The sequence below is a fragment of the Paenibacillus tabacirhizosphaerae genome (assembly GCF_040812395.1).
In the GTDB taxonomy this organism is placed as follows: Bacteria; Bacillota; Bacilli; order Paenibacillales; family NBRC-103111; genus Paenibacillus_E.
Map to the genome: position 1 here is coordinate 57,672 of NZ_JBFNXH010000008.1, position 56,081 is coordinate 113,752.

59 protein-coding genes and 1 other annotated feature (2 of these 60 cut by a window edge) are annotated in these 56,081 nt (G+C 48.0%); of the genes, 30 read left to right on the top strand and 29 right to left on the bottom strand.

The genetic code is table 11. The features are described 5' to 3' along the window. Positions 1-259: the final stretch of a glycosyltransferase family 2 protein gene (locus ABRS97_RS15650; protein ID WP_367815357.1), read on the top strand. 1,019 nt of this gene lie to the left of the window's left edge; 259 of the gene's 1,278 nt are visible here — the last part of the coding sequence; the start codon falls outside the window, past its left edge; its stop codon occupies positions 257-259. 28 nt (positions 260-287) lie between these two features. Continuing rightward, positions 288-2,540 carry a cellulose biosynthesis cyclic di-GMP-binding regulatory protein BcsB gene (locus tag ABRS97_RS15655; RefSeq protein ID WP_367815359.1) on the top strand — a complete coding sequence of 751 codons (2,253 nt, stop codon included), beginning with the start codon at positions 288-290 and terminating at the stop codon, positions 2,538-2,540. 28 nt (positions 2,541-2,568) lie between these two features. Here the strand turns inward: ABRS97_RS15655 and ABRS97_RS15660 are convergent, their stop codons facing one another. Next, a complete protein-coding gene (locus tag ABRS97_RS15660) occupies positions 2,569-2,880 on the bottom strand; it encodes a hypothetical protein (RefSeq protein ID WP_367815361.1) in 312 nt (103 codons plus the stop codon). 147 nt (positions 2,881-3,027) lie between these two features. Here ABRS97_RS15660 and ABRS97_RS15665 point away from each other — a divergent pair, with 147 nt between their 5' ends. Next, the gene (locus ABRS97_RS15665) at positions 3,028-3,789 is read left to right on the top strand and encodes a MerR family transcriptional regulator (RefSeq protein ID WP_367815363.1); all 762 of its coding nucleotides are present in this window, start codon (positions 3,028-3,030) and stop codon (positions 3,787-3,789) included. 78 nt (positions 3,790-3,867) lie between these two features. Here ABRS97_RS15665 and ABRS97_RS15670 read toward each other — a convergent pair whose 3' ends face one another. Next, the gene (locus ABRS97_RS15670; RefSeq protein ID WP_367815365.1) at positions 3,868-4,605 is read right to left on the bottom strand and encodes a polysaccharide deacetylase family protein; all 738 of its coding nucleotides are present in this window, start codon (positions 4,603-4,605) and stop codon (positions 3,868-3,870) included. Positions 4,606-5,332: 727 nt separating this feature from the next. Further along, complete coding sequence (locus tag ABRS97_RS15675; protein WP_367815366.1) at positions 5,333-6,199, bottom strand: VOC family protein; 867 nt, start codon at positions 6,197-6,199, stop codon at positions 5,333-5,335. Positions 6,200-6,407: 208 nt separating this feature from the next. Here ABRS97_RS15675 and ABRS97_RS15680 point away from each other — a divergent pair, with 208 nt between their 5' ends. The 5 genes from ABRS97_RS15680 (at position 6,408) to yunB (ending at position 10,693) form a co-directional block, all read left to right on the top strand. Next, on the top strand, positions 6,408-6,971 hold the full coding sequence (locus tag ABRS97_RS15680) for a 5' nucleotidase, NT5C type (RefSeq protein WP_367815368.1): 564 nt from the start codon (positions 6,408-6,410) through the stop codon (positions 6,969-6,971). A gap of 44 nt (positions 6,972-7,015) precedes the next feature. Next, entirely contained in the window at positions 7,016-8,353 is a 1,338-nt protein-coding gene (locus ABRS97_RS15685; RefSeq protein ID WP_367815370.1) for an MFS transporter, read from the top strand. An 87-nt stretch (positions 8,354-8,440) separates the two neighbouring features. Continuing rightward, positions 8,441-8,881, top strand: coding sequence for an Rrf2 family transcriptional regulator (locus ABRS97_RS15690; protein ID WP_367815372.1), 441 nt, complete (start codon positions 8,441-8,443; stop codon positions 8,879-8,881). 169 nt (positions 8,882-9,050) lie between these two features. Continuing rightward, positions 9,051-9,770: a DsbA family oxidoreductase gene (locus ABRS97_RS15695; RefSeq protein WP_367815374.1), complete on the top strand. Its 720-nt coding sequence runs from the start codon at positions 9,051-9,053 to the stop codon at positions 9,768-9,770. Between the two features lie 122 nt (positions 9,771-9,892). After that, positions 9,893-10,693 (top strand): sporulation protein YunB, encoded by an 801-nt coding sequence (gene yunB, locus ABRS97_RS15700; protein WP_367815376.1) that lies wholly within the window; start codon positions 9,893-9,895, stop codon positions 10,691-10,693. A gap of 7 nt (positions 10,694-10,700) precedes the next feature. On the opposite strand, the gene ABRS97_RS15705 is transcribed toward yunB, so the two are convergent. Further along, positions 10,701-11,753 carry a M23 family metallopeptidase gene (locus ABRS97_RS15705; RefSeq protein ID WP_367815377.1) on the bottom strand — a complete coding sequence of 351 codons (1,053 nt, stop codon included), beginning with the start codon at positions 11,751-11,753 and terminating at the stop codon, positions 10,701-10,703. 115 nt (positions 11,754-11,868) lie between these two features. On the opposite strand from ABRS97_RS15705, the gene larC2 reads away from it, so the two are divergent. Continuing rightward, the gene (larC2, locus tag ABRS97_RS15710; RefSeq protein ID WP_367815379.1) at positions 11,869-12,354 is read left to right on the top strand and encodes a nickel pincer cofactor biosynthesis protein LarC2; all 486 of its coding nucleotides are present in this window, start codon (positions 11,869-11,871) and stop codon (positions 12,352-12,354) included. Positions 12,355-12,392: 38 nt separating this feature from the next. On the opposite strand, the gene larC is transcribed toward larC2, so the two are convergent. From larC to larE, 3 genes are read right to left on the bottom strand one after another with little or no spacing between them, the layout of a single operon-like run. After that, positions 12,393-13,385: a nickel pincer cofactor biosynthesis protein LarC gene (gene larC / locus ABRS97_RS15715; protein ID WP_367815380.1), complete on the bottom strand. Its 993-nt coding sequence runs from the start codon at positions 13,383-13,385 to the stop codon at positions 12,393-12,395. A gap of 10 nt (positions 13,386-13,395) precedes the next feature. Continuing rightward, entirely contained in the window at positions 13,396-14,172 is a 777-nt protein-coding gene (larB, locus tag ABRS97_RS15720) for a nickel pincer cofactor biosynthesis protein LarB (RefSeq protein WP_367815382.1), read from the bottom strand. Next, positions 14,169-15,017, bottom strand: coding sequence for an ATP-dependent sacrificial sulfur transferase LarE (gene larE / locus ABRS97_RS15725; protein ID WP_367815384.1), 849 nt, complete (start codon positions 15,015-15,017; stop codon positions 14,169-14,171). The genes larB and larE overlap by 4 nt, the downstream gene beginning before the upstream one ends. A gap of 153 nt (positions 15,018-15,170) precedes the next feature. On the opposite strand from larE, the gene lipA reads away from it, so the two are divergent. Both lipA and ABRS97_RS15735 read left to right on the top strand, forming a co-directional pair. Further along, positions 15,171-16,046: a lipoyl synthase gene (lipA, locus tag ABRS97_RS15730; protein WP_367815386.1), complete on the top strand. Its 876-nt coding sequence runs from the start codon at positions 15,171-15,173 to the stop codon at positions 16,044-16,046. Positions 16,047-16,086: 40 nt separating this feature from the next. Next, positions 16,087-16,401, top strand: a complete 315-nt coding sequence (locus tag ABRS97_RS15735; protein WP_367815387.1) for a YutD family protein — start codon at positions 16,087-16,089, stop codon at positions 16,399-16,401. Between the two features lie 50 nt (positions 16,402-16,451). Here the strand turns inward: ABRS97_RS15735 and ABRS97_RS15740 are convergent, their stop codons facing one another. The 4 genes from ABRS97_RS15740 to ylbJ all read right to left on the bottom strand — a co-directional run bounded on the left by ABRS97_RS15740 (position 16,452) and on the right by ylbJ (position 21,940). After that, a complete protein-coding gene (locus ABRS97_RS15740) occupies positions 16,452-17,264 on the bottom strand; it encodes an NAD kinase (RefSeq protein ID WP_367815389.1) in 813 nt (270 codons plus the stop codon). A gap of 16 nt (positions 17,265-17,280) precedes the next feature. Next, on the bottom strand, positions 17,281-17,973 hold the full coding sequence (locus ABRS97_RS15745; protein WP_367815391.1) for a PilZ domain-containing protein: 693 nt from the start codon (positions 17,971-17,973) through the stop codon (positions 17,281-17,283). Between the two features lie 126 nt (positions 17,974-18,099). Continuing rightward, positions 18,100-20,700, bottom strand: coding sequence for an alpha-glucan family phosphorylase (gene glgP / locus ABRS97_RS15750; protein ID WP_367815393.1), 2,601 nt, complete (start codon positions 20,698-20,700; stop codon positions 18,100-18,102). A 1-nt stretch (position 20,701) separates the two neighbouring features. Continuing rightward, positions 20,702-21,940 (bottom strand): sporulation integral membrane protein YlbJ, encoded by a 1,239-nt coding sequence (ylbJ, locus tag ABRS97_RS15755; RefSeq protein WP_367815394.1) that lies wholly within the window; start codon positions 21,938-21,940, stop codon positions 20,702-20,704. Between the two features lie 277 nt (positions 21,941-22,217). Here ylbJ and ABRS97_RS15760 point away from each other — a divergent pair, with 277 nt between their 5' ends. Together ABRS97_RS15760 and ABRS97_RS15765 are read left to right on the top strand one after the other, a co-directional pair. After that, positions 22,218-22,610, top strand: a complete 393-nt coding sequence (locus ABRS97_RS15760) for a globin domain-containing protein (protein ID WP_367815395.1) — start codon at positions 22,218-22,220, stop codon at positions 22,608-22,610. Positions 22,611-22,650: 40 nt separating this feature from the next. After that, entirely contained in the window at positions 22,651-23,352 is a 702-nt protein-coding gene (locus tag ABRS97_RS15765; RefSeq protein WP_367815397.1) for a DUF2225 domain-containing protein, read from the top strand. Between the two features lie 49 nt (positions 23,353-23,401). Here the strand turns inward: ABRS97_RS15765 and ABRS97_RS15770 are convergent, their stop codons facing one another. From ABRS97_RS15770 to ABRS97_RS15780, 3 genes are read right to left on the bottom strand one after another with little or no spacing between them, the layout of a single operon-like run. Beyond that, entirely contained in the window at positions 23,402-24,511 is a 1,110-nt protein-coding gene (locus ABRS97_RS15770; RefSeq protein WP_367815399.1) for a GGDEF domain-containing protein, read from the bottom strand. A gap of 39 nt (positions 24,512-24,550) precedes the next feature. Next, positions 24,551-24,784 carry a hypothetical protein gene (locus ABRS97_RS15775; RefSeq protein ID WP_367815401.1) on the bottom strand — a complete coding sequence of 78 codons (234 nt, stop codon included), beginning with the start codon at positions 24,782-24,784 and terminating at the stop codon, positions 24,551-24,553. A 3-nt stretch (positions 24,785-24,787) separates the two neighbouring features. Then, entirely contained in the window at positions 24,788-24,952 is a 165-nt protein-coding gene (locus tag ABRS97_RS15780) for a YycC family protein (protein WP_367815403.1), read from the bottom strand. Between the two features lie 157 nt (positions 24,953-25,109). Here ABRS97_RS15780 and ABRS97_RS15785 point away from each other — a divergent pair, with 157 nt between their 5' ends. Further along, positions 25,110-26,915 carry a M3 family oligoendopeptidase gene (locus ABRS97_RS15785; protein ID WP_367815405.1) on the top strand — a complete coding sequence of 602 codons (1,806 nt, stop codon included), beginning with the start codon at positions 25,110-25,112 and terminating at the stop codon, positions 26,913-26,915. 36 nt (positions 26,916-26,951) lie between these two features. Next, a complete protein-coding gene (locus ABRS97_RS15790; RefSeq protein ID WP_367815406.1) occupies positions 26,952-27,323 on the top strand; it encodes a hypothetical protein in 372 nt (123 codons plus the stop codon). A 304-nt stretch (positions 27,324-27,627) separates the two neighbouring features. Here the strand turns inward: ABRS97_RS15790 and ABRS97_RS15795 are convergent, their stop codons facing one another. After that, a complete protein-coding gene (locus ABRS97_RS15795; protein ID WP_367815407.1) occupies positions 27,628-28,500 on the bottom strand; it encodes a LysR family transcriptional regulator in 873 nt (290 codons plus the stop codon). Between the two features lie 110 nt (positions 28,501-28,610). On the opposite strand from ABRS97_RS15795, the gene ABRS97_RS15800 reads away from it, so the two are divergent. After that, positions 28,611-29,354 carry an MBL fold metallo-hydrolase gene (locus ABRS97_RS15800; RefSeq protein WP_367815409.1) on the top strand — a complete coding sequence of 248 codons (744 nt, stop codon included), beginning with the start codon at positions 28,611-28,613 and terminating at the stop codon, positions 29,352-29,354. A gap of 184 nt (positions 29,355-29,538) precedes the next feature. Here ABRS97_RS15800 and ABRS97_RS15805 read toward each other — a convergent pair whose 3' ends face one another. The 4 genes from ABRS97_RS15805 to ABRS97_RS15820 all read right to left on the bottom strand — a co-directional run bounded on the left by ABRS97_RS15805 (position 29,539) and on the right by ABRS97_RS15820 (position 31,363). Further along, complete coding sequence (locus tag ABRS97_RS15805; protein WP_367815411.1) at positions 29,539-29,955, bottom strand: VOC family protein; 417 nt, start codon at positions 29,953-29,955, stop codon at positions 29,539-29,541. A 61-nt stretch (positions 29,956-30,016) separates the two neighbouring features. Beyond that, positions 30,017-30,388 carry a DoxX family protein gene (locus ABRS97_RS15810; RefSeq protein ID WP_367815413.1) on the bottom strand — a complete coding sequence of 124 codons (372 nt, stop codon included), beginning with the start codon at positions 30,386-30,388 and terminating at the stop codon, positions 30,017-30,019. Positions 30,389-30,472: 84 nt separating this feature from the next. Continuing rightward, complete coding sequence (locus ABRS97_RS15815; RefSeq protein ID WP_367815415.1) at positions 30,473-30,988, bottom strand: SRPBCC domain-containing protein; 516 nt, start codon at positions 30,986-30,988, stop codon at positions 30,473-30,475. Positions 30,989-31,006: 18 nt separating this feature from the next. Next, positions 31,007-31,363 carry an ArsR/SmtB family transcription factor gene (locus tag ABRS97_RS15820; RefSeq protein WP_367815417.1) on the bottom strand — a complete coding sequence of 119 codons (357 nt, stop codon included), beginning with the start codon at positions 31,361-31,363 and terminating at the stop codon, positions 31,007-31,009. 365 nt (positions 31,364-31,728) lie between these two features. Here ABRS97_RS15820 and ABRS97_RS15825 point away from each other — a divergent pair, with 365 nt between their 5' ends. Beyond that, positions 31,729-31,977: a hypothetical protein gene (locus ABRS97_RS15825; RefSeq protein WP_367815419.1), complete on the top strand. Its 249-nt coding sequence runs from the start codon at positions 31,729-31,731 to the stop codon at positions 31,975-31,977. Between the two features lie 116 nt (positions 31,978-32,093). Here ABRS97_RS15825 and ABRS97_RS15830 read toward each other — a convergent pair whose 3' ends face one another. Further along, positions 32,094-33,353, bottom strand: coding sequence for a methyl-accepting chemotaxis protein (locus tag ABRS97_RS15830; RefSeq protein WP_367815421.1), 1,260 nt, complete (start codon positions 33,351-33,353; stop codon positions 32,094-32,096). 281 nt (positions 33,354-33,634) lie between these two features. Between ABRS97_RS15830 and ABRS97_RS15835 the strand changes: the two genes are divergently transcribed. Next, the gene (locus ABRS97_RS15835) at positions 33,635-34,003 is read left to right on the top strand and encodes an O-methyltransferase (protein WP_367815423.1); all 369 of its coding nucleotides are present in this window, start codon (positions 33,635-33,637) and stop codon (positions 34,001-34,003) included. 681 nt (positions 34,004-34,684) lie between these two features. Here the strand turns inward: ABRS97_RS15835 and ABRS97_RS15840 are convergent. From ABRS97_RS15840 to ABRS97_RS15850, 3 genes are read right to left on the bottom strand one after another with little or no spacing between them, the layout of a single operon-like run. Beyond that, a complete protein-coding gene (locus ABRS97_RS15840) occupies positions 34,685-35,494 on the bottom strand; it encodes an ABC transporter ATP-binding protein (RefSeq protein WP_367815425.1) in 810 nt (269 codons plus the stop codon). 33 nt (positions 35,495-35,527) lie between these two features. After that, complete coding sequence (locus tag ABRS97_RS15845; protein ID WP_367815427.1) at positions 35,528-36,577, bottom strand: FecCD family ABC transporter permease; 1,050 nt, start codon at positions 36,575-36,577, stop codon at positions 35,528-35,530. Continuing rightward, positions 36,574-37,593, bottom strand: coding sequence for a FecCD family ABC transporter permease (locus ABRS97_RS15850; RefSeq protein ID WP_483312466.1), 1,020 nt, complete (start codon positions 37,591-37,593; stop codon positions 36,574-36,576). Before ABRS97_RS15850 ends, ABRS97_RS15845 begins: the two co-directional genes overlap by 4 nt. A 206-nt stretch (positions 37,594-37,799) precedes the next feature. Between ABRS97_RS15850 and ABRS97_RS15855 the strand changes: the two genes are divergently transcribed. Further along, positions 37,800-38,804 (top strand): ABC transporter substrate-binding protein, encoded by a 1,005-nt coding sequence (locus tag ABRS97_RS15855; protein WP_367815429.1) that lies wholly within the window; start codon positions 37,800-37,802, stop codon positions 38,802-38,804. A 132-nt stretch (positions 38,805-38,936) separates the two neighbouring features. Here ABRS97_RS15855 and ABRS97_RS15860 read toward each other — a convergent pair whose 3' ends face one another. Next, entirely contained in the window at positions 38,937-39,164 is a 228-nt protein-coding gene (locus ABRS97_RS15860) for an alpha/beta-type small acid-soluble spore protein (RefSeq protein WP_367815431.1), read from the bottom strand. Between the two features lie 158 nt (positions 39,165-39,322). On the opposite strand from ABRS97_RS15860, the gene ABRS97_RS15865 reads away from it, so the two are divergent. From ABRS97_RS15865 to ilvD, 6 genes are all read left to right on the top strand, one after another. Further along, on the top strand, positions 39,323-39,820 hold the full coding sequence (locus tag ABRS97_RS15865; RefSeq protein WP_367815433.1) for a hypothetical protein: 498 nt from the start codon (positions 39,323-39,325) through the stop codon (positions 39,818-39,820). A 1-nt stretch (position 39,821) separates the two neighbouring features. Continuing rightward, on the top strand, positions 39,822-40,466 hold the full coding sequence (gene rnhA / locus ABRS97_RS15870; RefSeq protein ID WP_367815435.1) for a ribonuclease H: 645 nt from the start codon (positions 39,822-39,824) through the stop codon (positions 40,464-40,466). A 150-nt stretch (positions 40,467-40,616) separates the two neighbouring features. After that, a complete protein-coding gene (locus ABRS97_RS15875) occupies positions 40,617-41,726 on the top strand; it encodes a sugar ABC transporter substrate-binding protein (protein ID WP_367815437.1) in 1,110 nt (369 codons plus the stop codon). 68 nt (positions 41,727-41,794) lie between these two features. Next, positions 41,795-43,306 (top strand): sugar ABC transporter ATP-binding protein, encoded by a 1,512-nt coding sequence (locus tag ABRS97_RS15880; protein ID WP_367815439.1) that lies wholly within the window; start codon positions 41,795-41,797, stop codon positions 43,304-43,306. Beyond that, positions 43,306-44,292: an ABC transporter permease gene (locus ABRS97_RS15885; protein WP_367815441.1), complete on the top strand. Its 987-nt coding sequence runs from the start codon at positions 43,306-43,308 to the stop codon at positions 44,290-44,292. Before ABRS97_RS15880 ends, ABRS97_RS15885 begins: the two co-directional genes overlap by 1 nt. Positions 44,293-44,439: 147 nt before the next feature. After that, positions 44,440-46,125, top strand: coding sequence for a dihydroxy-acid dehydratase (gene ilvD / locus ABRS97_RS15890; RefSeq protein ID WP_367815443.1), 1,686 nt, complete (start codon positions 44,440-44,442; stop codon positions 46,123-46,125). A 73-nt stretch (positions 46,126-46,198) separates the two neighbouring features. Here the strand turns inward: ilvD and ABRS97_RS15895 are convergent, their stop codons facing one another. Continuing rightward, positions 46,199-47,278, bottom strand: a complete 1,080-nt coding sequence (locus ABRS97_RS15895; RefSeq protein ID WP_367815445.1) for a permease — start codon at positions 47,276-47,278, stop codon at positions 46,199-46,201. A 118-nt stretch (positions 47,279-47,396) separates the two neighbouring features. Then, positions 47,397-47,667 (top strand) — a binding site (T-box leader). Positions 47,668-47,727: 60 nt separating this feature from the next. Between ABRS97_RS15895 and trpS the strand changes: the two genes are divergently transcribed. Next, positions 47,728-48,708: a tryptophan--tRNA ligase gene (trpS, locus tag ABRS97_RS15900; protein ID WP_367815447.1), complete on the top strand. Its 981-nt coding sequence runs from the start codon at positions 47,728-47,730 to the stop codon at positions 48,706-48,708. Positions 48,709-48,805: 97 nt separating this feature from the next. Here the strand turns inward: trpS and bshA are convergent, their stop codons facing one another. Together bshA and ABRS97_RS15910 are read right to left on the bottom strand one after the other, a co-directional pair. Then, a complete protein-coding gene (gene bshA, locus ABRS97_RS15905; protein WP_367815449.1) occupies positions 48,806-49,966 on the bottom strand; it encodes an N-acetyl-alpha-D-glucosaminyl L-malate synthase BshA in 1,161 nt (386 codons plus the stop codon). A gap of 182 nt (positions 49,967-50,148) precedes the next feature. Then, entirely contained in the window at positions 50,149-50,325 is a 177-nt protein-coding gene (locus ABRS97_RS15910; RefSeq protein ID WP_367815451.1) for a DUF5325 family protein, read from the bottom strand. Between the two features lie 158 nt (positions 50,326-50,483). Here ABRS97_RS15910 and ABRS97_RS15915 point away from each other — a divergent pair, with 158 nt between their 5' ends. Both ABRS97_RS15915 and ABRS97_RS15920 read left to right on the top strand, forming a co-directional pair. Beyond that, positions 50,484-50,717: an alpha/beta-type small acid-soluble spore protein gene (locus ABRS97_RS15915; protein WP_367815665.1), complete on the top strand. Its 234-nt coding sequence runs from the start codon at positions 50,484-50,486 to the stop codon at positions 50,715-50,717. Between the two features lie 321 nt (positions 50,718-51,038). Further along, complete coding sequence (locus ABRS97_RS15920; RefSeq protein ID WP_367815453.1) at positions 51,039-51,164, top strand: hypothetical protein; 126 nt, start codon at positions 51,039-51,041, stop codon at positions 51,162-51,164. A 359-nt stretch (positions 51,165-51,523) separates the two neighbouring features. On the opposite strand, the gene ABRS97_RS15925 is transcribed toward ABRS97_RS15920, so the two are convergent. Beyond that, positions 51,524-52,507: a metal-dependent hydrolase gene (locus ABRS97_RS15925; RefSeq protein ID WP_367815455.1), complete on the bottom strand. Its 984-nt coding sequence runs from the start codon at positions 52,505-52,507 to the stop codon at positions 51,524-51,526. Positions 52,508-52,648: 141 nt separating this feature from the next. Here ABRS97_RS15925 and ABRS97_RS15930 point away from each other — a divergent pair, with 141 nt between their 5' ends. Beyond that, positions 52,649-52,948 (top strand): hypothetical protein, encoded by a 300-nt coding sequence (locus ABRS97_RS15930; protein ID WP_367815457.1) that lies wholly within the window; start codon positions 52,649-52,651, stop codon positions 52,946-52,948. A 51-nt stretch (positions 52,949-52,999) separates the two neighbouring features. On the opposite strand, the gene gerQ is transcribed toward ABRS97_RS15930, so the two are convergent. Further along, complete coding sequence (gene gerQ / locus ABRS97_RS15935; protein WP_367815459.1) at positions 53,000-53,434, bottom strand: spore coat protein GerQ; 435 nt, start codon at positions 53,432-53,434, stop codon at positions 53,000-53,002. Positions 53,435-53,823: 389 nt separating this feature from the next. Between gerQ and ABRS97_RS15940 the strand changes: the two genes are divergently transcribed. Continuing rightward, positions 53,824-56,081: the 5' portion of an S-layer homology domain-containing protein gene (locus tag ABRS97_RS15940; RefSeq protein ID WP_367815461.1), read on the top strand. 2,125 nt of this gene lie beyond the right edge of the window; the window shows 2,258 of its 4,383 coding nt (coding positions 1-2,258); its start codon is at positions 53,824-53,826; its stop codon lies beyond the right edge, outside the window.

A 56,081-nucleotide genomic window follows, 5' to 3' on the forward strand; every position in this document is an offset into this window, starting at 1 on the left:
GACTATTCTTTGGATTCTGGCTTATTTCTTGTATATAACCGAAGTATTGATGGCTCTGGGTATTGAGAAAACGGAGCTCAACACGAAAAACTTCTTTATCGTCTCTCTCATGTACTTCACGTACTCCCAGTTCTGGATCCTGCTTGTGCTCTACGCTTTGTTCCTGGAAATGAAACGCATATTGCTGAAGCAAGAAACCAAATGGTACAAGACAGAGCGCTTTCAGCAAACGAAAAAACATGACAGCTCCATTACCTGATTCCATTTCGTTGAAAGGTGTTTCCAGCATGAACATTTATCTTAAAACATGGCTGTACAGCAGCATAAGTCTGTTAGCTGTGCAGCTCACCGCTGAGCCTTTGCTTGCGCAAGCTGAGGGCGCTGATCCCGCCGCGGCGGGAAGACTGAACGTCACATCGGCTTATATGAAGGACGGAGCTCTGGCCACATTCACCTCTAACCTATCTGCCGTATCTCCAGGCTACTTAACTCACCTCACCAATGACAATATTTCGATGGCCAGAGTCGATCATTCGCAGCAGTTGTTTTATAGCGTGCCAAGAGCCGGGATGAGCGAGGGAAGCTATATAGATTTAGATATCAGTTACTCCGATTTGCTCGTCCCTACGAGTTCTACGCTTACGATAGCGGTCGATGGCAGACCGGTAAAAAGCATTCCTTTGACGAAAGAGACAAGTTCCCGTCTTGTGACCAGAATTCCTTTGGGGAATGACGATGTGACGCCGGGCTTCCATGCCGTTACGCTTGACAAGCATAGTACCATCTCGAACGATGTGTGCAGCGATGAGGAGAATCCGGCGAATTGGGTGAGAATCAATCGCTCTTCGGCCATTTTCTTAAACACGGCGACGACGTTCACGACGAATGATGTGCTCAGAAATTATCCATTTCCCTTCGTTGAACCAAGCATTCAAAATGAAATGTACGGGGCGGTTATGCTTCCGGATCATCCTTCGGCGGAATTGATTGCGTCGGCGATGCAGGTGGCGACCTACTTTTCATCGAAAACAGCCACTAAACGGCCAACACCGATTGTGACGGAATCCGAGTGGTTGAGTAAAGACCACTTACTTCCGGCCCTAGCGCTCGGCAGCATCAATGCGTGGAGCGGCCCGGTTAAGCAAATGCTGCAAAATAATCCGGTTCACGTACATAACCAGCAGCTGAGCCTGGATGCTTTCGCGGTCACCGAGCAAGCTAGCAATGAGACCAGACAAGTGCTTCTTGTGTCTGCGGTTGATGATAAGGTGATCAAAGACCGGATTCATTTGCTGACAGAAAAAGATTTCGTTGATCAGCTGGCAGGCAATCATCTTATGATTACTGATGCGCAGCAGGCGGCGGATGTACAAGCTCCGACAAAACCAATCACATTCGAATCAGTGGGGACATCGAATATCAAATTGGATGAAACACACCTGAATTCTGAACGGTTGTTCTACACGATTCCTTCATTCTGGAGTCTAACCGGGGAAAGCCAACTGACATTGAAAGTGCGTGTTTCTTCCCTCTTGCAGAATGACTCGGCGCTTTCCAGGGATAACAAGAGCACGAGCACGCCAGCGCCGACGGCAAATACAGGTTTAACGGTCATCATTAATGATGTCCCCAAAACATTCTCTTTCGCGGAAATCGTTGCCTCCCAAAAAGCAGATGACAGCTACCTTCTGACGGTGCCGCTTGCGCCCTATTTGAAAGAGAACAAAACCAACGTGTTGACGATGTCATTCTCGGCACAATTGAATGAAGCGCACAATGCCTGCGGTCCGAAATCTGATAGCGGGAAATGGATTTTCATTGATAAAAGCAGCACACTTCAGCTGCCGCATGAGATCCTGAAGGAAACGAGCTTTAGAAACTGGCCAGCCCCGTTTGTTGATGATAACGGACTTGGGCAAACGGTGTTTCTTTTGCCGAAAGATGTTGGCGGCACTTTGCTTAGCCAGTTCGCTGCGATGATTCGATCCATGACGAGCGATGTCTCGAAGAACACCGCTGTCGACATCGTCCGGGATGGAGATCCTGATCTGGAACAGAAGCTTAAAGGCCATAACGTAGTTATTGTCGGTAATCCAAGCGATTTCCAGTCCCTACAAGCTTATAAGGATACGCTGGTATTGGGTCCAGGCAATGAGCAGCTTCGCTTGGCTAATCCTAATCTGATTAATGAAACGACGGACTACGCAGCCTGGATTCAAACCTCTCTATGGGACAAAGTACGGGTGATGGCGGTCTTTCAGGCCGGAGCAAACAACCAAAAGGCGGCAGATACGTTCACGAACGCGAGTTTGCTCCAATTTCTGAGTAATGAGCAGAAAAGCAGTCAAGCCGTCGTGATGAGCAAATCGGGGGAAGTTGTAGCCTTCGATACCAAAAGCATGGAGCAAGCGAAGCCTGAAACAACGCCAGCGAGTGCGGCTCGATCGAACATATCGTTGATCTGGGCAGCTGCCGCGATCGGGGTCGTATTTATCATCGGTTTGATTCTGTTTATCCGTCTGCTTCGTCGTCCTAAGTAAGACTACGGCAAGGCACGGAGTCTCATAATTAATCGTACTTGTCTTCGTCAACACGGTTTTGATAGTCAAGGATAAGTTCAGCTTCGGTTTCAAAATTCAAATGCAGGGGAGCGGGGAGCCGCTCGAGGATTTCTTGGATCATCCCGAGTTCTAAAAACTCTTCCAGACTCTGGGGTTGTTCATCCAGACGATAGGTCCACTCCCGCACAGCATCAATAAATGTATAGAAGGAGGCCTCAAATTCATTTGCGGTCTCTTCAGCATCCTCGTCATCCGGTTTTGACATGGTTTTCCAGTTCCTTAATGCCGCATTCAGTGTCTCTTCCACTTTGGCATCCATTTCGCAGCCTCCTGATTTCTCTTCTGAGTTTCGTTGATTCCATCAGTATAACAAGCTTTGGAATAAAGGGAAAAGCTAGTGGATAAAATGTGGGTTGACTTTGACGGAGCGTAAAGGTGTACGATGAATATGTCAGGAGGGATGAACGTGGAGTACACCGTGCAAAAGCTAGGCGTGCTGGCGGGAATCAGTACGCGGACACTCCGTTATTATGATGAAATTGGCATTCTCAAGCCGGCGAGAATCAATTCATCCGGGTACCGCATTTATGGGCAGTCAGAGGTTGACCGGCTGCAGCAAATTCTATTTTATCGGGAGCTGGGCGTCAGCTTGGAAGAAATCAAGGAACTGATCTCCTCGCCTTCCTATGATGCCGATCAGGCACTGAGGGAACATCGCGGGAAACTCTTGGCGAAACGGAAACAAATCGATATACTCATCGCCAATGTCGATCTGACACTAGCCCAGAGAGAGGGGAGCAAAACAATGAATGATCAGCAGAAATTCGAAGGCTTTAAGCAGCAATTCATTGACAAGAACGAAAAGCAATATGGCGCGGAGATTCGCTCCAAATACGGTGCGGCTCCAATCGACAAGGCGAATATAAAAATAAAAGGCATGACCGAGAAGCGGCATGCCGAGATCGAACAATTAGGTGCAGACATTCATGCAGCACTTGCTGAGGCTTTCGTCACAGGCGACCCTGCAGGGGCGCTTGCCCAGAAGGCTGCGGACCTTCATCGGCAATGGCTGAGCTTCTACTGGGACAGCTACAGTAAAGAAGCCCATGCAGGGGTTGCCCAGATGTATGTGGATGACGAAAGATTTACCGCTTACTACGATCAAGACCGGCCTGGCATGGCTAAATTTCTTAGAGATGCCGTTGTTATCTATATGGGGCGCGGGTGAGTGGAATGTAGATGCCTTATGGATAGGCATATTCGCTCAGACATATAGCTTAGAATGATTTGGGGCACTAGCCTTATCTCATGAACCAGTGTTAGGCTGCTTGGCAGGAATCGCTTTCCGGTAATTGAGAAGCTCAGAGACGGTAACGAACCGGTAACCTCTCTTGGTCAATTCAGGCAAGATGATCTTGAGCGCATCGATCGTCTGTGTAGGGCCTTCCACATAATCGTGGAATAAGACAATATTGCCATTGCTTGAATGCAACAATACACGGTCAACAATTCTTTTGACTCCTGGGGTGCTCCAGTCTTTGGTATCGAGCTGCCAGGACCACAACACCATCTTATAGCCTTCTTTTTTGACGACAGAAACCAGGTTGTCATTAAAAACGCCGCCAGGCGGACGGAATAATTGACAGCGGTATCCGGTAGTGGCGTGAATAATTTCCTCGGCTTTGTTAATTTCCTTTTTCATATTGGTATTTCCGCCTAAATAGGCATGACTATATGTATGATTGGCAAGTTCGTGCCCTTCCTCCAACTCGCGTTTAAGCAAGTCTGGATACAATTTCACCTTGTTTCCGACAACGAAAAAAGTCGCTTGCGCCTGATATTGTTTGAGCAAATCCAAGATTTGCGGGGTATACGTCGGATGAGGGCCGTCATCAAAGGTTAGGGCAATGACTTTCTCATCCGTATTAATTTCCCACACCACTTCGCCGCGATCTTCGTAATAGGCCCGGTTTTTCTTGGGGCTAGCGCTGGCAGTGGACTGAAACAACAACAAAAAGATGCTTAGTGCTGCGATAATTCTCATGATGCCTCCTAAATGAACGTGTAATTTTAAGAAATAGGATGCCTCTGATAAACAGCAAATATCCAAGTGTAAACAAAAACGCCATCAGGGGCGGCAACCCCAGAATGGCGTTTTTATGAACAACAGTGTGTTTAAATCCTTACAGAGCTAAAGCGTTAGGGAAGCACATTCTAACACGCCAGAAAGCATATGTCGTTAGATTTGTGTGTGACGAGCTCGCAGAGCGGAGAGATTCCGCACGGATCGTGTGGTGCGAGCATTGGACTTGATGGACGTAGAAAATCCGGAAAGTGCCACAGCGGACTGGAGTATATGAAATACCGCTTTGCGGCCTCGATCTGCGATAGATCGTCTTTTTGCACGGTTGAGCGGAACGTAGGTACGCTATGAGGTGGTATTTTCGGTTGTAGGGACGTTTCGCGGAACTACCGTATCCTATGAGTAGGAAATGCTGGGTTTCAGGCACGTTTTCGCTGATTTAACGCACCCTAGTTCCGCTTCAGGGGGAGAAAAGGGATGTTGCCGTGGAATAAGGCATCGTAGTTCCGCCGACATCGCTGTGTATGGGGAATTGGCGGTCCGGCAGCACCTCCTTGGTTTTCTTGCGAAGCTTGCGGAGGCGAGTATCCGGAATTTTACAAAGACATTCATGGATAGGAATACCGAATCGAAGGGCCTGAGGCACAGCCTCAGGCCCTTCTTATGAAAAGCTACGCGTCGATGGATCTCAGATCGCTGTTATCATACGTAATTGAACCCCAGAGGGATCGATTACCACAAACGCATGATCCTGCTCGGTGACGGTATATCCGGCTTGCTGCAGGCGCTCGCGAGCGTGCTTTCTTTCTTCCGAATTTGGGAAAACGATCGTGTAATATTCAAGTCCAGTGCCATTGGCTGGAGGCAATGGGGCATCTTGGCCAGCCCAAAGATTCATGCCAATATGGTGATGGTAGCCCCCTGCGGAGATAAACAAGGCTCTCATTGCAGCTGCGGCATCAGCGACGATATCGAAGCCAAGGATATCGCAGTAAAAATGCTTGGACGTCTGAAGGTCTTTCACATGAAAATGAATGTGCCCCATGGTCGTGCCTGCGGGGAGACCGTTCCATTCGTGCCCTTCCGCTTCGCTGAGCAGCCCGTCCCAATCAATTGGATCGGAGGCCATGAGATAGTTGCCCTCAGCATCGCGGCGCCACATCTCCTTAGGCCGATCGCAATAAATTTCAATTCCGTTATTATCCGGATCGGCGATATAAAGCGCCTCGCTGACTAAGTGATCGGCTTGACCGATATGAATGCCCGATTGGATCAGATTCCGCAAAGATAAGCCTAAGTCCCGGCGTGTTGGCAGCAAAATGGCAAAGTGATATAGACCGGCAGCCGACCTGCGCGGGAGTATCTGTGCCTGTGGTATTTCAGTCAGGGTAAGAAAAGGCGTATGCCCGTCAACCGTTAACTCAGCCTGTTTCGGGTTTGCTTGCAATACCTTCAAGCCTACGACTTCTTGATAAAAGCGGATGGATCGCTCCAAATCCGATACCTTCAGTTTGACCAGTCCTAACTTAATGTCGGGATGCAGCTTGGTAGACATCCATGAGTCACTCCTTATTGCTTACTATTTGTAACTAAGTTTAATATAGTTATTTAGTTACGTCAAATCATATATTTATTTTATGATTAATGCGCACTCTATATGTACAGGCTGCTGCAAAGCCGGGCTTTTTACAAGCTTGCCCCATTCTGTTATAACTAAAAGAGTGCCATGATCGAGAAATGGATGAATGAAAGAGGGATTTCAGGTGAAATTTGGTTTTGATATCGACGATACACTGATTAATTTAAGAGAACATGCTTTTCATATTTACAATAAGAAGCTTGGCCAAAATGTGGGGATCGACGTATTCAACGCGTTAACCACGCTTGAAATTCACGATGCATTTGGTTTATCGAAAGAGGAAGGAAGCAAGCTGTGGTCAAGCCTCCGCGAAGAAATCTACTATACCGCATGCCCTCCTTTTCCGAATGCTGTGGAAGTACTTCATGAGCTGATCAGCCAAGGCCATGAGGTTTACTATATTACGGCAAGGGCTAAAGAGCATTGCGAACGCACGCACAAATGGCTGGTAGACAATGGTTTTCCTGTGGCTGAAGGCCATTTTTTCTGCGGTATGGACGATAAGGAGAAAGTTCATATCATCCAGGAATTAGGCTTGGATTATTATTTTGATGATAAACCTGCTGTATTGGAGACGCTGTCTCACTTGGCGTTAAAAGTATACGCGAGAGACAGGTCATATAATCAGCATTTGGATATGGCTCGGATTACATCTTGGGATGAACTGAAAGATGTCATGAACGCTTAGAAAAATAGAAATTCATCTCGTGTTTAGACAGGATGGTCGTGCAGATGAACGATAAAATTGTGATGCCGGTGTGGACGATCGGCTTGTTTATCGTTGTGATGAATACAACGATGTTTAATGTATCTATTCCAAGCATTATCAAAGAGCTTGGCATCTCGGCAGATCTAGGCTCATGGGTGATCTCAAGCTATTCGATCGGTTATGCTTTATCTACTGTCATTTACAGCAGGCTTACGGACGTCGTTCCCATACGCAGGCTACTTACAATTGGCCTTCTTATTCTTGGTCTTTCTTCGGTATTTGGCTTGTTTGCCCATGATTTTAAAGCCTTGTTAGCGGCGAGAATTGTGCAGTCCGCAGGTGCGGGCGTTATGGCGGGCCTGGGACTGGTGCTGGCTAGCCGGTATATTCCCGTTGAAAGAAGAGGATCGGCGATTGCCATGATCTCTGCAGGAAGTGCGATGGCTTTCGGACTGGGGCCGCTTGTTGGCGGATTTATTAGCGAGTATTTGGGCTGGAACGGCTTATTCGCCATCACTTGTCTTATTCTTGTTATTCTTCCAATATTGCTAGCGCTATTGCCGAAAGAAAATCCTGCGCCTTTCAAATTCGATAGCTTCGGAGCGATCCTAACTGTCGTTAATGCTGCCACTTTACTGTTAGCCGTGACACAGCGGTCCTTTGTATGGTTCGGATGCTCGGTCGTTTCGCTATTCGTGCATGCTTGGCATATGAAGCGCAAAAGGGAGCCGTTCATCAACCCTGATCTTCTGAGCAGATCAGCTTATCGGAAGCTTGTTGTTATTGGTTTTTGTATTCTGGTAATGAATTTGGGGAATTTGTTTCTAATGCCGCTGGCCCTCGCCAACTTATATCACCAATCGGCAATGGTGATCGGCTTGATGATTGCCCCGGGAGCGATCTTGTCCGCATTCTTGACTCGGTTTGTGGGGCACTGGATTGACCGGTATGGGAATCATCGGTTTTTGCTGCTTGGCCACGGGATATTGGCCTTAGTCTTGGCTGCTTTTTACTTTATTCTTGGCGCATCGCCTGCCGTAATCCTTTGTGGGTATCTCTTCTTCTCGCCGGCATTCTCGGCCACGATATCATCGTTAAACAATGAGACGTCCGGCATTTTGCCCAAATCGCATATTGGTTCGGGCATGGGATTGATGCAGCTGATCCAGTTTTTCGGAGGCTCCATCTCCGTTGCTGCCTGTGGAATTTTACTTGCTTTTCTGAAAAAAGCAACTTTACTCCATGCCTATGAAGACATTTATGGTATTTTATGTTTGGTGTGCTTATGTTCCTCGGGCGTATTGGTGTGGTACAAGCTTAGCGCACAAAGTAGTTCTGTTCGGGGAGCCGAAAATAGCTGATGTCCATCCAGTGTGCTCCATCTGTTTTTTTGCCACGTTCGTGCTATAATGCAAGCAGGAAATGAAAGAGTTGGAGAGGTGAGGACCTTGAGTACAAAAAACAATGCGATAACGATAGGTCCGCCGCGGTTTAGCATTGCTGTTCACGCACTGGTATGGCTAACCCAAAGCGGAGGTGTTCTGTCCAGCGCAGTCATTGCCGATCAAGTGAACTCCCACGCGACATTTCTGCGGAGGGTGCTTGCTTCGCTAGTGCATGCCGGTCTTGTAGAGGCACGGGAAGGCAGGGAAGGCGGCTATACGCTCAATAGAGCGCCTGAACACATTTCTCTGGCGGATGTCTATCTAGCCGTCAAAGGAGAGTGTACGGAGGCCGCAGCCGAAGTGGACTGTGGGGAAGCAGGCAAGCAATTGGATCAAGTGATTGACAACATAATGACGGCAGCTGAGACGAAAACAATCGAACACTTGCGCCTGTACAGTATCGTTGATATTATGGGCTCAATTGATTTTTCCTCAAAAAAATGAGCGTAACTAGCAGCTTGCCTAGCCGCAGCTATTCACTTATAATGTGCGTATACGAGTTGCAGTTGCATGGATGACTGCAATTTTATTTTAGGAACAACTGTGCTAATTATAGGCACATATTTTGGTGCTAATCTGGTGAATTCTCCAGACAAATAGAGGAGGCATGAACATGCAGGTGGAAATTTGGTCCGATATTATGTGCCCATTTTGTTATATTGGCAAACGCCGTTTTGAGGCAGGTTTAGAGCGCTTTGCGCAAAAGGAGCATATTCAAATTGTGTATAAAAGCTTTCAACTGGATGCGAACGCTCCGAAAGAAGTTGAATATGATGTACACGATATGCTCGCCTCTAAATACGGGATGAGTCGCCAGGAAGCGGTTCGCATGAACGATCAGGTTGGGGCGCAAGCAGCGGCGCTGGGGTTGGATTATCATTTTGACACGATGAAATTGACGAACACGTTAGATGCCCATCGACTCCTCCATTTTGCCGCACAATTCGGGAAAAGCACGGATGTGGCCGAAAGGCTGTTCCAGGCTTACTTCACGGATTCCAAGCATGTTGGCGATCCTGCTACTTTAGCAGCCATCGGAGCTGAAGCGGGTCTCGATCCCGAGGCTGTCATCGCCATGCTGGCCAGTGATCAATTTGCAGCTGAAGTGCAAGCCGATCAGGCCGAAGGCGCAAGACTTGGCGTGCGCGGCGTACCTTTTTATGTGGTAAATCGTAAATATGCAATTTCAGGCGCGCAATCGCCGGAGGTTTTCTTGCAGACACTGGAGAAGGCTTGGGATGAGGAGCATCCGCTGATCGTGCTGAAACCTGTTTCTGGCTCAGACGGGGCAGTGTGCGCGGACGGCGTATGTATCAGCACGGATAAAAATTGATTTTTGATAGGAACATCATGTGAACGTGTTTGGACTTCAAGAGCCTACGCATGCAAGTCTTCTTTTTTAACCCAAGTCTGCATAAGGTGGTAATAATGACAAGCAGGCTAGGGGGGAAAGGGATGCTGCGAAGACGGCGGTGGAGGAGCCGGCCTACGGGAAAAGTAAGCCGCAAAAGAGTTCTGCTCATCGGGCTTCTCATCTTTGTCTTGTTTGCTGTTCAGTCGTTTATGTTCGTGGAACGCAATTTGCGCCCGCCGCTCATGAATTTGGCGAAGATTCGCATCAAGCAGATTGCTACGCAAGCCATTAACAGCGCTATCGCTGATCATGTGGCGGGGAGTACGAATGCTGAACAACTGATCGACTGGAAAACGGATAAAAACGGCAAAATTACTGGCTTCATGCTGAACTATGCGGAGCACATGCGAATTACATCGAATACCATCAACACCGTTCAAAATGAACTGATTCATTTGCAAAGCATCAATGAACATATTCCTGTCGGTCAGGCGATGAACAGCGCGATCTTGGCTTCGTTCGGCCCAGACGTTCCCATTAAGCTGCTGCCGGTCGGGAATGTAAAAGTGGATTTGAATACACGCTCCCAAAACGCGGGTATTAATATGGTTTTATTTGAGGTCTATGTGCGCATTATTGCGGAAGTGTCGGTCATTATTCCTTTTGACTCCGACACGGAAATCGTAGAAACGGAAATTCCAATCTCCTACTCGCTTGTTGTTGGGGATGTTCCAACGTACTATTTTGACAATAAAGGGAACCCTGTCGGAAGCAATAAAGATACAGTGCCGCCTAATTTGTCCATTCCGAGCTTGCCGAATGCCGGCGCCGCAGCTCCGAAAGGCGAGAATGGGTTGCCCGCTTCGAAGGCGAATAACATACAAGAAGAGCCGCCCCAGTAGGAGCGGCTTAATTGTTTTTCGGTTTACCGAGATCCGCACGCTCCCATCTGCGCAGGGATGGATAGGGATCGAAGCTCCACTCTGTGAGGCCATTGTCGCGGTACAGGCCGAAATGAAGATGAGGCGGAAATTTTCCGCTCGTCCCAGGCTTACCGTAACCCGAGCTGCCTACCCTTCCGATGACTTGACCAGGTTTTACGATATCCCCTTCTTTGATTCCCTTTTGAAATCCGGATAGATGGGCGTAATAATGATACAGGTTGTTAACATCCCGGATACCGATACGCCAACCGCCATAAGGGTTCCAACCTTTAACCTCAACGATGCCATAGCAGGTGCTGCGAACGGGAACGCCGTATCTGGCAAATAAATCGGTACCCTCGTGGATGCGATGTCCGCCCCACCCGCGGCTGTCGCCCCATGTGCTGCGATAGGAGTAGTCGGCTTGGACAGGCAGGGGGAAGGCGTGCTCGTTCAAATCCATCGTATCTAGCTTTCTATAAATAGCAGCAAATTGCTTGATCCGTTCCACACTGCGCGAATTTTGATAATAATTCCACAAGTTGATGAGCATATTGTCAACCCGTGTTCCTGATTTGGTCATAAGCGTCGTCATCGCTGCCAGTATATCCAAATCATTATGGCGATCAGCGATGCCATCCCCTGATCCGTCTTTTCCGTATCCACGGAATAACGAGATGCTAGATGGATTCGTATCCTGCTGATCCGGATTGAGCAGTCCTGTCCATTCCGCTTCGGTGAAGTGGATGTTCACCAGCCCATCGGGAACGGGTCTTTTTTTAACGGCATTCATCGTTCGCTCGTATTGGTCAACAGCCGCTATGTAAGCCCATGGAACACCGGACAACGTACTTGTTTCTTCAAATAATCGTTTGCGTTCGCTATATGCGTTTTTGTCACTTTTCGGAGGGCTAGGTGCTTGCCATTGAGTAGAAGATGCGGCTTGAAATGCAGCGTTTATGGGCTGATTTCCCAGCTCGGATGCCGATAGGAGGAAGCTAAGGACAAGCACCCGCGGCCATATAGGTCTGTGTTTCATCTCTATCATCCTTCCTGAAATGTCAGTCCTTAGCTTGCGCCGTTTGTTCTGTATTTATCCCGCATCTTTCGTTTGAAGCGCATTTTTGCTATGATGCCTGAAAGGGGTGGGATGGATGAGTTTTGAGCACAGGGAAGAGCATGTGGATGATCAGATGTTAGTCATTCAAGCCAATTTGGATGATATGAATCCCGAGTGGGTTTCTTATATAATGGATAAGCTGTTCGACTGCGGAGCGAATGATGTATTTGTCGTGCCGATTATTATGAAAAAAGGAAGACCTGGGTTCATGCTGAACGTTTTGGCGGAAGCGGATCTCCTTGAAGAAGTAGAAGCGATCATCTTTAGCGAGACGACCACGCTCGGCATTCGATACATGGACGCATCCTGCCATCGGTTGGCCAGAGAGTTCCAGCAGGTGCAGACCGAGTGGGGGCCTCTATCTGTGAAAGTAGGCTATCACCAAGGCAAGCTGGTGCAGTACGCGCCTGAGTTTAAAGAATGCGAGCAGGTCGCCAAGGAGCACCGAATACCTCTCAAACATGTGTATGACGAAGTGAGAAAACAGTTTATGGACAAACAACAAAACGCCTCCTCCTGAAGATCAGGGAGAGGCGTTTGCATGTTCACATTCAATAGCTATTGAGTAACTGGATCCGTTCCAACATGATGAACATGCTCGTGCCCGTGTTCGCGGTGCTGGTGATGATCCGCCGCATGCGAATGGTCATGGCTGTGCGTATGTTCGTGTGTATGCCCGTGATGCTGATGTTCATCGCGCGCATGAGCATGACCGTGGTGAGCATCATGCGCGTGATGGTGGTGATGATCCTCGTGGGCATGTGTGTGACCGTGCTCATGCGCAAGATGCTCGTGCGTAACTTGCCATTTGCCGATGAAAGGATCGACCTGTCCAACTACGACACGGAGCACATTCGGTTGATTAGGCAAATCCCGCGTACCTGCGCCATAGCCGATGGTATCGACAATCATTGGCGGGAAGCTTTTCGAGAATTCGTCCACAATGCCGGAAATAATACCGGCGCCGGTTGGTGTCGTCAGCTCCAAGCTATAATTCGTCGAAGCAATCGGCAAGCCCCGCATCATCTCCAGCGTCGCTGGAGCAGGGACTGGGTAGATGCCGTGATCGATATGAATCGTTCCTGAACCAAGCGGTACCGGAGAAGCATAAATGCGCTCGATTTGTAAGGAATCAATCGCCAGAGCTACACCGACGATATCAACGATAGAGTCAATGGCCCCAACTTCATGAAAATGGACCTTTTCGACGGGAATACCGTGAATTTTCGCTTCTGCGATGCCGATCTTCTCGAAAATCGCCAAGCTGAGCGCCGTGACGCGCTCGTTGAAGCCTGCGGATTGAATGACTCTTACGATCTCCGAGTAGTGCCGATGATGTTTCGGCGGATGCTCCGGATCGAGCAGAACATCCAGCTTCAAAGCGGAAATGCCGCGCTTCACGACGCGTTTCCACTCCAGTTGGTAAGGCTCCAGCTTGATTTTGGCAAGCTCATCTTCTATATAAGCACGATCTGCTCCGGCATCGACCAGAGCGCCGAGAGTCATGTCGCCGCTGATGCCGGAAAAGCAGTCCAAATACAAAATACGCATAATGGGAACTTCACGCTCGTTTCGACATATTTTTGTTGATGAGCCCGGCATAATAGCCGGCTCCGAAGCCGTTGTCGATGTTGACGACGGAAATGCCTGGCGAGCAGGCGTTCAACATCGAGAGCAGAGGCGCGATGCCTGCCAGATTCGCGCCGTAGCCGATACTCGTCGGCACCGCGACGATCGGCTTCGCGACCAGCCCGCCGACGACGCTGGCGAGCGCGCCCTCCATGCCGGCTACCACCACAATCGCGTTCGCGCCGCGAATGAGCTCCAGCCGACGGAACAGCCGGTGAATGCCGGCAACGCCGACGTCGAACACGCGTTCGACATGGCTGCCCAGGCATTCTGCCGTAAGGGCCGCCTCCTCCGCCACGGGGAGGTCGGAAGTGCCGGCGCACACGACGGCGATGTAGCCGTCGTGGACCTTGAGCATCGGGCGCTTGAACCAAGTGAGCGCCCTCGCGGTTTCGTGGTAGGTGACGCCTTCTACGGCACCTACCACATGGGCGGCTTTGGCCGCATCGATGCGCGTGGCGAGCACGCGGTCGGTATGCTCGGTGAGCCGCCGGAAAATCTCCTCGAGCTGTGCGGCCGTCTTGCCTTCCCCGAAAATGACTTCGGGGAAGCCTGTGCGCTTCTCGCGCTCGATGTCCAGCTGCGCAAAGCCGAGATCAAGGCCTGCGGGACCGTCGCCGGTGCCTTCCTTAATGATTTGCTTTTTCGCTTCTTCAACGTCCAGATCGCCCGTTTGGACGAGCTTTAATATTTTTTCCAAATCCATCATAGGGATGCTTCTTTCACCTTTTCTTTGATTTCCTTGGACAGCACTTCGTTCATACTGCCGGTTCGGTAGCCCTGCAGATCAAGCGTCACATAGGTGAAACCGAGTTTGCTGAATTTCTCGTATATCGCGTCGCGGTGCTCAACCACCTTATGAATTTCGTCCGGCATTACTTCGATGCGGGCGATTTTATCATGGTGGCGTACGCGTACTTGATACAGCCCAAGCTGCGACAAGAAATATTCGCCTTCGTCGAGCTGATCGATTTTCCACTTTTCAATCTTCGTGCCATATGGAATTCTGGACGACAAGCAGGCGAACGAAGGTTTATCCCACGTCTTGAGACCGAGCTCTTTGGAAAGCTGCCGAATCTCATCTTTGGTAAGTCCTGCTTCCTGCAGGGTGCTCCGGACGCCTTGTTCATTTTTGGCTTGAAGGCCGGGGCGGTAGTCGCCAAGATCGTCCACGTTAGAGCCGTCTAGGATATAAGGATAGCCTAATTCTTTGGCAAGCACTTGCAAATGTGAATAGAGTCCCGTTTTACAGTGGTAGCAGCGGTCTGGATTATTCGCGACGAAATTCGCGTTTTCCAGTTCTTTGACCTCTGTTTTGTACAGTGGGACGCCAATGTGTTCGGCGAGTTCTACGGCGGCATCGAATTCCCTGGACGGGAATGTTTCGGACGCTGCGGTTACGGCCAGGACCTGATCGCCGAGCTCCTGCTGCGCGCGTTTGAGGACGAATGTACTGTCTACGCCTCCGGAAAAGGCAACGATCACACGGCCCATCCCTCTCAGGATTTCGCCTAATCGCCTGTCTTTCTCGCGTGTAGATTCTGGTATGCTCATGATTCTTCCCTCCCATACAGCTTGTATGCATGAATAGCTGCCTTGGTCCATCTAGATCAGTGTATCACAACTGACTGTCAAAGTGGATTGTTTTGTCAAGCATTCATGTTATAATAACAACAACGAGAAACCAAGAAAAAGGCGGGATTTATAATGCCTACGAAACCCATAGAGAGAAAACCAGACTGGCTCAAAATCAAGCTCACCACCGGTGAGAATTTCAAAGAAATCAAATCCATGATGCGTTCCAAGACACTTCATACGGTTTGCGAAGAGGCCAAATGCCCGAATATTCATGAATGCTGGGCGAATCGCACGGCTACTTTTATGATTCTGGGTGATATTTGTACAAGAGCATGCCGTTTCTGCGCGGTCAAAACTGGACTGCCTACCGAGCTAGACCTGCAAGAACCAGAACGTGTTGCTGACGCAGCCCTGCAAATGGGTTTACGTCACTGCGTGGTGACATCCGTCGCCCGAGACGATTTGGAAGATGGGGGCGCGATGATTTTCGCGGAAACCATCAAAGCGATTCGCCGTAAAATGCCGCTCTGTACGGTTGAAGTTCTGATACCGGACTTTTTGGGGCGCGAAGCGTCGCTGGCTACAGTTTTGGAAGCGAAGCCTGATATTTTGAATCATAATATGGAGACGGTGGAACGGATGTCAGACCGCGTCCGTTCGAAGGCGAAGTATCGCCGTTCTCTGGAATTGCTGGAGCGTTCCAAGCGGATTGCCCCTAATATCCCAACGAAATCGAGCATTATGATTGGTGTCGGAGAGCAGTGGGATGAACTGCTGCAAACGATGGAGGATCTGCGCGCAGTCGATTGTGATATTATGACCATTGGCCAGTATCTGCAACCGTCAACGACACATTTAGCGGTATCCAAGTACTATACGCCGGAGCAGTTCGCCATTCTCAAAGATGAGGGAATGAAGCGCGGCTTCAAGCATGTGGAATCCGGCCCTATGGTAAGAAGTTCTTACCATGCCCATGAACAGGTTCAATCGGCCACCAACGCCTGACCTTACCTACGGATCTCAGAAAGGAGAGCTTTATAACATCATGATCCATATCGCAAATAAAACATACGAGCTAGTGACTGACCACAAAAATGGATGGAACTTCGAAGTATTCCGGGACCGCTTTAGCGAAGTGCTGGAGCGTTACGATTATATTGTGGGAGACTGGGGCTATAACCAGTTAAGGCTCAGGGGGTTCTTCAAGGAGAATCATCCCAAGGCAACGAAGGAAAGCTCTATCGCTGCGCTTCAGGACTATTTGAATGAATACTGCAACTTCGGCTGCGCGTACTTTATTATTGAGAAAGTAAATGCCAAGCAGCAGGCGCCGGCAGAAGCAGCCGTGCCCGTATCATAAAGCGGAAAAACGCCCTCTCGCTATCCAAACAGCGAGCAGGGCGTTTTGTTTTACTTAACCTCATAGCCGATGAAGGCTTCGCGAACTCGGTTCCAGAAAGGGAACGGGCGAAACCGGGCGAATTTCACTTTCACGTCGGAGGCTACGTGACAGCGGATCGAGACAACGTCATTACGCTGCATATAAAGATGATCGAGCGATAACAGCATGTTTTGATGCGCTTTTGGATAGATATCGCAGTGATGATGCTTAGGCAAAATCATGGATGAGCCCAGCGTACGGAATACGCGGTTATTGATCGAAGCGATCTCGGCAATCTGAATCGCTTCGAGGGAAGGATGGACCATCGCTCCGCCTAGGCTTTTGTTGTATGCGGTGCTGCCCGCAGGGGAGGAAATGCAGATGCCGTCGCCCCGGAACATTTCGAACATCTCGTCATTAATATGCAGTTGTGCAACCAGTGAAACTTCAACGCCTCGCAGTGTAAATTCATTGAGAGCAAGGTGCGTTTCGACGCCGGTTTCAGTCGTGATCTGGATTTCGACAACGGGATATTGCACGATGTGCAGTTCTTCTGGACTCGTGACGCTGAACATCAACGAAGCCAGCTCGTCCAGCTCGTTGGGCTTCCAATCGGCGAAAAATCCCAAATGGCCTGTGTGGATGCCGACGAACGCGATGTGATGGAGCCGCTTCACATATTTATGAAAAGCCTGCAGCATCGTGCCGTCTCCGCCAATCGAGAGGACGATATCCGGATCTTCTTCATCTCTAGGCATATTGTGCTCGGCAGCAAGAGCATGAAACCGCTCCGTTAACTGCTTGGAGATTTCATCCCCTCGTTCAATCACATTATATTTCAATGGATTCCCTCCTAAATTAGCTCTGTATGCCAAGCGGGTTCTCGTTCGAACAAAATTTTTCGATTTCTTGAAGTATCGTTTCGGGTGTGTTTCTCATTTCTACGGCAACTCGGTAAGAATCATAGCTGAGGTTCGTTACTCGAACAATTTCACCATAGACGGTAATCGGCAGCGGGCATTGCGGCAGGATAAAGCTCAGTTCCAAAAATAAGGGCGAAAGGAGCCGATTGGTCGTAGCAAAAGAAAGGCCGCCTGCGCTAATGTCGAGCAGTTGTCCGGCAAATGCAACACCTTTGCTGACGGAAAATCCGCGAATACCGACAATTCGAAGCGTAAGAGGCGTTCGAACCGATACTCTGGCACGATTGAATTGCCGATTCTGGTGACTATGTAGTTCATCGGGAATGGAAAGTGTCAGCAGACAGTATGTTTTTTTGAATTCAATTTCAATGAGATCGACATTCGAATAATATAAGAGGCCGCGGTGTTTAAAAGAAAATTCAATTAAAGTTACATGTTCAAGTTTCTCGAAAGGATATAGGCCAGAAAGTTCAAGGATTACGGAAAATGCCGATTCGACAATTTGTTCGATCGTAAAATATTCTTCATAGCAAAAAGGCTGTCCATCTTTCGATTCGCCGACAATAATGAGTCGACAGTCATCTTTCGGAGCAATGATTTCTAGTTCTAGCGCCTTATTCCAATCCATAGCATCACCAAGTGGGTAGATTTGCATTCATGAACCGTGAAACAATACGTGACTTCATCTCCCATCATAATCAATAAAAGAAAATAAGAAAAGCCCCAAAGAGGGGCTTTTCTTAAGAAGTTCGGTTCATGGCCTTGTTAACGTACTTGTCACCAGAGGCAGCTCGAAGGCGTGGGCGAAGTTTGAAGAAACCGGTCGAACACGAACAGAGAAGTGGGGACCATGGATCAGATGTGCGGGAATGACCGCTCGATACGCTTGAACTTGATCGATCACTTCGCCGGCAGGTCCCATCGGGACTATGATCTGATCCCAGGCTCCTTGGTTTTCTTCATAATAGACGACCTCCACCATCGTATCTTGCGGCCAAATGGGCCCGAAGAAAACCTTAGCCGTAATTTCTTTCGTCGAGGGGGGAGTGGAATTGAGCGGTGTTTCAGTTGTAAGTTTAGCTGCGCGATCGTCAATGCCGATAATTTTCACTTGATACCAATTGCTGCGGATGAACTGTTTATAATCAGCGACACGGGTAGCCACCTCGTACCCATTGTCGACATACCGCCGAGCCCGCTCGGCGGTGGGCAAGTAGGTGAGCTCCGTGTAATCCTGCACCATCCGGTGTGTATTATAAACGGGGCTAAGCGTCTCTATGGAGCGTTTCATCCGGTTCACCCACTGATGAGGGAGCTCCCCTTGATTATAATAAAGAGGCACGATTTCTTGCTCGAGGATGCGGTAAATTGCTTCGGTATTCTCTTTTTCCTGTTTCGCCCAATCCGCTTCGCCAGTAGAGCCAATGGCCCAACCGTTGGTTCCGTTAAATCCTTCCTCCCACCAGCCATCCAGCACGCTGAAGTTTATAATGCCATTCATGGCAGCTTTTTGTCCGCTGGTTCCGCTTGCTTCTAATGGCCGGAGGGGATTATTCAACCAAACGTCGACCCCCTGAACCAAATAACGGGCCATGTTCATATCATAATTTTCAAGGATGAGGATTTTACCGAGAAATTCCGGCTTCTGCGAAACGCGATAAATTTCACGGATAAGTTCTTGTCCTGGAAGATCGGCGGGGTGAGCTTTGCCGGCAAAAATAAATTGAACTGGCCGATCCGCATCATGGATGAGTTTTTTCAGCCGGTGCAAGTTGTTGAAGATGAGATTAGCCCGCTTGTAAGTAGCAAATCTTCTGGCGAATCCAATGGTCAGAGCCTTAGGATCCAGATAGTGTCTAACCTCCTCGATGCGCGAATCCGATTCGCCGTTGCGCTTGCGCTGCTCTTGCAAATTACGGCGTGCATAGCGGATCATGTTTTCCTTTAGGTGCATATGAACCTTCCAAATCGATTCATCAGGAATCAGTTCGACCGCTTGCCACTGATGTTGATTCGCTTGCTCCTCTCTCCATGACCCTGGGAGGAAGCGATCAAACAGCTCTTTCCATTCTGGCGCTGTCCATGTGTCCATATGCACCCCGTTCGTGATGGCGTCGATCGGCACTTCGCTGACATCGATGTTTCCATGAAACTCACGGAACATTTCCCGAGAAACTTGCCCATGCAGCTTGCTGACGCCATTGCGCAGCCCAGCGGTGTTCATGGCTAAGTGAGTCATGTTGAAGAGACCCGTATGACGGTCAAGTCCAAGCTCTATGATGTCTTGCTTGTGACGGGATACCTCCTGAAACAGCGGACCTAAGTGATGTTCCAGCATACTGATTGAAAAGGTATCGTGGCCAGCAGGCACAGGCGTATGTGTCGTGAATACTGTCGCAGACCGCACGGTCTCCACAGCCGCATGAAAGGGCAGGCTTAAGTGAAGAAGCTCTCTTAAGCGTTCTAAAGTGAGGAATGCGGCATGACCTTCATTAATGTGGTACACATTCGGATAATACCCAATGGCGCGGAGCGCTTTAACGCCTCCAATGCCAAGCAAGATTTCTTGCACAATCCGTGTATCCTGATTGCCGCCATACAGCTGAGCGGTTAGATCTTTATCGGCCTGTTGATTGGCTTCATGATCCGCATCCAGCAAATAAACAGCGTTTCTGCCCACCTGTACACGCCACACATGTAAAGAAATCGTACGCCCGGGCATAGTAATGGATATGACGATGGGTTGCTGATTTTGCATCGCGGGTTGAATTGGAAGCTTTGCAAAGTCATACTGAAGCAACTCGGCTTGTTGGTCGCCTGAAGCATCGATTTTTTGCTTAAAATATCCCTTTTTATATAGAAGTCCTACGCCGATTAAAGGAATACCCAGGTCGCTCGCGGATTTGCAATGGTCTCCGGCTAGAATGCCGAGTCCGCCTGAATAAATCGGCAGCGATTCATGGAATCCGAACTCAGCGGAGAAATAAGCGATTTTCACATAGGCTTGATCCTCGTGCTGTTTTTGAAACCATGTGCTTCCCTGCATATAAGAGTCGAACTGTGAAATTACATGTTGATAAGCGGCTAGGAAAGCTTCGTCCTTACTGAGCAATTCGAGCTGTGCATCATCCAGTTCATGAAGAAGGAGCACGGGATTATGACCGGACTCCTCCCATTTTCCCGCATCCATACTTGCGAACAGTGCGAGAGCGTCGGCGTTCCAGCTGAACCATAGATTATAGGCAAGCTCCGACAGACGCGTGATCGCTTGCGGCAAGGGTCTCGATTCTTTCGTTAAGGCAGCTTGCATCTCTTGGTGTCCTCTTCCTTTGTTTGGATTTTCACGATTAGCCATATTATCTTGTTCCTCCAACTTTTTCATACATGAGTTTAAGAAAGGAGTATGCGGCAAACAGAAGCGCAATGACAGAAAAAGTTGCCAGAACGACGGTTCCGCTAACAGGAAGTAGCAATTTCATGAAACTGGGGAGAGGAGTGAGGGGGTTGTAGGCCGGTAAAAAGGCGGTTGACTGTTCTCGGAATTGCTGCATAGGCTCCCAAATTACGAGCACAATAGCAGCGGAGAGAAGGGCATGTACGAAGCGTGCTGTCAGAAAAGGCAAATATCGCAGATTCGTATGGCTCAGCAGGCTTACGATCTGGGCGTGAACGGAAAGACCGCCCCACGAAAGGATGAAAGCGGCAATCGCTACTTTGCTGGAAAGCGCCAATGTTGCTTCCGCAGACCCGGCAGCCTTTGCCCCGAGGGTGACCTCAAACAATCCATTAATAACAGCTTGTGAAAGCTCATGGGGCAGACCCGTTACCTGCAGAAGAGTTTGAACCAGCAGAAACATGAAGTTCATCACATTGGCTGCTGTCAGGACCTCCAAAACGACGGAAAAAAACACAACCAATCCGCCAACGACGAAGATCAAGCTCAGCGAGTGCAGGATCGATTGGCTCAGCAGATTGCCTATTGACCTGCCATCTTTCATACGGGCGGCATGCATAGCGTCAAAAGCGCGCTTCCACACCCAGCCTTTGCGGGTGATTGATTGCGGTGTGGGAGTGCTCTTCCTGCCATGAAATCGCATCATCAAGCCAATGAGCACCGAGCCGCCATAGTGAGCGACTGCTATGATCATGGCGAGGGAGGCATCGTGGAAGAAGCCAATAGAGACGGCTCCGATCAGGAATATCGGATCGGAGCTCGTGGTGAACGCGACGAGGCGTTCACCTTCCTCGCGATTCACCAGCTTCTGCTCCCAGAGCTGGGAGGTAAGCTTCGCGCCGACGGGGTAGCCGGCGGCGAAGCCCATCGCCATGACGAAGCCGCCGATGCCGGGAATGCGAAACACGGGACGCATCATCGGATCAAGCAGCGTGCCGAAAAAATGAACGATGCCGAAGCCGAGCAGCACTTCGGAGATGACAAAGAATGGAAATAAGGCGGGGAACAGCACATCCCACCAAATGGAAACGCCGCGCAAGGCGGCTTTCAAGCCTTCGTGAGGGAAAATGAACAAGCAAACCGAGATTGCGAATAGAACGAATACCATCAATAAAGCGGTGGTGAAGTTTCGTTTCTGCATGAAATAGGACACCTCCTCCTTCCACTATATGAAGTGGGGTGGACATACATGCCGTCTCAAAATACTTGGACTTTGGTACTGTTCATAGACTCTATTTATGGTAAAATAGAACTAGTTACAATCTTCGAAGTCTTATATCCTTAGGCCGCGGGAGTGATTCATATGACAGGTCTTATTGCCGGTTTGGTCGTATGTGCTTTTGTGTTTGTCATTCGGGAAACATTAATGAACACTGCAGATGAGGATGTTGAATACTACTAGAACGAGGTAAGAAAGCATGACAGACAATAATCGCAGCACACTGTATGAATGGATAGGAGGAGCAGAGAACATTCGACGGGTCGTAGAGGCATTTTATCCTAAAGTGCAAAATCATCCGTTGCTGGCGCCACTGTTTCCTTCTGATATTTCACCTGTTATAGAGAAGCAGATCTTATTTTTAAGCCAATTTTTCGGCGGTCCCTCTTTATATTCCGATCAATATGGGCATCCGATGATGCGTGCGAGGCATATGCCGTTTCCCATAACCGTCGAACATGCGGATGCATGGCTCAGCTGTATGTCGGAGGCGATGACGGAAGTGGGTCTGCCACAAGACCTGCGGGATTTTTTGTTAGAAAGGCTTAAAGGCTCTGCCTATCACTTTGTGAATACGCCCGAAACCGACTAGTTCTTCACTTCTACCAATTTATGAAAAAGGCGGGTTCCTGATGATCGAACCTTTATATGATACTAAAGTAACCTGTACGTTCTGCACACGCACATTTACGACGAAGAGAGTTCGTCCCAGTTTCAAAAAAGCGATGAAGACGGACACTGACTTTTGCATGCATTATAAGGACATTAATCCTGACTTTTATGTGGTAAGGATCTGCCCTTCATGCGGTTACGCGCATACGGAGAACTTCTCTGATAGTTGGAACAAGGCTCAGAGGGAAGCGTTCGATATTAAAGTGTCGCAGAACTGGACGAAGCGCGATTATAGCGGAGAACGCACTTGGGAAGAAGCGATGCAAAGCTACAAGCTGGCGCTGTTCTGCGCCCAGCTCAAGGAAGAGAAATCCAGAGTTGTTGCTGGACTCCTTCATCACATTGCTTGGTTGTACCGTATACAGGATAATCGGGAACAGGAAATCCGTTTCCTGACGTTTGCGCTTGAAGCCTATGTCAGTGTTTATGAGATGGAAGGCATGGATTTGAATAATGCTCGCTTGATGTACTTGATGGGGGAGCTTAATCGCAGATTAAGCAGATATCATGAAGCGGTGAAGTGGTTCTCTCGAATTATCAATGACCGCAAAATTATGGACGCGAGCATGATACGAGCAAGTCGTGAACAGTGGGTCGTCACTCGGGAGGATATGTTAGCTTCCCGCCTGGAATTACCTGAAGAAATGAAGCATGCTACATAATAATGAATGAACGCTTAGTGATTCTTGGGGTCGGTTTGATTCCCTTGATTCAGTAAGCGTTCATTTTTTTGTTTGGTGGGTTGGTATTATTGTAGAACGTAAAGCGGTTCTTCCCGCTATGTTTGGACTCGTAGAGCGCTTGATCGGCTTCTGAGATGATTTGCTGCAGCTCATCCTGAAGCGTTTGCATGGTAGAGAGACCGATGGAGACTGTAACTGGCGTAGAACGGGTATCATCCTTATCGCGGAAGCTGTCCGCAACGGCGACGCATAGGCGATGCGCATATACAGCAAGTTGCAAGGGATCGGTTTCTACGCTGAGTAGGACAAACTCTTCACCGCCGTAACGAGCAACATAATCTTGTTCATTGATATGATGCCTTAGGACGCTGCCAATATCCCGTAATAATTGATCGCCTTCCAGATGTCCGAAACGATCGTTATACAGTTTGAAATTATCGATGTCGATCATCATAATCGATACTTTTCGCTTTCGCATCGCGTTAAGGGCTATGGAAATAAAACTTCGTAAATTGGGCAGCCTCGTCAATCCGTCCTGATTCGCTTGGAGTTCCAACTGACGCTGGAGTCTCCATTTTTTATTTTCATCATTGACCATAATGATAAGCAAGATAAAAGCAGTGCTCATAATGATAAGCATGAAGAGCTGATCCTCTGCATACCCCCAAGTCCAACTGCCGGTAAAGAAACCATGCGTCAGCAAGCGAACTACAAATATAAATGAACATATTTGCAGCCCGTGACGAATAGGAATGTCCAAGAAGCCAATGCGATACTCTTTATTGTGAAAAAAAGAACTAAGTAGTGCAGGGGCAATAAGGTCTTGGATAATAATGAATACGCCATGGTGTTCATGGAGGAGAAAGCTGTATCCGGAAGGCAGAAGAGTGGAGAGCAGTGCGATTGGCAGCCCATAACGCAAGCCAGCCATAAAGATCGGCAGCGAACGCAGATCGATTAAGCCAAGCGCCTCCGGAAGTGGTTCCAGCATCATGATGATGCTGGCTAGTCCCGTGAGCAGTGGAGCGAGAATGTGCTCGTAAGACTCGATGAGCATCTTGTTTCGAATTTTCATCGCGATGTAGTTTAGGGTAATTAGCGTACATGCGCTTGTAAGCGGGATGAGATATTCATTCATTAGGGCTAACCTACTCCTTAAGCCCGGAAGCTACAATGGTTACTTTCGTACAGCGCAATCCGCCAATAAATAATCGCGGTCTGTATCAATGAGGGTTAGCTTGTTATAACAGCAAGGAAATACCAGAAGTTTTTTCTTACCCTCGTGAATGGTTTTCAGTTCGTGGGTTTTGAGCGGCAGCAGCACACTTGCGCTATGGCAAAAGGGACATTCTGCCACATAGACGTCCTTCATAATAATTTCATAGGGCCAAGTGTTAGCAAAGGGAATCAAGGGTTACTTCGATTCCGGTTCGCTGCTGTCAGAGGAAGAGGCTTTGGCGAGCTCAGCTAGTTTTTGGAGTAAAATATGTTGTGGCATATGCATCAAATGTTCAAGAGGCACTTTAAGCTGTTCAGCAAGCTTAACAGCGGTTTCTGGAGAGATTTGTAATGGTTTCATAGTGACATTCACACCATCCTGTTTCGTTTTCCTTGTAAGACCATACTTAATTGATAACACACTTTCTACCTATAAGCAATGATGACATTCAGGACAAATTGGCGATGACAGGCTGATTATGATTTAATAAAAGAAGGAAAGGATAGGTGATTGCACATTGAAATTACCACTTAGTCAAACTTGGGATCTGAATTCCCTTTTTCCAGGCGGCAGTGAATCTCCTGCATTCGCAGCATTCCTTAAGGAACTGCAGACGTCGATTACATCATTTCAAGCTCAAATTCGTAGCACAACATCTCCAGCAAACGCGGAAGATACAACTCCTCTGGAGGCGCTCATTGGTTTACTTCAAGAGATATTAGCGAACATCACCGAAGCCGATTCTTTCGTTGGATGCTTGCTTGCAGATAATCAAAAAGATAAGAAAGCGGCTGTTCTTGGCGGACAAGTTAAAAGTCTGTATGCCGAATTTTTATCCTCGCGCACACACTTCGATCAATTGCTGGCCGGCATCCCGGATGCAGTTTGGGAAGCGATCCTGAAGAAACAGGCTTTCCAGTCGATTTCCTTCCCGCTTAATGAGCGCCGTGCGCTGGCTCAAGAGAAGCTTTCTCCAGAGCAGGAAGCCTTAATTAATGATTTGGCCGTAGACGGCTATCATGGCTGGGGCGATCTGTACAATACGACGGTCAGCCAATTCCGGATGGCGGTTGAAGAAGACGGCAAACAAGTGGAATTATCCGCAGGTCAGGCCTTCAATAAGCTGCATACGGAAAACCGTGAAGAGCGCCTTGCACTTTTTGACAAATGGGAAAACGCATGGGCGGACAAAGCGGATTACTGCGCAGAAGCGTTAAATCACTTGGCTGGCTTCCGTCTGCAGATTTACAAATATAGAGGCTGGAAAACCGTACATAAAGAACCGCTCGCGATTAATCGCATGCAAGAGCAAACGCTGAATGTCATGTGGGACGTTATCGACCGCAATAAAGCGATATTCGTCGATTATTTAAATCGGAAAGCGCAACTGCTCGGCGTCGATAAGCTGGCTTGGGTCGATGTGGATGCGCCGCTGGGCGATTCCTCCAAAAAAGTTGCCTACGACGATGGAGCTGGGCTAATCGTTGATCAATTTGAGCGGTTTAGCCCGAAATTGGCTGCCTTTTCAGCGCAAGCTTTCGAGAATCGCTGGATCGAAGCTGAGGATCGCGCAGGCAAACGCCCTGGGGGCTTCTGTACGTCCTTCCCTGTAGCCGGGGAGACTCGTATTTTCATGACGTATGGAGGCACACTGAACAACGTGTCCACGCTTGCGCACGAGCTAGGTCACGGGTACCATCAGCATGTCATGAATGATATGCCGGCGCTCGCGCAGGAGTACGCGATGAACGTGGCGGAAACGGCATCAACGTTTGCGGAAATGATCGTGGCTGATGCGGTTGTGAAGGGTGCGGCGACAGATGATGAACGAATTGTCCTGCTCGAGGATAAAATCCAGCGCGCTATCGCATTTTTCATGAATATTCACGCGCGGTTTATATTTGAAACGAACTTCTATGAAGAGCGTCGCCAAGGCCTTGTAAGCGTTGATCGCTTAAATGAGCTTATGGTTGATGCGCAAAAGGTCGCTTACAAAGACGCGCTTAGCTCTTATCATCCTCATTTCTGGGCGGCGAAGTTGCATTTCTATGCGACAGATGTGCCGTTCTACAACTTCCCGTACACATTTGGCTATTTGTTTAGCGCAGGGATTTACGCCCGAGCCATTCAAGAAGGCGCAGCCTTTGAAGACAAATATGTGGCGCTGCTGCGGGACACAGGCAGCATGAATGTCGAAGAATTGGCTGCGAAGCATCTTGGCATCGACTTGACTCAGCCTGATTTTTGGCAAAGCGCCGTTGACATGGCCGTTGAAGATGTGAAACAATTCATGGCACTTACGGAGTCCAAGGTTCGGGCTTAACAAAAAGAAGGCTTTCCCTAGCGGTTAGGGGGAGCATTGAAAAACGATTACAGAATATGTAAGAAGACTGGTGAGCAATCATCAGTCTTTTTTCTTGCGAAGCTTTATCCATTCACCGCGGTAATTTTGTATCCTACTTTTGAGGTGACCCATCGCTGGGTCGACATTGTCTTCCCTGAACTGAGACAAGTCTTTAAAATCTTAACTTATAAGGGTGCTTTGTTAACCCTTCGGCTTTTTCCTCTTCCATCTGATCTTTGTAAACTGAATCCTGACGATGTCATTAGAGAATGGCAGAAATCAATGAAGCGGCTGAAGCTATGTGGAAAGCTAGCTCGACTCTTAGTCGGAGTGGCTCGTAGTACTGAAGCCTACAACCCGAATAGAATCTTTGCAATGGCAGCCTAAATTTAAGCCTTATCTCACGCAAGTTGGCGTATTCGCAGGATGACAAAGAAAGCACGGAGTATCGGGATACGTTGAACAAAAGGGCTCCGCCCCATTCCGTTAGAAAGACCGACCTCCACCCCTTAATAGATGTGACGAAGGAATGAAAGGGCAATTGACCCGTCGAGACATGGGAGTGAAATCGTTAAGGGCACCGTGGAGCATACGTGCAGCATTCATTTTTGACAGGGACCATTTCCTGCCCTGGTGTCGAGGACTGGAATTTGAATGGACCTGTTCTGTTCCCACAGAATTTTTAGAATGTTTAAGTAAAAGTCAGCTGCACATAATCCGAAAATCGTTTCACCGCTGGAGACAGATAGCGGCCTCGCTTCTGTAGAAGGCCTACTTCGCAGTAACTACCCTCATCCTTGATGGGCAGCCACGCCAGGCCCTCAAGCATCAAACCGTTTGTCTTGGGGAGCATCGATATACCGAGCCCAGCCGACACAAAGCCCGCTACTGTCATCAAGTCTTCCGCTTCGTAAGATGTGGTAGGTGTGAATCCAATCCGATTGAAACAAGTCTCAAGTGTTGCCTTCAGTCCACAGTTATGTTTGACTTCTATGTACGGTTCACTGGTCAATTCCGTTAAGCTGATCTCTCTCCGCTGCGCGAAGCGATGAGTATGGGGAACTACTACATACAAGGGAACGGTCTTCATCGGTATCCATTCGTATGTGTCCGCCAGCTTGGTTGATGAAATCATTAGGTCGCAGTCGCCGTTTTCCATCTGATTACTTATGAATGTATGGTTGCCTTGTACCAAATCGAATCGTATCTTCGGGTAGTGCTGATGGAAACCGGATATGAGTTTCGGCACCAACTCCGCACCAAGTATATTAAGATAGGCGATAGAGACGCTGCCCGAGTCAGAATTAGAGCATTCTTCGACTGCTTGTTTGCCCTTGTCGAGCTCGTGCAGTGCCCGTTCTACGGATTCGGCAAACATTTTCCCATATCGACTTACTATAATATTCCGTCCGTTTCGTTCGAACAGCGGCACACCCAATTCATCCTCCAGTTTGGAGATCGAATGACTCAATGCTGGCTGCGTAATCCCTAATGATTCCGATGCTCTCGTTACATGCCGAAGTCGAGCCACAGTAAGAAAATAGTTCAGTTGAGTCAGCTCCATCTTATCTAAACTCCATTCATTAAAATTTTTCATGATTATAATGAATATAATAAATTAGACGTTATGAATTATCAACGGTAAACTAATAATAAGAAAAGGAGATGATAAAGGTGAAAGCAGCTGAAGGAGTGGAAACGATAGAAATCGCAACAAATTTTAGAGGTTGGCCGGAAGTGTATTATCCGACACTCATTTGGGACAATGATGGAGCCGTCTTGGTGGATACCGGAATTCCCAACCAATTGTCAGTTTTCAAAGAGGCTATGATGAAGGTAGGCATCCCATTTGGTAAGCTGAGTAAAATTATTATTACCCATCAAGATTTGGACCACATTGGAGGTTTGCCTGAACTTCTAAACGATTTTCCTCAAAAAATCGAGGTACTGGCTACCGAAGAGGAGAAACCTTATATTCAGGGCGATCAAAGATTGCTTAAAATAACGCCCGAATTCGTGAGTCAAATCAGCGCGCTAATCCCTGATGAATTGCCGGTGGAAAGACGCAAGGCGATCCTTAATGTGTTTGAAAATCCTCCAACAGCTAAAGTTGACCAAATCATAGCTGACGGAGATGAAATCCCCTTGTTCGGCGGAATCATAGTCATCCATACCCCGGGTCATACACCTGGACATATCAGCCTTTATCTTAAACAAAGCAAGACCCTCATTGCAGGAGATGCTTTAATGATTGAAGAGGGTCGATTAGTTGAACCTGACAATTGCGTGGATTCGGATTTGGCTAAAAAGTCATTGAAAAGGCTCTTACCTTACGATATTCAAACATTGATTTGTTATCATGGAGGCATATTCAAGGATAACGTTAATCAAAGCATATTGGATTTAGCGAACAGTTAATTGTTGTTCCGCTCTTGTTGCCCTTGCGCGAGCAAGGGTTTTTTCTTTCTCTAATATGAAACGAACGAACATTTAGAAAATAAAGGATATTGATAAAAAAGCAGTGACGATCTAGGAACCAGAAAACCCTAGATTTGCCACTGCTTTTATTGTGCTATCGTTTTCCGATTATCAAGCATGAACCTTAAGCCTGGGAATAGGCGCTTGGGTCAAAGAAGGCAATTTCCCACAGATGTCCGTCCAAGTCCTCGAAGCTTCTGACATACATAAAGCCATGATCTACCGGTGCTTTGCTTTCCTTCCCTCCCGCGGCCAGCGCCTTGTTAGCCAGTTCGTCTACATGTTCTCTGCTGTCTGCAGATAGCGCAATAATTCCTGCAGCAGCGCTGGCGACATCTGCCATAGGCTTGGTAATGAACGTCCGGAAATACGACTCCGTAAGCAACTGAACGAACGTATTGTCGTTTACTACAAGGCAGGCTGAGTTTTCGTCGGAGAACTGGGGGTTGAACTCGAAGCCGATGCTGCTGAAAAATTCCTTTGTCCGATTTAAATCTTTAACAGGCAAGTTTACAAAAGTGTGAGTCGATTTGTATGCCATCTTTGGTCACCTCATTATATTTTTTATCGTCATTACTTGGAAGTATTGATGTTCCTGCGGATTATAATCGTAAGCTCTTGAGCGCGTCACGCTTCAGGTAAAAGAGGACGGCCACAAATACTAAAATCAATAAAGGAACAGCTGCATCCGTCACGTGGCCTGCGGCGAGATTCGTTAGAGTCGCTCCGATCAGGATGACGATCATGATCGCTAACGATGAAGCTGCCGCTTTCTGGCTACGGTAGCCGGCTATAAGAATCAGTGCGGCCAAAATTTCGAGAACGCCAACAGTGTAAATCAATGCGACCGGCGTACCAATTTTATCGGTGAAAAATTCCCTGATTTGGTCGGCAGTGGAAAAGATTTTCGAAGCCCCAGCAAACAAAAAGTCCAATGCAATTAGACCCTGCAGAATGCGTACAACCCATTTCATAAGTCAAACACTCCTTAAGGGGATTCCTGTATCGAATATACAACACAATTCATAATTCAAAAATGGTCTTGGCTCCGGCTGTCCCTATTTCTTTATCTCGTTCAATAGCTCTTCAAGACGGCCCCAAGTTTCTGTAATACCCTGCAACATGCCCATGTCCATAACGGTCTTGAGGGCCTCAGGGGACACATATTCGGAACGGTTGACCAGCTTTGTCCTGCCACCCAAATCAATGAACTCTACCGTGACATTGGTCGATGGCATTGTTTCATTCGTATTTCCTTCAGCATCCGCGAAGTAGTCGGTGTAGACGATTTTCTCTGGCTCGACAATCTCTTTATAAACCGTTTTACCCCAAGATTCCATACCGTAAAATTGGCCTTGATTCTGATCCACGCACTTCATGCAGTAATGCCAAAAGCCTCCCGGCCGGAAATCAATGTTGCAAACCGGCAGATCCCAGCCTTTGGGTCCAAACCAACGCTTGAGATGATCAGGCTCTTTAAACATTTTGAACACGAGATCGCGTGGTGCGTCGAAAACACGCTCTAACACTAGCACCCGTTCGTTCTCTACCCTTGAAACTATTGTGTTTGACATTGTAGTTTCTCCTCGTAATTAGGAATGATTTTGTGGTTTTTCCTTGTTCTGAAGTTCCCGCAAGTAGTCGTCCAGATTGTCGAATCTTTCTTGCATCACTCTCAGGAAGGATTGCGCCCAATTATCCAGCGCTTGGAACGGCTCCAGCCGGAGCTTGTAGATACGGCGATTGGCTTCCGCCTTCACTTCCAAAATCCCGTGGTCGCTAAGAATTTTCAAATGCTTCGAGGCCTGGGGCTGACGAAGCCCCAACCTATCGGCGATTTCCCCCACAGTCAGGGGACCATCGCGTAGGAGTTCAACGATGCGCATACGATTAGGTTCAGCCAAAGAGCTCAACGTCGTTATCTCCATGGCCTGATGTTTGACTGACATGCTGCTCACCTCACGTAATCACAATCTAAATAACTTCACCATCCTTTATCACTATAACATCTTGTTGCTAACTTTAATATAACTCATAATGAATATTCCTGTAAAGGAATATTTGTGAAATGACACTGATGTTGAATTCCGTACGGTTGCCTTTATAACGGTTCTTCTTTTTATCCCCATGAGAGATAACTCCGGTAGCGTAATCCCCACAATAAAAAAACCGATTCTTCATGCGGAATCGGGGGAGCACTGAAAAACGATTACAGAATATGTAAGAAGACTGGTGAGCAATCATCAGTCTTTTTTCTTGCGAAACTTTATCCATTCACCGCGGTAATTTGGTATACTACTTTTGAGGTGACTTTATGTTTGAACTAAACAAACAACAAATACTTTCCTTTCACAGCGAATTATATAATCGGAAGCGTTTAAAGAAACGCTACAAAATGAAGTGCAAGATTGAACAGAAGAATAACGAACTAAAAACTCATCATGGCCTGGCAATTTCACAATATAGCCGAGGTCTGCTTGGCATGCGCATACAAGCTATTCTGATGGCAATTGTTGTAAATGCGAAACGGATGGTGAAATTAGCAACACCGAAAATGGCTTAGAAAGGAGCCTCGGCTCCTTTCTAAATGACAAAAAAGTCGTTGATCTGTTGCTCGAGGCAACAAAACAACGACTTTTTCAGTGCTCTCCCTAGCGATTAGGGGAGCCTTCTTTTTATTTAAAGCTTGAAGATTTGGATGGTTTGCTGGAGCTGGGTGACGACCCGCGTCATTTCCTCCGCTTGGGAAACGATGCCTTGAACTGTAGCGATCTGTTCATTCATGGAAGCCGATACTTCTTGAGTACCTGCTGCCGATTCCTCTGTTATCGCTGAGATATTTTCCATGGCCGCGGCAATTTGCTCGGAGCTTGCCAGCATCTGTTCGCTCTCATCGGCGAAACGGGTAATTTCCTCAGATATGAAGCCTACGCTGCCGACAATTTCGGCAAACACGATTTCCGTTTGATCAATCAATACGGTTTGTTTTCTCACCACATCTTCGTTGACTTGAATGCTGTTAATCGCGTCTTGAATGCCCTGTTCGATGCTTTTCACGAAGCCAAACACTTCCCGTGTCAGCGAAGTCGACTCTTCGGCGAGCTTGCGAACCTCTTGAGCGACAACGGCAAAGCCTCTGCCGTGCTCGCCTGCGCGCGCTGCTTCGATGGAAGCGTTAAGCGACAGCAGGTTCGTCTGCTCGGCAATTTCCGAAATGGCGCGCGTTACATTCGTAATGCCCGCTGCCTGACGTGCCAGCAGGTCAATCGTATCCGACACTTGCTTCGTCACTTCAACATTTCGCTTCATCCCGGCGCCTTGGCTCTCAACGGAGGTGCGGCCTTTTTCAACGAGTGACATCATTTGATCGGAACGCTCTTTCATTTCTTTGGCCGAGCCTGCATAATTGGTGATCCTGGTTTCGATATCCCGAGAGGTCACCGAAACACCGGACACTTCTTCTGATATTTGTCCAGCGCCAGAGGCTAATTCATGCGCGGAAACGCTGACTTGCTCAAGCACTGAGCGGAAATTTTCATTTTTCGTATAGATGTCCCGGCTGGTTTGAAACACTTGCTTGGAGATGGAACCTGTATCCCTAAGAATATCGCGGAGCTTATCGATCATTTTGTTAAAAGATTGTCCGAGCTGTCCAAGCGTATCATCCGAAGTTACCGTTACTTTTTGGGAAAAGTCGCCTTTGGAGATGTTGAGCGCAATTTGCGATAAATCAGCGATGGGTTCGGTTAATTGTTTTTCGAACCATTTGATGAAAGGATAGCTGCCTCCAAGGATAACGACCAAGAAAATAATGCCAAGTAAGCGATTCCATTCTGAGGTAAAAATAACAATCAACATAAATAATGAATTTAATCCAATCAACGTATAACACCCAAGCTGTAGTTTCTTTCTAAACGATAACGACGATAGCTTATCCATTCCAACGACCCCTCCGCGAAAATTGTAAATTTGTGATGGAATCTAAGGTGCTTGTTTGAAATTATATCATTGAATTTAGAAACATTCTACAACAATTCGACATGAATAGGTGCAAATCTTTCCGAAGTATACGGGTCAAATGTAAAAATTTGATAAAAAATAGGTAAAAATATTCATAATATTTGGAATTTTATATTGAACTTTAAAGAAGTGAAGGTATAATAGGTCTATGGTCATGAATTACATTTTATGACATAATATACTATGTGAGGGGATAAATAATGATTTTGGAACAAATTCCATTGGCTAGACAGATTGATATGGTATTCAAAGGAATCAAAGAAGAGTTGCTGCAGGTGAGCTCCGGTACGGTCTTTATTCACATTCGCAACAACGTAGTTGGGAAATTCGGGATCAAACATTTGCCGCTGGAAAGCAAAGCAGGCGTGTTGCCTGTAGTGAGCGGTCAGGGATTGACGGAACTGCACTACCAAACCTTTCGGCAAATGGCTATCGAATCTTTGAAGTATAAGAAGAACTGGACGCATGGTGAAATGATGTTCGATTTTACGATTAGGCAGAACATGCTGTCGGCCAGTATAAGTTTTGAAAGCAATTATAATATGTCGAATTTTGCAAGGACGATTTAGCACTTATTCCATCTTACTTATATCGATGAAGAAGGCATCCCTGGTCGAATAGGACGGGGGTGCCTTTTTTGGCAGGATGGAAGTAGAAGATACGAAAGTGCCACAGGGGTTTTGCGACAGCGGTTTGGATTACCCCATACCGCATCGATCTGCGACAGATCGCCTTTTTGTAGGGGTGAGAGGAACGTAGGTGCGTTATGAGTGGGTATTTTCGGTTGTAGGGACATTTCGCGGAACTACCGTGCGTTATGAGCAGGAAATGCCGGGCTTTAGGCAAATTTTTGCTCATTTAACGCACCCTAGTTCCTCTTCAGGGGAGAAAAGGGACGCTACCGTAGAATAAGGCATCGTCGTTCCGTCGATATCGCTGTGCATGGGAATTGGGGGTCTGGCAGTACCTCTTCGGGCGCGCGTTGTGTCGCCGCCGAATGGCGGCTGTTACACGTTTTCTTGCGAAACTTGCAGAGGCGGAATGTACCCGGAATCATACAGGGGTGTTCATGGATAGGAATACCGGATGGAAGACAGGTTAGGAGAAGGAAGAACGAAATAAACTAGAAAAAGGCCAACCAAATATTTCTGGTTAACCTGATAACACGAAAAGGGAATGGGTATGAGGTGGAAAAGCGAAAGCGGCGGTTGGAACCCCATGCCTGGACGTATGGGTTTAGACAATGGCAGTTATGCGAGCGAAAGCACACGCCCTTTTCCATAAGGAATACACATCGGCGTTCCAAAAATAGGGTCGAGTACGACGCGGGATTTCATATCGAAAACAGCCTGGATCAATTGCTCGTTAATGATGTCCTCCGGTGTTCCTTCCGCATAGACCGCGCCATTTTTGATCGCTGCGATGTGATGCGCGTACCGGCAGGCAAGATTAATGTCGTGAAGCACCATGACAATCGTGCGCTGCTCATTCTCATTCAAATCAAACAATAGGTCGAGCACCTCGACTTGATGCGTTAAGTCCAGGTAGGTGGTTGGCTCATCCAGCAGAATGGTGTTCGTATCTTGCGCCAAGGTCATGGCGATCCAGGCTCGTTGACGCTGGCCGCCGGACAGGGAATCCACGCTGCGGTCCGCGTAAGGAAGCATATTCGTTAAACGAAGCGCATTCTGAACCTTATGCTCGTCTTCAGCCGACCATTGCTGCAGCCAGCTTTGATAAGGATAGCGGCCTTGCTTCACTAATTGAAGCACTGTCAGTCCTTCCGGAGCGGACGGACCTTGAGGTAGAATAGCCATCCGTCTGGCTATTTCCTTGGTCGACAATTTGGCGATTTCTGTGCTGTCCAGCAGGATGCTGCCTGATTTGGGCTTAAGCAGTCTGGCGAGCGAGCGGAGCAGCGTTGATTTGCCGCAGCCGTTGCTGCCGATGAATACCGTGATTTTCCCTTTTGGAATCCGGATGTTCAAACTTTCGAAAATCGTGCTTTCGCCATATGTTAACTGAAGCGATTGTGCTTCAAGCGCTGTTCCGCTCATCATAAGTAAGCTCTCCTTTTTGTCATACGTTTACGATTAACTACGGTTTCTGCTGCGATACAGCAAATAAATGAAGATAGGCGCACCAATCGAAGCGGTAAATACGCCAGCTGGAATATCCAAAGGATGAAATAAGGAGCGACCAATCAAGTCAGCCAACAATAAAAGCAATGACCCGGTCAAAGCCGACACAGGGACTAGGGCTCCGAAGCTTGGACCTACCAGTTTACGGGCGATATGAGGCGACATTAACCCGATAAAATTAATCGCTCCGCCAAAAGCAACGGCTGCTCCGGCAAGCGCTACGCTCAGCATGATGAGCAGGAAGCGTTGACGCTGAACACGGCTGCCTACGCTGCTGGCGATATCCTCGCCAAGCGACTGAATGGTGACGTGCCGCGCAAGCAGGAAAATAAGCGGAATCAGTACGCCGACCCAAGGCAATAGCGGATAAACCGCTTTTTGCCAGGAAACTCCGTAAATGCTTCCCGTCATAAAGGTTAGGGATTGGTTAGCAAGAATGATCGGTCCCGACAGCATCATTAGATAGGAAATCGAGCTCATGGCAGCGGTAAATCCAGTTCCGATTAAGACAAGCCGCAGCGGCGTTATCCCATTCTTCCAAGATAGCGCATAGACCAATAAAGTAGCGCTGAAGGCTCCGACGATAGCGGCTACCGGGAGCCAGTGAATACTGATTTTATCTGAAAAGAAGAAGAAAAAGGATACAGCGCCTAGCGTAGCGCCGCCAGTAGTCCCTATTGTATCCGGCGATGTCAGCGAATTGCGCACGATTCCTTGCAGGATAGCTCCCGAAACCCCTAATGAGGCGCCGATTAGCACAGCGACAATGACTCGCGGCAAGCGAAGGGAGCGAACAATCATATTGTTCGAGTCCGTCCCATTTCCGAAGACGGCGCGTACAACCTCTGCCGGTTTGATGTAGATGCTGCCAATTCCTGTACTGAGAATCATCACAACGATCACAGCCAGGAGCAGTAGAAGTGAGACAATGATCGACTTTTTACTTATGAGAAAAGAGTAGCGCTTGCTTCGAATGGAGACATATCGGTTCGATTGACTCATTTCAGCAGCCCCCCTTTACGGGCTATGTAAATAAAGAAAGGAACCCCGAGGATAGCTGTCGTTACACCGACGTGAACTTCTTTGGGCATAATGATGAACCTTGCGCCAATGTCAGCACCAACTAAGAGAATGCCGCCTAAAATGGCGCAATACGGGATGACCCACCGGTAGTCGATGCCGACAAGATAACGGACAATATGGGGGATGATGATCCCTATAAACACGATCGGACCGGCAACAGCGACAGAGCCGCCAGCCAGCACAACGATAACGACAGCTGTGAAAAATTTAACGAGCACGGTACGCTGCCCGAGACCTTTCGCAACATCATCGCCCATAGAGAGAACGTTCATATGTGGAGAAAGGATTAGTGCGCCGACCCATGCGATTAACACATAAGGATATACCGATTGAAGCATGGCCATCGTTCGTCCTTCGATTGAGCCTACGAGCCAGTATAACACTTGATCGAATGCTTTGCCGTTTGCAAGCAAAATGCCTTGGGTCAGCGCTGCAAAAAAAGCGGTCATCGCAGCCCCGGCGAGCGTGATTTTCATTGGGGTCAGACCATCACGGCCTAATGAGCCCAAGCCATAAACAAGGGCAGAGCTTACGGCTGCGCCGAGAAAAGCAACCCAAACAAAGTGTGACAGGCTAGTTACATGGAAGAAACCGACAGATAGGACGATAGCGAAAGCAGCACCCGAATTAATGCCGAATATACTCGGAGAAGCAAGCGGGTTCCGTGTAATTGCTTGCATGAGTGCTCCTGCAACAGCCAGGCTTCCTCCGACTAATGCCGCAATCAAAGCTCTTGGAATTCGCACCGATTGAATAATGATAGCTTCATTAGATTGGTCGAAATGTGTGAAAGAAGCGATGATTTGAACGGGCGAATAATGCTTAAGACCAAACATCATGCTGGCAACCATCAGTAAGGCAAGGCAGCAGCACGCAGCTATAAGTCCAATAGTCCTGTAGAGGTTATAAATAGGTTGTTTGCTGGAATGGTTCATAAGTAGATGCCTGCTTCCCTTCATAGATGCTCTATTCATTTTAATGACTGGAGAGAGGTAATGTCAATGATTATGAGAATCATTATCATAAACTAATTGACATCCCCCTTTTGGTTTAGTACGATGTCATAGATAATGATAATCGTTATCATAGACGAATACATACAAGGTGCCTACGACACCGAATCAACTTTGGAGGGAACAACATGTGGAGTAAAGGGAATTTTAAATTTGGAAGAGCTTGGTCTCTTCTTGCTGTTATGCTTATATTAAGTGTAGTGCTTGCTGCATGTGGAGAAAAGCCAAGCGCACAACCATCGGCTTCAGCATCATCTGCGCCGAAGGAAGCGGCGAAAGCGGAAGGACCTCGTACCATTAAACATGTGATGGGTGAAACGCAAGTACCGGCGAGCCCGCAGCGTGTCGTTATTTTGACGAATGAAGGCACGGAAGCATTGCTTGCTCTAGGCATTAAACCTGTAGGCGCTGTTGAATCTTACTATGGCAGCCCGTGGTTTGACCATATCAAAGCGGATATGCAGGGCGTTACAAAAGTCGGTGGGGAATCCCAACCTAACTTGGAACTTATTGCATCGTTGAAACCGGATTTAATTATCGGCAACAAGATGCGCCATGAGAAAATTTATGAGCAGTTAAAAGCGATCGCTCCAACCGTCTATTCGGAAACTTTACGCGGTGAGTGGAAAAGTAACTTCCAATTATATGCAGATGCGCTTAACAAAAAAGCGGAAGGCGATAAAATCATTGCAGCTTTCGATAAGCGGATTGAAGATTTTAAAAGCAAAGCCGGCGATAAGCTGAAAGAAAAAGTAGCCGTTGTCCGTTTCATGGGCGGTAAAACGAGATACTACTACGGTAATATGTTTACAGGTGTCATATTCAAACAAATTGGTATCCCGCGTTCAGATGCGAAAAGCGATGAAAAATCATTTGAAGATATAACGAAAGAACGTTTGCCGGAATTGGATGCTGCGGATAAAGTATTCTACTTCACCTATGAAACCGGAGACGGCAAAGGGACGAAGCAAGAACAAGAGTGGATGAACGATCCGCTTTGGAAAAACCTCAAAGTCGTTAAGGAAAATAAGCTGATCAAAGTGAATGATGCCACGTGGAATACAGCTGGCGGCGTAAAAGCAGCGAATATCATGCTGGATGATCTTTACAAAATTTATGATGTAAAGCCTTAAGTACATGAAGTGAGCCCTTCGTTCCGCTGAACGGGGGGTTTTTGCACATGAAAGAGACAATGAAGAAAGGCCCTCCCCTAAGTTTTGGTCACTTAAGAGAAAGCCCTTGCAAGTAAGTATAGGGTGAAACGATTATCTACTGAATTTGCCAGCAAGTTGCTGCTCAGCAATTTGAACGAGACGACGAGTGATGTTTCCTCCGATTGCACCTGTGTCGCGGGTTGCCATGTAGCCGTAGTAGCCATCTTGAGGAATTTGGATGCCCAATTCTTGAGCAACTTCATACTTCAATTGGTCTAGAGCCGCCGTAGCTTGTGGAACAACTAGGGAGTTACTGCTGCGAGATTGTCCTGTAGCCATCTGTTATCACCTCCAGTAATGGTAGTATAATCATTTTTTTAGTTTATACTCGCTGTGCAAACTGGGAAATTTGACCACCTGAGTATAAGGTCTTAGGCACGAAAACACAGTTTTTGTTATAATGGATAAATCGAATATGCGGTCGCGGAGGTGAAACCATGCTTGATATTGCTGTGAATGGCTGGTCGTTGGATAAAGATTTGCAAATCATACAAGCTGATGTGCGGATGGCGGTGGATGATGATATCATCATCGAGGAGCCATTGTGTGTAGATGTGGGCCTGCCTGCTCTACTCTATAGCGCGCTTCATGATACAAGCCCGAATCGATTTGCACCCGCGGATCAGTGGGAGCGGATGCCTTTCTTCGTGTGCGGCTGCGGTGACCCTGAATGTCGGGGATTCTCTTTCACGGTGCGTCATTTGGATGCGAAGCTCCTGGAGCTGAGCCATGTCGAGGAACGCTCGAACGGCACGTACCGCGAACTGGAAAGCTATACCCTCCCGATAGCCGAATACACCGAGCAGGCGCTTAAATTGGGACAAACATACCTGAACTATATTCAAGGTTTGGATTACAGGCCTTATTTTGCAGATACCGTGAAAGTAGTTTCAGAACTGGTCGATCAATTACAACAACAAGTACGGAGTGTGTAAGATGGCACAAGTGAAATATTATGTGGTATGGGTCGGGCATCAGCCTGGCATTTATCGGTCGTGGGCAGATTGTCAAGCGCAGACCAAAGGTTACCCGCAAGCGCGATTCAAGTCGTATGAATCAGAGGGCGAAGCGCAAAAAGCTTTCGAGAGAGGATGGCAGAAATCGCTGGATTTCTCGGGAAAAGGCAGTGCAGCAAGTGCCGCAGGCAAATCATCAGGCACCGCATCAGCGCCCGAAGTGGAGTATGATAGCATCTCCGTCGATGTCGGCTGTTCGGGCAATCCAGGCATCGTGGAGTATAAAGGCGTCGATACGAGAACTGGAGAGATTTTGTTTTATCAAGGGCCTATTTCTAAAGGGACGAATAATTTGGGCGAATTCCTTGCTATCGTTCACGGGATTGCCTATTTGCAGAAACAAGGCAGCAACAAAACGATTTATACCGATTCCGTGACGGCCCTAAGCTGGCTGCGGAAAAAAGAAGTCTCGACGAATCTGGTTAGAGACGCTTCGACCGAAGAAATATGGACGCTGGTCGATCGTGCCCTGAAGTGGATCAAAACCCACACCTACACGAACAAAATCGTGAAATGGGATACGAAAAAGTGGGGCGAGATCAAGGCTGATTTCGGGCGAAAGTAGAGGAATGTCGAAAAATATAAAAAGGGATTGACCGATGTACTCGGCTAATGCTAATATACAAACTAATAATTCCTACTAAATAACTCGGCATAATGTTCCGATAGAGTTGATAGGATTTTATTTAGAGAAGTAGATTGGGGAGGGTACATAATGAGCAAGAAGAATTTAGCCAGTTTGTTTATCATTTTAGCTTTAGTAGGGAGTTTCCTTGCAGGTTGCGCACAAAAACAGAGCGCCAGCGAAACCTCAAAGCCAGCCGAAAGCGCGAAGGCAGCAGAATCCAGCAAACCGGCTGAAGCGGCAAAAACGGATCTTAGCGGAAAGAAAATTGCGCTCGTTATGCAATTCAATACAGGAACTTTTTCTTCCCAATATGTGGAAGGTGTGAAAGAGCAAGTTGAAAAGCTTGGCGGCAAAGTAACGGTATTCGTAGCTGATACAGATTTGGCGAAAATGGCGTCCAATCTGGATGCGGCCATTAACCAAAAATTCGACGGCATTCTGATTGACCACGGAACTGCGGAAGCGTTGGAAGCCGGCGTGAAGAAAGCTTTAGAAAAGAAAATTCCGGTTGTCAGCTTTGATTCCATCTTGACAGTACCAGGCGTAACTTCCTTGGAGCAAGGCGATCAGAAGATGGCTGAATCCACATTGGAACAACTCGCTAAAGATGCTGGCGGCAAAGGAAATATCGTGAAAGTATGGGTTGCCGGATTTGCGCCAATGGAACGCAGACAGCTAGCCTACCAGGATTTCCAAAAGAAATATCCGGATATTAAAGAAGTTGCTGCTTTCGGAACGGCCAAAGATCCTGCGTTAGATACACAAACGCAAATGGAAGCGATTCTGAAGAAATATCCGAACAAAGGCGATATTACGGCGGTATGGGCTGCTTGGGATGAGTTCGCTAAAGGAGCTTCACGTGCGATTCAACAAGCCGGCCGTACAGAAATCAAAGTATACGGCATTGACCTTAGCGATGAGGACTTGCAACTGCTGCAAGATCCGAAAAGCCCTTGGGTAGCATCGGCTGCAGTTGATCCGAAGGATATCGGGCGCGTTCAAGTTCGTTATCTGTATCAGAAGCTGCACGGTGATCAAACGCCAGATAAAGTTGTGCTGGATCCGGTCTATGTATCCAGAGATCAATTGCCTAAAGATAAGCAAATCAATACAACGCAGCTGAGCGAATTCGTAAAAGGCTGGGGCGGCAGTCAACAAGGTTACACAGACTGGTTGAAAGCGGCTGAAAAAAAATAAGTTAAAACAGAGGGTCCCATCGGCGATACGCGATGGGACTTTCAGATTGAAAGGGGAGGTGGAAATAAATGCCGGTGGACAACTCTGTATTGCTGCATATGCAGGGCATTTCCAAATCATTTCCTGGCGTAAAAGCGCTGCAGGAGGTCGATTTTGATCTGAGGGCTGGGGAAATTCATGCCCTGTTAGGGGCTAATGGAGCTGGAAAAAGCACCTTAATGAAAGTATTATCGGGTGCCTACACGAATGAAGAAGGCCAAATCATTGTTCATGGCACTCCGCTTTCGATTAGAACGCCGAAAGAGGCGATGTCACAGGGCATCTATTGCGTTTATCAAGAAGTAGATACCGCACTGGTTTCCGAGCTTACGGTGACGGAAAACGTCATGATGGACAGGTTGGTTCAAGGTGAAGCTTGGGTCAGCTGGAGAAAGTTTCATCAAGAAGCGAAAGCGATTTTAGCGAAAATTGGAGCTACCTTCTCCGTTCGCAGCAAGATCGATGAGCTGAGCATTTCGCAGAAGCAGCTCGTGCTGATTGCCAGAGCTATGGCGCATAAGGCTAAGATTATTATTTTCGATGAGCCGACGGCACCGCTTAGTCTGGAGGAGTCTGAACGGCTGTTCCTGATTATGGACGGCCTGAAGAAAGAGGGGGTGGGACTCATCTTCATCTCCCACCGCTTGCAGGAAGTGTTCCGCATCGCCGATCGGATCACGGTCATGCGCGACGGCCGGCACGTGCTCTCGCGTGCGGCTTCAGAGCTGGACATCGCCGCCGTGATCGAGGCGATGCTGGGCAAGACCTTCACCGAGGAGTTCCCCAAGGCCGATGTGCCCATCGGCGATGTTCTCCTCGAGGTGAAGGCGCTGCGCCGCGGCACCAAAGTGCGCGGCGTCAGCTTTGACCTCCGCCGGGGCGAAATCCTCGGCGTCGTTGGTTTGGTTGGCGCCGGCAAAACGGAGCTGAGCCGGCTGATTTTCGGCGCCGACGCCGCGGACGGCGGCGAGGTTTGGCTCGCCGGTCGCAAGCTCGCGCTGCGCGAGCCGGAGGATGCCGTGCGCGCGGGCATCGCGCTCGTGCCCGAGGAACGCCGCAAGCAGGGCGTTCTCGTGGAGGAGACGGTGAAGCGCAACCTGTCGCTTCCCATTTTGCGCAAGCTGAGCTTCCTTGGCTTCGTGAAACGAGGGCTGGAGAGCGAGCATGCGGTGAGTATGGTGAAACAGCTCGGCGTGCACCCAAGCGATCCGAATCGGATCGTGAAGCACCTTAGCGGGGGTAATCAGCAAAAGGTTGCAGTCGGCAAATGGCTGCCGACGAGTGCGGATGTTTATATGTTTGACGAGCCGACCAAAGGGGTTGACGTTGGCGCTAAAAGCGACATATTCCGGCTGATCGGCGATTTGGCGGCAGCGGGCAAAGGGGTCATTTATTTATCGTGCGAGTTGAATGAGATTATTGGAATAGCCGATCGTATACTGGTTATGAGCTATGGTTCTGTGGTGAAGGAGCTCTCCCGCGCGGAAGCGACGCAGGATCTGATTTTAACGTATGCGAGCGCGGGGGAGGCTGAAATATAATGAAGGAAAAAACCTTGGATTTTTCATTTAAATATGGCGCTTTGTTTATCATTGCGCTTGTTGTTATCGTATTTTCAATCATTAATGAGAATTTCATGACCTATGATAATATGGCTGATATTTTACGCTCGATTTCGATTGTGATGTTCGTTGCAATTGGGGTTACACTATCGCAGATCGTCGATGGCTTTGATCTATCTGTAGGTTCGACGGTGTCCTTATCTACCGTTGGCGCGGCGGCTTTAATGGTTTGGTATCAGCAGCCGCTCATTATCGTTATTGTTGTGCCTATTCTGATCGGCGCTGTCATTGGACTTCTAAATGCGCTTCTTATTGTGAAAATCCGTATCCCCGATCTGCTGGCTACATTAGCTGTTATGTATATCATTGGGGGCGTGCAAAAAACGTTTACCAAAGGTTTTTCGATCTATAACAACATGAGATTTCAAGATGGTACGGTGGCCAAAGGCAAGTTCACCCCGGAATTTTTATGGATTGGACAAGGCAAACTATTGGGCGTGCCGGTTCCAGTGGTCCTCATGATTATCGCGGTCATCGCGGTGCACGTATTTTTGACCTACACGCGTTGGGGTCGGCAGCTGTATATTACTGGCGGCAATCGCGAAGCGGCGCGTCTCTCGGGAATTTCAGTGAACAAAATTCGTCTTGCCGCCTATGTGCTCTCAGGCATTTTCGCTGCCTTCGGCGGTATCCTCTACGCATCTCGCGTAGGGTCCGGACAAATCGACGCGGGTGCGCCGCTCTTGATGGAAGCTGTGGCTTCAGTATTTGTCGGCTACTCCGTGCTTGGGGCAGGCAAGCCGAATGTGATCGGGACATTTTTTGGCGCTGTACTAATCGGTGTGCTGCTCAATGGGCTCACCATGCTGAATGTGCCGTATTTCGGCTTTGATATTGTGAAAGGCGGCGTCTTGGTGTTTGCGCTTGCCATTACTTTCGTTCATTTGAATCGCCGGAAAGCGTGAAACCGATGTTGCAAAGCCATATATCTGCTACATCGACGCGGGAACACACTAAAGGAAGAAAAATTGTGAAAAGTGTGGTATGATAGATGCATTGTTTTGTGAATTGCAAGCTTCACTCATAGATACCTATATTAGGAGGAACATAAGATGGCTAATCCAAAGATGCGTAGCGACATGATTAAAAAAGGCTTCGACCGCGCTCCACACCGCAGTTTGCTGCGTGCAGCCGGCGTTAAAGAGGAAGATTTCGGCAAGCCGTTTATTGCGGTTTGTAACTCTTATATAGACATTATTCCGGGTCACGTTCACTTGCAGGAATTCGGTAAATTGGTCAAAGAAGCGATTCGTGAAGCAGGCGGCGTTCCTTTCGAATTCAACACGATCGGTGTTGACGATGGTATTGCGATGGGTCACATTGGTATGCGCTATTCACTGCCAAGCCGTGAAATCATTGCAGATTCCTTGGAAACGGTAGTAAATGCACACTGGTTCGATGGTCTTATCTGTATTCCTAACTGTGACAAAATTACACCAGGCATGATTATGGGTGCTCTTCGCGTCAACATTCCAACGATGTTGGTGAGCGGCGGCCCGATGAAAGCCGGTAAAGATAAAAACGGGAAGTCCATTTCCTTGTCTTCCGTATTTGAAGGCGTAGGCGCGTTTCAAGCTGGTAAATTGGACGAGGCAGGTTTGGAAGAGCTGGAGCAATACGGCTGTCCGACTTGCGGTTCCTGTTCGGGTATGTTCACTGCGAACTCCATGAACTGTCTGGCTGAAGGCCTTGGCCTTGCGATGCCGGGTAACGGCACGATCCTGGCGGTTGCCGAAGAGCGTAAACAATTCGTTAAAGACTGCGCGAAGCAGTTGATGGTGCTGATCGAGAAAGACATCAAGCCTCGCGATATTGTAACGATTGAAGCAATCGACAATGCTTTTGCACTGGATATGGCGATGGGCGGATCGACGAATACGGTTCTTCATACTTTGGCTATCGCTGCTGAAGCGGGTGTTGAGTACCCAATCTCCCGTATTAATGAAGTAGCCGAGCGCGTTCCTCACCTTGCGAAAATCGCTCCAGCTTCCGATTACCACATCGAAGATGTTCACTTGGCGGGCGGCGTTAGCGCGATCATTAATGAGCTTCTGAAAAAGCCGGGCGCGTTTAACGGCGATCGCATCACGGTAACAGCGAAAACGCTGCGTGAAAATGTAGCGGGCTGCGAGATTCAGAACACAGACGTTATCCATCCTTTGAGCAACCCACATAGCGAAAGAGGCGGACTGGCTGTTCTGTTCGGTAACCTCGCTCCAGAGGGCAGCATCGTGAAGGTTGGCGCTGTTGATAAATCAGTTGGCGGCCGTCACGTGGGCCCAGCGATTTGCTTTAACTCCCAAGACGAAGCGCTGTATGGAATCGCCAATGGCAAAGTGAAAGAAGGACACGTTGTTGTTATCCGTTACGAAGGTCCGAAAGGCGGGCCAGGTATGCCGGAAATGCTCGCGCCTACTTCCCAAATCGTAGGTATGGGACTTGGTGCTAAAGTCGCTTTGATTACAGATGGTCGCTTCTCGGGCGCATCCCGCGGCATCTCCATCGGGCATATGTCTCCGGAAGCGGCTGAGGGCGGACCTCTTGCTTTCGTCGTAGACGGCGATATCATTGATGTCGATATGGATGGCCGTAAAATCGAGCTGCAAATCAGCGATGAAGAGTTTGCGAAACGCCGCGAGAGCTGGCAAGGTTTCGAGCCGAAAATCCAAACCGGATATTTGGCGCGTTATACAAAAATGGTTACGAATGCAAGTGCCGGTGCCATTTTGAAGATCTAATTTGCTTCGAATAAAGCTCATCTCGGAAGCTGTGCATGATGATTCATGCGCTGCCTCTGAGATGAGCTTTTTTTCATGACAGAAAGAAGTGCATGAAGGCCAGGGAACCAATGAGCACGGTCACAGCGACAAGGACGGAAAGAGACAGCACGAAACGGGCTTTGAAAATAGAAAGAAGCATTAATGTGCTTTTCACATCAATCATGGGGCCAAAAACGAGAAAGGCGAGCAAGGAACCGGATGAGAAGGTTGTAGTAAAAGAGGAAGCAACAAAGGCATCTGTTGTTGAGCATAACGAAAGCAGGTAGGCAAAGCCCATCATGAACAGATGGGAGACGAATGGCCCTTGGCCGATGGCGGTTAAGCTGTCTTTGGCCACGAAGGTTTGAATGAGAGCAGTGAGCAGAGCGCCAAGCATTAAATACTTGCCCATTTCGAATAGCTCGGTAGTACCATGACTGAGCATGGTAGCCAGACGGCCACCGTGAGCGTGACTATGGTCATGATGATGATCGTGTTCCTCCATGTTGTGATGGGAATGGTGATGATGGTGGTGGTGAAGCTCGTGCTCGGTGTCCTGCGGCCCTGAACTGCCAACCGTCTGAATCGTATGGCGAAGCGGATTGTTCTTTAGGAAGCGAGTCAACATGAAGCCCACCACCAGCGCAACGCCGAAGGTAAGTCCCATGCGTGAGTAGGCCATTGCGGGATCGTTGCGAAATGCCATGTAGGTGGAGGCGAAAACGATAGGATTTAAAATGGGGCCGACGAGAATGAAGATGACGGCGATATAAACGGGCATCCCCTTTTTCATCAAGCGGCGCACGAAAGGGATCATTCCGCACTCGCAGAGCGGGAACAAGATGCCGAGCACGCAGGCGAAAAGAACGCCCCCAAGCGGGTGACGCGGCGTCAATTTGCGGATGAAGGCTTCGGGAACGAAGCTTTCGACCGCAGTCGAGAGGATGATGCCCAGCAGCATGAAGGGCAGTGCGTCCAGAAAGATGTCCATGAACGATGTGAAAACAAGCTTGAACTCTTTGGTAAGTAAGATCATATCAGGGAGTTGTTTCGTCGTTAAGATCATGATCAGCAGAAGCACACATATGGCTGTGGAAACGGGAGCGCTCCACCGGTAAATAGTTGAAGCCAAGTCGCATTACCCCTTTGTCCGCAAATTCACTATGCTTTTATTCTATGTTCATGCATGGGAAGATAGGACAGCTCGCTGAGTTGACATTGAAGTGAGAGGGTGTATAATAATATAAAATCAATCAGCGATGACAGGAACAAGTAAGCTTGCAGCCCGTTTCTCAGAGAGCCGGTGGATGGTGTGAACCGGTGGAACGAACAAGACGAATGGATCCTTGAGCTTAAGGCTGAACACAGATGCAGTTCGCCGGAACCTAGGCCGGACACAGAAATGCATTTGCCAGTATGCCAAACGGCAGCTCCCCGTTACCGGAGCCTGAAGGTCTCATTCCTATGCCATGGTGCATGATGGGACAAATTAGGGTGGTACCACGGTCTCTCGTCCCTTTCGGGGAGAGGCCTTTTTGTTGTTTTTTTGTATTTGCAACCAACCACTTGGAGGGATTTTGAATGAGCAGAGTATTATCCGGCATGCAATCCAGCGGTCAGCTGACGATTGGCAATTATATTGGCGCACTTCGCAATTATGTAAAGCTGCAGCATTTGCACGAATGTTTCTTCATGGTCGTGGATATGCATGCCATTACGGTTCCGCAGGAGCCGGCGGCACTGAAAGAACAGACAGAAATGGCGGCATCGCTGTATGTGGCAGCTGGGCTGGATCCCAACAAAGCATCCATCTTCTTGCAATCGCACGTTAGCGCGCATGCGGAGCTTGGATGGATCATGACAACACTAACGTATATGGGCGAATTGGAACGGATGACGCAGTTCAAGGATAAATCGGAGGGCAAAGAATCCGTCGGAGTAGGATTGTTTACGTATCCCTCTCTGATGGCTGCTGACATTCTTCTGTATAATGCGGATATTATTCCAGTCGGTGACGATCAGAGGCAGCACGTGGAGCTGACGCGCGACTTGGCGAATCGCTTTAACAATCGTTTCGGTGAATTCTTTACGATGCCTGAGACTTATATGCCGGAGGTAGGCGCTAGAATTATGTCGTTAGACGATGCTTCCAAAAAAATGAGCAAGAGCAGCCCGAACCCTGCCAGCTTCATCGGTATGCTCGATGAGCCGGATGTAATCCGGAAGAAGTTGAGCCGCGCGGTGACTGATTCAGGCCGTGAGGTGAAGTACGATCCGCAAAACAAACGCGAAGTTAGCAATCTGATGAGCATTTACTCGCATTTTGCGGAGATGAGCATTGCCGAAATTGAGGCGAAGTACGAAGGGCAAGGTTACGGCCCATTCAAAAAGGATTTGGCGGAGCAATTGGTAGCCGTATTAGAGCCGATTCAATCGCGTTACAAAGAAATTCGCAAATCGGGTGAAATTCACGATATATTGAAAAAGGGCGCGCGGGAAGCGGCGGAAGTCGCCAACCAAACGTTGATTGAAGTGAAGAAACGGATGGGATTTGTTTTGTAATTAGCAAGTGGAAAAAAGTGGTTGAAGCAGTGGCATTTTCTCTGCTCGACCACTTTTTTTGCGTGAGACGCCTGTTTCGAAGCATCCAGAATTCATCTCATCCGCTCGCAGAGGATTCCAAAGATTCGCTCCGTGACACTACGCGGTAGTAAATATGCTCATACTGCTCGACAATGGCCGATGCTGAAAATTGTGCGCGCGCATGCTGCATACCTGCGAGGGAAAATTCGCTGAGCAACTGTGTGTCTTTCAAGAGCTGCACGGCGTAGGCGGCCATTTGCTCGGTATCCCCGACAGGCGCCAGGAAGCCGTCGACGCCGTGACGGACGACCTCGGGGATGCCGCCGGCGTCGGAGCCAATGGTCGGAACGCCGGCAGCCATAGCTTCCAAGGCGACTAAACCGAAGCTTTCCTTCTCGGAAGGAAGCAGGAGCAGATCGGCGAGGCCTATGACTTCGGCGACGTTGTTTTGCTTGCCGAGGTAGTGAACCCGGCTCGCCAGCCCTAGCTCTTTTACGGAATTGACTGTTTTGGCCAGTTCAGGACCTTCGCCGACAAATACGAGGTGTGCGGGCACCTCGCGATGAACCTTTGCGAATATGTCAATCACATCGCCAATCCGTTTCACAGGCCTGAAGTTGGACATATGGAGCAAAATTTTCTCATGCGGTTGAGCAAACCCTGCGCGAAGCTGTGGATTCGCGGGTGCGATGTAGTCGCGGGGATCGACGAAATTGTAGACGAGATCAATAGGCTTCTCGACAGACAGGACATCGTACGTCTCCGAAATCAGATCTCCCGAGACCGCTGTAACAGCGTCGCTCTCATGAATAGCCATTCGGATCAAATCTCGCAGCGAGGGATCATGGCCAAGAATCGTGATATCAGTTCCGTGCAGTGTCGTGACGACTTTAAGGTGTTCCCCGACCATCATCTTAGCCAAGTAAGCGCATATCGCATGTGGAACCGCATAATGAACATGGAGCAGGTCGAGTTTTTCCTGTTTGGCAACTTGGGCCAGCTTGTTGGCAAGCGCCAGATCGTAGGGCGGGTAGCGGAATACGTAGTAATCGCTGACCTCGACTTCGTGATAGTAAATATTAGGGTGAAACTGGCCGAGCCGGAAAGGCATGCGATCGGTTATGAAATGAACCTCATGCCCTCTTTCAGCAAGCATTTTACCGAGTTCAGTGGCCACAACGCCAGATCCGCCTAAGGTTGGATAGCAGGAAATTCCGATTTTAAGCAACGGACTCACCTCTTGATTTACAATTTATTAAAACTATTTCAATAATAGAATATTTTCATTTTGGTAATAAATAAGATGAAAAAAAGTAGTGCAGAGGATCAACTACTTTCTTGTGGGCAGGTTCCTTATGTAACGTAGTGAGAAAAGTATAGCTTTCTAGCCAAGCTGGTGTCAACTAGTAGTCAATTCAACTAATTGCCTCTTTTGCGCAGCTTAGCTTTAACAACAAATCCATACCCGATGAATCCTAATGAGATTACAGCGAAGAGGAGCACCATCCAAGGCTGTCTTAGTGCGATGAATAAGCTGATGCCGGCCAATAACAGGGTGCCGATTACGGCGAATAGAAATGCGAGCGGTTTGTTCATGAATATGTACCTGCTTTCTTGAGAGGTAAACTTGTCTTTACTATTTTAATCTATTTTAATCTTTTTTTATCGCTGTGCATATAATTTCATTTCCTCCACATACTATCTATGCAAGCTTGCAAATACATCAAAGATCATAGCTGAATGAAAGGAGTCTGATCCCTATGGCACAATCTCGTAGCAGCAACACATTGATAGTACCACAAGCGACAGCAGCTTTAGACCAATTGAAATATGAGGTAGCTCAAGAACTGGGCATCCAAATTCCTCAAGATGGCTACTACGGTTACATGGCGTCCCGTGATACCGGCGCAATCGGAGGAAACATCACTCGCCGTTTGGTGCAAATCGCGGAACAGTCTCTAGCAGGCGGCCAAGGGAATTTCCGTTAAGTTAAGAACCATATGAAGCCCAGAGGAATTTTCCTCTGGGCTTTTTTGAACTTTGGTTTTGGGGTTAGGTTGCCTTGCCAGATGTCGCTAAACACAATGGAGAAGATGAGGGCTAGCCCAAAGTCGAGGATTGAAAGGCCAGGTATCGCGTCTGCTTTGCAGTGCCGTAGTGGATGTCCGGGATTCTTGTGCGTTGGAAATGCACGGTGAGCGGAGTGCGAGTATGGTTTGAATTGTCCATTGGGTGTGCATATGATTTTGGGAATTTGGGTGCAAGGTGCAAGTAGATAATTCGAGAAACTTGGATGCAAGGTGAAGTAGATGAATCGAGAACCTTGGATACAAGTAGAAGTAGATGATTTCACGGAACGTGAGTGCGCTATGGATCGTTCTTTGGGCGTAAAGGATGATTTCGGGGAACGTGAGTACGCTATTCGTAGAAAATGAGGGGGAATACGCTCAGAAATGTGCGTTTAGCGCATCGTAGTTCCGCTTGGCTAATTGAAAAGGGAATTTTCGGGGGGATAGCGCACTGTAGTTCCGCGAGCTAAGCGGAGAATGCTGCATCTCCCGGCAAATTCCAGTACCGAATGCAGTTGATAATCAAGAGGTGGTGATTACTGGTAAAGTCTGGTCAATAGCAGCGAGAGATTAGCATGTAGCTTCGCGTCTCTGCCAAGGGTATCGCTAACAGCAAGCGTGTATATTAGCTAGGACATTTGCCGTAGGATAGGTTCCTTAGAAGCGTTCGGCAACTAGTTGTCTTACAGAGAAAAGACGCGTTTGCCAACGCGTCTTGCTGCTTGCTAATATAAATCAACTTTCAATTTTTTGTCCAGCCGCGACTCGTTCACCCAGCCGACATAGGAGTCGAGTGTGTGAAAATCATGATCCATTCGAAGAACGGCTACGAAAGGGTACTGCTTACGATGACGATAGCGTACATCGGCCCATCGAACCTCATACCCCCAGCGATGTTCTTTTACTTCGGCACAGGCGAAGGAAGAGAAATACAGCAATGCTTGAATGTCTTCGTGATTTTTGGATGCTTCAATTGCTGGATGCGAGTCGCATTTTACTGTATCGATCCACTTTAATTTTAAATTGCGCATCTCCCCAAGCTGGTAGGTTCCGTTTTCTCTTTGTTTGACCACGTTCCACACGTACAGGTTGAAAGTTACGATGAGTGTGTATTTGTCTCCTGGCTGATAAGTCGGATCTTTGCGATACAGCCCTTTTTCCAATATATAATGGTCCAGAGAGCGCCACATATAATAGATGCCGAGGATACTGTACAACACAGGGAAAATCAATGTTGGACTTGCCACATGAAATGACCACATGAAAATCGCCACAAGATGGCTGATAAAGATAAAAGGATCGAAGATGTGTATAATGTTCCATGACACCCATTTTTCTGAAAAGGGGCGCAAGGCTTGGGTGCCATACGTATTGAACAGGTCAGTGAAGACGTGAAAGCAAACGGCGATGGCCACCCACATTCCTGCATGCAGGAGAGGGAGTCCATGGAAGAAGAGAGCTAGCGTACCCGTAATCAGCAGTGTCCATAGCAGTAAGGCTGGCAAAGAGTGAGATCGGCCGCGATGGTTGCGAATGTAAGTGGCATTCCCCTTGAAGCGAAGCAGCCCGTCCACATCAGGAATTTGAGAACCGATCACGGTTCCAATGAAAACGGCAGTGGCTATTGTTGAATCTGCTGCAACGACAGGATCGATGTGTGAAAGTCCGGCCAACCCTAATCCGATTACAAGATGTGTGCCTGTGTCCATGGGGTTCCTCCTAAGAGCTTTCCGTAGGAAAGCTTGCATCGTAAGCATAAACTGAGTTTTCTGTGAAAAAAACTTTCTTCGTAAGCGTTATGCTTAGTTTACCATTTTAGAGCCAAAAATAAATCAGAGGGAGATCTAAAAATGTGCAAAGTTTTTGTGGAGTATGCCATAAATCCCGAGGGGCGGGCGTCCTATCTCATCTATATGCAGGAACTCCAAAGCAGGGAAGGGCGTTTGGAACTGTTGGAAGGTACAGATCAGCCGGGGTTGTTCGTGGAGATTTGGACGGATATAACATATGCGGAGTATGAGGTGTTGAAACGCAAACGCACGCAGCAAGTCGAGGATTCAGAAGATCAGGCCAAATGGGATCAATGGATCAAAGGTGGCTTGTCGAAGCTGCATATGTGGCATTTCACGCAGGTGACTCCGCAAAAATGAAAAAAACCGCTGCTCTATGACGTAGAGCCGGCGGTTTTTGTTTGCATAGGCTTATCTGCCTTGTGGACCTTTGTTTGCGTATGGATAGTAATAATTGAGCTCTTCATCGAACGTGATGTAGTCAAGGTTCACCATGAGCAATAAGTAACGCATGCCAGTTGCAGGATCGCTGATGATGATATGGTCACGGCCTGCAGCTTCCAGTCTGCCTTTGAAAATTTTGGCATTCCATTCGGAGTTGTTCTCATAGGTCATATACAGGGTTGCCTTCTTGCCAAGGTTCAGTCGGAGAATGTTTTCAATAAAGGATTCCTCCAAAGGCAGTTGGCCGGGAATATAGGTTGCTGCACCAGTCGGAGCCTGTGTGCCAGTCGGAGTAGGCGGGAAATTTCCTGTGTGCATTTGGTATGAAGGGTACGGATAGCCATTCTGTGCTTGAGGGGCATGCGGTACTTGTATCCCGGTTTTGTAAGGGTTATTCATCATAATTGTAAATCCTCCCTGAGCTTTCAATCGGAAAGCTTTCTTCGTAATCTTTTTTTTGAGCGTTCTTCAACGAATGGCACATCATCAACCAGAAGTTTCATAAGCGGTAGGAAACGTGAAAGTATCAGACAATGCCGCCTCTCCGTCTACTCCTTTCTTACAAGACTTAGGCGATGGGCCATTTTCATAATCATCATATTGTGCAAATGCCTATTTGGTGACTGTTTTCAATGCGTTTGCGGAAAAAACTCTGACGTTGTGGTTCACAAAGAACCTGGCATGAAGATATGTCATACTTGCATAAACATAAAACATTCATACTGAAATAACATTCTCCGAACAATTTGTGATTAAAGTAAAATTTGTATAATTTATAGGAGGGTGAAGCAATGAATTTCGTTAATAAGCAGCTTTGCAGTTTTGTGCTAACGTTTGCACTGGTGTTTCAACTCGTTTCAAACTGTCTGCCAGACATCTCGTTGGCCGAGAGTGCAGGTGGAAACAGCGGATCGAGCGCTTCCGTCACCGAGCAAGTATACACCTTAGCCTGGGTTGGCAATTTAACAAGTGCAGTTGGCATTGTTAACCAACCGACAACGGATATTCAAGCGGAGGTCTATATCGATCAGGTGACCGCAGGAGTCGGACAAGGAGCGCCGATCAAAGCCCAACTAGGCTATAAATCCGATGGCGCTGATTTTACATGGGTTGATGCCGGTTATGCTGGCGATACGGGCAATAACGATCGGTATAAAGCAAATTTTGTTCCTGCAAAATCAGGCATATGGACGTATGTGATGCGATTCTCAGGAGACTCGGGCCAAACCTGGAAACTGACCGAGGAGAAGACGGTCACCATAGCGGATAAAATCGTTTATACGATCGGATGGACTGGAAATCTAAGTACAGTGACTAGCACCCAATTAATCAACGTTCCGACCCGCAGCATTTATGCTGAAGTTTATATAAACGGCGTTACGGGAAAAGCAGACCAGGTTGCAAAATTGAAGGTTCAACTGGGGTACAAGCTCGATAGCGGTTCAACGGATTTTCTATGGAATGATGCGGTTTACGCAGGAATAACGGGAAATAATGACCGATACAAAGCGAATTTTACACCAGATCAGGTAGGCAAGTGGAATTATGCGATGAGAGTATCCGGGGATGGCGGTGTTACGTGGAGTTCTGCGGGAACCAGCACGCTAACCGTTGTTGCGACGGAAGGCGAAATGACTTTGCCTTCAATTAATTCGGTGGAGAACTTGACAGACCTTACCGATAAGCTGTTGATCGATGTGCCCACGCCGGATATTTTAGGCGAAGTCAAGGTGGAAGGAATTACAGATGAGCCAGGGCAAGGGAGAAATACAAAAGCCCAACTGGGTTACAAATTCGAAAATGACACGGACTACACATGGGTAGATGCGGTTTATAGGGACGATGTGGGCAGCAAAGACCGGTTCAAGGCGAATTTTACGCCAACCAAAGCAGGAACATGGTATTATGCGATGAGATTTTCTTTGAATAATGGAGCAACATGGGAAAGTAAGCTTCTGGGATATAAAGTTAATCGTTTTTTTGATGCAGCGACAATCGAGAAGCCATTTGATGTGACGCTGACATGGTCGGAAAGTCCGAAGACGACTCAAACCATAACCTGGAAAACGAGTCTAACGAATTTAGATGGAGTTGTGCAATACGCGAAAAAAGCAGATGCTGGTTCTTTTCCGGGCGTTTCGAAAACTGCGAATGCGGTCGCAACAGAGTTCAAAACGACAAATACCGTAACGAACACTAATCTGCATACTGCTACTTTGAGAGGACTGGAGCCGGGAACGGCCTATGTATATCGAGTGGGCAGCGGGGAGCTATGGAGCGATACGAATACGTTTACTACAGAGGCTTTGACAACAACTCCCTTTAGCTTCTTAGTCTTTGGTGACAGCCAAAGCGGAAGGCAAGAAGAGAGCGATTACGCAAAATGGGGCGAAACGGTAAATACAGCCTATAAGGCGAATCCCGGCGCCAAGTTTTTTATGAATGTCGGAGATCTTACAGAGCTGGATTCCAGTTATGCGCACTGGCACAAATGGTTCGAAGGATCGAAAGGAGTAATTGAAAATATTCCTGAGATGCCCGTCCCTGGAAATCACGAATACTATGCCGGGTATAACGCCAACGAATTGGCGAATAACTTTATTGCCCAGTTCAAAGTCCCGCAAAACGGGCCGGATCGTTTGAAAGGAACGGTGTATTCTTTTGATTATGGAGATGTTCATATTGCCGTATTGAATTCTCAGCAGGCAGAAGTGAATCAAAATATTCCAACACCGATGAATGACATTCTCGAGGAACAAAAGGTATGGCTGGATAAGGACTTGCAAAGTACGACGAAGAAATGGAAGATCGCTTTGTATCACAAAGCTTCGTATTATGCCAGAGCTTCACGTGATACGGACGCCGAACCGATTAAGCTGGCATTTCAGCCGATCTTTGACAAATATCATGTTGATGTCGTATTCGCGGCTCACGATCATGCGATTTCCAGAACGTTCCCTATCAACAATAATTATTTCGTAGATACTCCGGGGCAAGGAACGGTCTATTACATTACCGGCAGATCCGGGAACAAAAATTATAACGATCC

What these genes read in the sequence shown, in the direction of transcription:
- ABRS97_RS15930 (WP_367815457.1), top strand. Translation starts at nt 52,649, where the DNA reads ATGTGCAAAGTTTTTGTGGAGTATGCCATAAATCCCGAGGGGCGGGCG.
- larC2 (WP_367815379.1), top strand. Translation starts at nt 11,869, where the DNA reads ATGAGTTTTGAGCACAGGGAAGAGCATGTGGATGATCAGATGTTAGTC.
- rnhA (WP_367815435.1), top strand. Translation starts at nt 39,822, where the DNA reads ATGGCACAAGTGAAATATTATGTGGTATGGGTCGGGCATCAGCCTGGC.
- yunB (WP_367815376.1), top strand. Translation starts at nt 9,893, where the DNA reads ATGCTGCGAAGACGGCGGTGGAGGAGCCGGCCTACGGGAAAAGTAAGC.
- ABRS97_RS15880 (WP_367815439.1), top strand. Translation starts at nt 41,795, where the DNA reads ATGCCGGTGGACAACTCTGTATTGCTGCATATGCAGGGCATTTCCAAA.
- ABRS97_RS15685 (WP_367815370.1), top strand. Translation starts at nt 7,016, where the DNA reads ATGAACGATAAAATTGTGATGCCGGTGTGGACGATCGGCTTGTTTATC.
- ABRS97_RS15865 (WP_367815433.1), top strand. Translation starts at nt 39,323, where the DNA reads ATGCTTGATATTGCTGTGAATGGCTGGTCGTTGGATAAAGATTTGCAA.
- ABRS97_RS15765 (WP_367815397.1), top strand. Translation starts at nt 22,651, where the DNA reads ATGATCGAACCTTTATATGATACTAAAGTAACCTGTACGTTCTGCACA.
- ABRS97_RS15805 (WP_367815411.1), bottom strand. Translation starts at nt 29,955, where the DNA reads ATGGCATACAAATCGACTCACACTTTTGTAAACTTGCCTGTTAAAGAT.
- ABRS97_RS15695 (WP_367815374.1), top strand. Translation starts at nt 9,051, where the DNA reads ATGCAGGTGGAAATTTGGTCCGATATTATGTGCCCATTTTGTTATATT.
- ABRS97_RS15920 (WP_367815453.1), top strand. Translation starts at nt 51,039, where the DNA reads ATGAATCGAGAACCTTGGATACAAGTAGAAGTAGATGATTTCACGGAA.
- ABRS97_RS15840 (WP_367815425.1), bottom strand. Translation starts at nt 35,494, where the DNA reads ATGATGAGCGGAACAGCGCTTGAAGCACAATCGCTTCAGTTAACATAT.
- ABRS97_RS15655 (WP_367815359.1), top strand. Translation starts at nt 288, where the DNA reads ATGAACATTTATCTTAAAACATGGCTGTACAGCAGCATAAGTCTGTTA.
- larE (WP_367815384.1), bottom strand. Translation starts at nt 15,017, where the DNA reads ATGAGCATACCAGAATCTACACGCGAGAAAGACAGGCGATTAGGCGAA.
- ABRS97_RS15860 (WP_367815431.1), bottom strand. Translation starts at nt 39,164, where the DNA reads ATGGCTACAGGACAATCTCGCAGCAGTAACTCCCTAGTTGTTCCACAA.
- ABRS97_RS15820 (WP_367815417.1), bottom strand. Translation starts at nt 31,363, where the DNA reads ATGTCAGTCAAACATCAGGCCATGGAGATAACGACGTTGAGCTCTTTG.
- ABRS97_RS15770 (WP_367815399.1), bottom strand. Translation starts at nt 24,511, where the DNA reads ATGAATGAATATCTCATCCCGCTTACAAGCGCATGTACGCTAATTACC.
- ABRS97_RS15830 (WP_367815421.1), bottom strand. Translation starts at nt 33,353, where the DNA reads ATGGATAAGCTATCGTCGTTATCGTTTAGAAAGAAACTACAGCTTGGG.
- ABRS97_RS15850 (WP_483312466.1), bottom strand. Translation starts at nt 37,593, where the DNA reads ATGAACCATTCCAGCAAACAACCTATTTATAACCTCTACAGGACTATT.
- ABRS97_RS15675 (WP_367815366.1), bottom strand. Translation starts at nt 6,199, where the DNA reads ATGTCTACCAAGCTGCATCCCGACATTAAGTTAGGACTGGTCAAACTG.
- ABRS97_RS15910 (WP_367815451.1), bottom strand. Translation starts at nt 50,325, where the DNA reads ATGAACAAACCGCTCGCATTTCTATTCGCCGTAATCGGCACCCTGTTA.
- ABRS97_RS15745 (WP_367815391.1), bottom strand. Translation starts at nt 17,973, where the DNA reads ATGGATTGGAATAAGGCGCTAGAACTAGAAATCATTGCTCCGAAAGAT.
- ABRS97_RS15875 (WP_367815437.1), top strand. Translation starts at nt 40,617, where the DNA reads ATGAGCAAGAAGAATTTAGCCAGTTTGTTTATCATTTTAGCTTTAGTA.
- gerQ (WP_367815459.1), bottom strand. Translation starts at nt 53,434, where the DNA reads ATGATGAATAACCCTTACAAAACCGGGATACAAGTACCGCATGCCCCT.
- ABRS97_RS15925 (WP_367815455.1), bottom strand. Translation starts at nt 52,507, where the DNA reads ATGGACACAGGCACACATCTTGTAATCGGATTAGGGTTGGCCGGACTT.
- ylbJ (WP_367815394.1), bottom strand. Translation starts at nt 21,940, where the DNA reads ATGCAGAAACGAAACTTCACCACCGCTTTATTGATGGTATTCGTTCTA.
- ABRS97_RS15885 (WP_367815441.1), top strand. Translation starts at nt 43,306, where the DNA reads ATGAAGGAAAAAACCTTGGATTTTTCATTTAAATATGGCGCTTTGTTT.
- ABRS97_RS15825 (WP_367815419.1), top strand. Translation starts at nt 31,729, where the DNA reads ATGTTTGAACTAAACAAACAACAAATACTTTCCTTTCACAGCGAATTA.
- ABRS97_RS15795 (WP_367815407.1), bottom strand. Translation starts at nt 28,500, where the DNA reads ATGGAGCTGACTCAACTGAACTATTTTCTTACTGTGGCTCGACTTCGG.
- ABRS97_RS15845 (WP_367815427.1), bottom strand. Translation starts at nt 36,577, where the DNA reads ATGAGTCAATCGAACCGATATGTCTCCATTCGAAGCAAGCGCTACTCT.
- ABRS97_RS15855 (WP_367815429.1), top strand. Translation starts at nt 37,800, where the DNA reads ATGTGGAGTAAAGGGAATTTTAAATTTGGAAGAGCTTGGTCTCTTCTT.
- ABRS97_RS15835 (WP_367815423.1), top strand. Translation starts at nt 33,635, where the DNA reads ATGATTTTGGAACAAATTCCATTGGCTAGACAGATTGATATGGTATTC.
- ABRS97_RS15780 (WP_367815403.1), bottom strand. Translation starts at nt 24,952, where the DNA reads ATGAAACCATTACAAATCTCTCCAGAAACCGCTGTTAAGCTTGCTGAA.
- lipA (WP_367815386.1), top strand. Translation starts at nt 15,171, where the DNA reads ATGCCTACGAAACCCATAGAGAGAAAACCAGACTGGCTCAAAATCAAG.
- ABRS97_RS15705 (WP_367815377.1), bottom strand. Translation starts at nt 11,753, where the DNA reads ATGAAACACAGACCTATATGGCCGCGGGTGCTTGTCCTTAGCTTCCTC.
- larC (WP_367815380.1), bottom strand. Translation starts at nt 13,385, where the DNA reads ATGCGTATTTTGTATTTGGACTGCTTTTCCGGCATCAGCGGCGACATG.
- ABRS97_RS15810 (WP_367815413.1), bottom strand. Translation starts at nt 30,388, where the DNA reads ATGAAATGGGTTGTACGCATTCTGCAGGGTCTAATTGCATTGGACTTT.
- ABRS97_RS15760 (WP_367815395.1), top strand. Translation starts at nt 22,218, where the DNA reads ATGACAGACAATAATCGCAGCACACTGTATGAATGGATAGGAGGAGCA.
- trpS (WP_367815447.1), top strand. Translation starts at nt 47,728, where the DNA reads ATGAGCAGAGTATTATCCGGCATGCAATCCAGCGGTCAGCTGACGATT.
- ABRS97_RS15670 (WP_367815365.1), bottom strand. Translation starts at nt 4,605, where the DNA reads ATGAGAATTATCGCAGCACTAAGCATCTTTTTGTTGTTGTTTCAGTCC.
- glgP (WP_367815393.1), bottom strand. Translation starts at nt 20,700, where the DNA reads ATGGCTAATCGTGAAAATCCAAACAAAGGAAGAGGACACCAAGAGATG.
- ABRS97_RS15735 (WP_367815387.1), top strand. Translation starts at nt 16,087, where the DNA reads ATGATCCATATCGCAAATAAAACATACGAGCTAGTGACTGACCACAAA.
- larB (WP_367815382.1), bottom strand. Translation starts at nt 14,172, where the DNA reads ATGATGGATTTGGAAAAAATATTAAAGCTCGTCCAAACGGGCGATCTG.
- ABRS97_RS15815 (WP_367815415.1), bottom strand. Translation starts at nt 30,988, where the DNA reads ATGTCAAACACAATAGTTTCAAGGGTAGAGAACGAACGGGTGCTAGTG.
- ABRS97_RS15660 (WP_367815361.1), bottom strand. Translation starts at nt 2,880, where the DNA reads ATGGATGCCAAAGTGGAAGAGACACTGAATGCGGCATTAAGGAACTGG.
- ilvD (WP_367815443.1), top strand. Translation starts at nt 44,440, where the DNA reads ATGGCTAATCCAAAGATGCGTAGCGACATGATTAAAAAAGGCTTCGAC.